The organism is Sphingobium sp. AS12, assembly GCF_019097845.1.
GTDB lineage: Bacteria > Pseudomonadota > Alphaproteobacteria > Sphingomonadales > Sphingomonadaceae > Sphingobium.
In genome coordinates this window covers 1-57,671 of the sequence record NZ_JAHRGM010000076.1, presented here as the reverse complement: position 1 = coordinate 57,671, position 57,671 = coordinate 1, and the positions used below count along the sequence as shown (strand labels likewise).

44 protein-coding genes and 1 pseudogene (1 of these 45 running past the window's edge) are annotated in these 57,671 nt (G+C 62.8%); 15 read left to right on the top strand and 30 right to left on the bottom strand.

Annotated elements, in window-relative coordinates; all coding sequences use genetic code 11:
• The 3 genes from KRZ98_RS21435 to KRZ98_RS21425 form a co-directional block, all read left to right on the top strand.
• A protein-coding gene (locus KRZ98_RS21435; RefSeq protein ID WP_217675246.1) for an efflux RND transporter permease subunit crosses the window boundary here: on the top strand, positions 1-1,791 show its 3' portion. 1,371 nt of this gene lie to the left of the window's left edge; only the last 1,791 of its 3,162 coding nucleotides appear in the window; its start codon lies beyond the left edge, outside the window; it ends in the stop codon at positions 1,789-1,791.
• Complete coding sequence (locus tag KRZ98_RS21430) at positions 1,788-3,143, top strand: efflux transporter outer membrane subunit (RefSeq protein WP_217675245.1); 1,356 nt, start codon at positions 1,788-1,790, stop codon at positions 3,141-3,143. The genes KRZ98_RS21435 and KRZ98_RS21430 overlap by 4 nt, the downstream gene beginning before the upstream one ends.
• A gap of 106 nt (positions 3,144-3,249) precedes the next feature.
• Positions 3,250-4,392 carry a ThuA domain-containing protein gene (locus KRZ98_RS21425; RefSeq protein ID WP_217675244.1) on the top strand — a complete coding sequence of 381 codons (1,143 nt, stop codon included), beginning with the start codon at positions 3,250-3,252 and terminating at the stop codon, positions 4,390-4,392.
• A gap of 55 nt (positions 4,393-4,447) precedes the next feature.
• On the opposite strand, the gene KRZ98_RS21420 is transcribed toward KRZ98_RS21425, so the two are convergent.
• A complete protein-coding gene (locus tag KRZ98_RS21420) occupies positions 4,448-5,623 on the bottom strand; it encodes a MaoC family dehydratase N-terminal domain-containing protein (protein ID WP_217675243.1) in 1,176 nt (391 codons plus the stop codon).
• Between the two features lie 305 nt (positions 5,624-5,928).
• On the bottom strand, positions 5,929-8,595 hold the full coding sequence (locus tag KRZ98_RS21415; RefSeq protein ID WP_254798758.1) for a glycoside hydrolase family 2 TIM barrel-domain containing protein: 2,667 nt from the start codon (positions 8,593-8,595) through the stop codon (positions 5,929-5,931).
• A gap of 171 nt (positions 8,596-8,766) precedes the next feature.
• On the opposite strand from KRZ98_RS21415, the gene KRZ98_RS21410 reads away from it, so the two are divergent.
• The 6 genes from KRZ98_RS21410 (at position 8,767) to KRZ98_RS21385 (ending at position 13,022) form a co-directional block, all read left to right on the top strand.
• Positions 8,767-9,420, top strand: coding sequence for a TetR/AcrR family transcriptional regulator (locus KRZ98_RS21410; RefSeq protein WP_217675241.1), 654 nt, complete (start codon positions 8,767-8,769; stop codon positions 9,418-9,420).
• Between the two features lie 175 nt (positions 9,421-9,595).
• On the top strand, positions 9,596-10,771 hold the full coding sequence (locus tag KRZ98_RS21405; RefSeq protein ID WP_217675240.1) for an amine dehydrogenase large subunit: 1,176 nt from the start codon (positions 9,596-9,598) through the stop codon (positions 10,769-10,771).
• 2 nt (positions 10,772-10,773) lie between these two features.
• On the top strand, positions 10,774-11,304 hold the full coding sequence (locus KRZ98_RS21400; protein WP_217675239.1) for a MauE/DoxX family redox-associated membrane protein: 531 nt from the start codon (positions 10,774-10,776) through the stop codon (positions 11,302-11,304).
• A gap of 6 nt (positions 11,305-11,310) precedes the next feature.
• Positions 11,311-11,913, top strand: a complete 603-nt coding sequence (locus KRZ98_RS21395; protein WP_217675238.1) for a methylamine utilization protein MauD — start codon at positions 11,311-11,313, stop codon at positions 11,911-11,913.
• 23 nt (positions 11,914-11,936) lie between these two features.
• Positions 11,937-12,482: a methylamine dehydrogenase (amicyanin) small subunit gene (gene mauA, locus KRZ98_RS21390; protein WP_006949568.1), complete on the top strand. Its 546-nt coding sequence runs from the start codon at positions 11,937-11,939 to the stop codon at positions 12,480-12,482.
• A gap of 12 nt (positions 12,483-12,494) precedes the next feature.
• On the top strand, positions 12,495-13,022 hold the full coding sequence (locus KRZ98_RS21385) for a cytochrome C (protein ID WP_217675237.1): 528 nt from the start codon (positions 12,495-12,497) through the stop codon (positions 13,020-13,022).
• A gap of 57 nt (positions 13,023-13,079) precedes the next feature.
• Here KRZ98_RS21385 and KRZ98_RS21380 read toward each other — a convergent pair whose 3' ends face one another.
• Positions 13,080-15,728, bottom strand: coding sequence for a TonB-dependent receptor (locus tag KRZ98_RS21380; RefSeq protein ID WP_217675338.1), 2,649 nt, complete (start codon positions 15,726-15,728; stop codon positions 13,080-13,082).
• Positions 15,729-16,182: 454 nt separating this feature from the next.
• On the opposite strand from KRZ98_RS21380, the gene KRZ98_RS21375 reads away from it, so the two are divergent.
• Entirely contained in the window at positions 16,183-18,213 is a 2,031-nt protein-coding gene (locus KRZ98_RS21375; protein WP_217675236.1) for a tetratricopeptide repeat-containing sulfotransferase family protein, read from the top strand.
• On the opposite strand, the gene KRZ98_RS21370 is transcribed toward KRZ98_RS21375, so the two are convergent.
• Together KRZ98_RS21370 and speB are read right to left on the bottom strand one after the other, a co-directional pair.
• Positions 18,201-19,628, bottom strand: coding sequence for an APC family permease (locus KRZ98_RS21370; protein WP_217675235.1), 1,428 nt, complete (start codon positions 19,626-19,628; stop codon positions 18,201-18,203). The two genes, KRZ98_RS21375 and KRZ98_RS21370, sit on opposite strands and share 13 nt — an antisense overlap.
• Positions 19,625-20,668: an agmatinase gene (speB, locus tag KRZ98_RS21365; protein WP_217675234.1), complete on the bottom strand. Its 1,044-nt coding sequence runs from the start codon at positions 20,666-20,668 to the stop codon at positions 19,625-19,627. Before speB ends, KRZ98_RS21370 begins: the two co-directional genes overlap by 4 nt.
• A 106-nt stretch (positions 20,669-20,774) precedes the next feature.
• Here speB and KRZ98_RS21360 point away from each other — a divergent pair, with 106 nt between their 5' ends.
• On the top strand, positions 20,775-21,782 hold the full coding sequence (locus KRZ98_RS21360) for an Ldh family oxidoreductase (RefSeq protein WP_217675233.1): 1,008 nt from the start codon (positions 20,775-20,777) through the stop codon (positions 21,780-21,782).
• Here the strand turns inward: KRZ98_RS21360 and urtE are convergent.
• The 5 genes from urtE to urtA form a co-directional block, all read right to left on the bottom strand.
• Positions 21,779-22,492: an urea ABC transporter ATP-binding subunit UrtE gene (gene urtE, locus KRZ98_RS21355; RefSeq protein ID WP_217675232.1), complete on the bottom strand. Its 714-nt coding sequence runs from the start codon at positions 22,490-22,492 to the stop codon at positions 21,779-21,781. The two genes, KRZ98_RS21360 and urtE, sit on opposite strands and share 4 nt — an antisense overlap.
• A complete protein-coding gene (gene urtD / locus KRZ98_RS21350) occupies positions 22,489-23,247 on the bottom strand; it encodes an urea ABC transporter ATP-binding protein UrtD (RefSeq protein WP_217675231.1) in 759 nt (252 codons plus the stop codon). Before urtD ends, urtE begins: the two co-directional genes overlap by 4 nt.
• The gene (urtC, locus tag KRZ98_RS21345; protein ID WP_217675230.1) at positions 23,244-24,272 is read right to left on the bottom strand and encodes an urea ABC transporter permease subunit UrtC; all 1,029 of its coding nucleotides are present in this window, start codon (positions 24,270-24,272) and stop codon (positions 23,244-23,246) included. The genes urtD and urtC overlap by 4 nt, the downstream gene beginning before the upstream one ends.
• Positions 24,265-25,152, bottom strand: coding sequence for an urea ABC transporter permease subunit UrtB (gene urtB / locus KRZ98_RS21340; protein ID WP_217675229.1), 888 nt, complete (start codon positions 25,150-25,152; stop codon positions 24,265-24,267). The genes urtC and urtB overlap by 8 nt, the downstream gene beginning before the upstream one ends.
• A gap of 185 nt (positions 25,153-25,337) precedes the next feature.
• Entirely contained in the window at positions 25,338-26,549 is a 1,212-nt protein-coding gene (gene urtA, locus KRZ98_RS21335) for an urea ABC transporter substrate-binding protein (RefSeq protein ID WP_217675228.1), read from the bottom strand.
• A gap of 160 nt (positions 26,550-26,709) precedes the next feature.
• Here urtA and KRZ98_RS21330 point away from each other — a divergent pair, with 160 nt between their 5' ends.
• On the top strand, positions 26,710-27,546 hold the full coding sequence (locus KRZ98_RS21330; protein ID WP_217675227.1) for a peptidyl-prolyl cis-trans isomerase: 837 nt from the start codon (positions 26,710-26,712) through the stop codon (positions 27,544-27,546).
• On the top strand, positions 27,530-28,528 hold the full coding sequence (locus tag KRZ98_RS21325) for a HupE/UreJ family protein (RefSeq protein WP_254798757.1): 999 nt from the start codon (positions 27,530-27,532) through the stop codon (positions 28,526-28,528). Before KRZ98_RS21330 ends, KRZ98_RS21325 begins: the two co-directional genes overlap by 17 nt.
• On the opposite strand, the gene KRZ98_RS21320 is transcribed toward KRZ98_RS21325, so the two are convergent.
• The 9 genes from KRZ98_RS21320 to KRZ98_RS21280 form a co-directional block, all read right to left on the bottom strand.
• Positions 28,462-29,175: a S8 family serine peptidase gene (locus KRZ98_RS21320; protein WP_254798756.1), complete on the bottom strand. Its 714-nt coding sequence runs from the start codon at positions 29,173-29,175 to the stop codon at positions 28,462-28,464. The two genes, KRZ98_RS21325 and KRZ98_RS21320, sit on opposite strands and share 67 nt — an antisense overlap.
• Complete coding sequence (locus KRZ98_RS21315) at positions 29,129-30,832, bottom strand: ABC transporter ATP-binding protein (RefSeq protein ID WP_217675226.1); 1,704 nt, start codon at positions 30,830-30,832, stop codon at positions 29,129-29,131. The genes KRZ98_RS21320 and KRZ98_RS21315 overlap by 47 nt, the downstream gene beginning before the upstream one ends.
• A complete protein-coding gene (locus tag KRZ98_RS21310) occupies positions 30,829-31,836 on the bottom strand; it encodes a hypothetical protein (RefSeq protein WP_217675225.1) in 1,008 nt (335 codons plus the stop codon). Before KRZ98_RS21310 ends, KRZ98_RS21315 begins: the two co-directional genes overlap by 4 nt.
• Positions 31,833-32,921: a hypothetical protein gene (locus tag KRZ98_RS21305; protein ID WP_217675224.1), complete on the bottom strand. Its 1,089-nt coding sequence runs from the start codon at positions 32,919-32,921 to the stop codon at positions 31,833-31,835. The genes KRZ98_RS21310 and KRZ98_RS21305 overlap by 4 nt, the downstream gene beginning before the upstream one ends.
• 8 nt (positions 32,922-32,929) lie before the next feature.
• Complete coding sequence (gene qhpC / locus KRZ98_RS21300; RefSeq protein WP_217675223.1) at positions 32,930-33,289, bottom strand: quinohemoprotein amine dehydrogenase subunit gamma; 360 nt, start codon at positions 33,287-33,289, stop codon at positions 32,930-32,932.
• Positions 33,286-34,740: a quinohemoprotein amine dehydrogenase maturation protein gene (peaB, locus tag KRZ98_RS21295; protein WP_217675222.1), complete on the bottom strand. Its 1,455-nt coding sequence runs from the start codon at positions 34,738-34,740 to the stop codon at positions 33,286-33,288. The genes qhpC and peaB overlap by 4 nt, the downstream gene beginning before the upstream one ends.
• Complete coding sequence (peaA, locus tag KRZ98_RS21290; protein WP_217675221.1) at positions 34,737-36,467, bottom strand: quinohemoprotein amine dehydrogenase subunit alpha; 1,731 nt, start codon at positions 36,465-36,467, stop codon at positions 34,737-34,739. The genes peaB and peaA overlap by 4 nt, the downstream gene beginning before the upstream one ends.
• A gap of 123 nt (positions 36,468-36,590) precedes the next feature.
• Positions 36,591-37,976: an agmatinase family protein gene (locus KRZ98_RS21285; RefSeq protein WP_217675220.1), complete on the bottom strand. Its 1,386-nt coding sequence runs from the start codon at positions 37,974-37,976 to the stop codon at positions 36,591-36,593.
• A complete protein-coding gene (locus tag KRZ98_RS21280) occupies positions 37,976-39,409 on the bottom strand; it encodes an agmatinase family protein (protein ID WP_217675219.1) in 1,434 nt (477 codons plus the stop codon). Before KRZ98_RS21280 ends, KRZ98_RS21285 begins: the two co-directional genes overlap by 1 nt.
• A gap of 361 nt (positions 39,410-39,770) precedes the next feature.
• On the opposite strand from KRZ98_RS21280, the gene KRZ98_RS21275 reads away from it, so the two are divergent.
• Positions 39,771-42,146, top strand: coding sequence for a TonB-dependent receptor (locus KRZ98_RS21275; RefSeq protein WP_217675218.1), 2,376 nt, complete (start codon positions 39,771-39,773; stop codon positions 42,144-42,146).
• A 39-nt stretch (positions 42,147-42,185) separates the two neighbouring features.
• Here KRZ98_RS21275 and KRZ98_RS21270 read toward each other — a convergent pair whose 3' ends face one another.
• The 5 genes from KRZ98_RS21270 to KRZ98_RS21250 form a co-directional block, all read right to left on the bottom strand.
• Positions 42,186-43,751 (bottom strand): sulfotransferase, encoded by a 1,566-nt coding sequence (locus KRZ98_RS21270; RefSeq protein WP_217675217.1) that lies wholly within the window; start codon positions 43,749-43,751, stop codon positions 42,186-42,188.
• Positions 43,748-44,749, bottom strand: a complete 1,002-nt coding sequence (locus KRZ98_RS21265; protein ID WP_217675216.1) for a HupE/UreJ family protein — start codon at positions 44,747-44,749, stop codon at positions 43,748-43,750. Before KRZ98_RS21265 ends, KRZ98_RS21270 begins: the two co-directional genes overlap by 4 nt.
• A gap of 1 nt (position 44,750) precedes the next feature.
• Entirely contained in the window at positions 44,751-45,554 is an 804-nt protein-coding gene (locus KRZ98_RS21260) for a peptidyl-prolyl cis-trans isomerase (protein ID WP_217675215.1), read from the bottom strand.
• Positions 45,555-45,972: 418 nt separating this feature from the next.
• Entirely contained in the window at positions 45,973-48,156 is a 2,184-nt protein-coding gene (locus tag KRZ98_RS21255) for a xanthine dehydrogenase family protein molybdopterin-binding subunit (RefSeq protein ID WP_217675214.1), read from the bottom strand.
• Entirely contained in the window at positions 48,153-48,605 is a 453-nt protein-coding gene (locus KRZ98_RS21250) for a (2Fe-2S)-binding protein (protein ID WP_217675213.1), read from the bottom strand. The genes KRZ98_RS21255 and KRZ98_RS21250 overlap by 4 nt, the downstream gene beginning before the upstream one ends.
• Positions 48,606-48,777: 172 nt before the next feature.
• On the opposite strand from KRZ98_RS21250, the gene KRZ98_RS21245 reads away from it, so the two are divergent.
• Positions 48,778-50,277, top strand: coding sequence for an agmatinase family protein (locus tag KRZ98_RS21245; RefSeq protein ID WP_254798755.1), 1,500 nt, complete (start codon positions 48,778-48,780; stop codon positions 50,275-50,277).
• Between the two features lie 110 nt (positions 50,278-50,387).
• On the opposite strand, the gene KRZ98_RS21240 is transcribed toward KRZ98_RS21245, so the two are convergent.
• The 6 genes and pseudogenes from KRZ98_RS21240 to KRZ98_RS21215 form a co-directional block, all read right to left on the bottom strand.
• Positions 50,388-52,013 (bottom strand): family 43 glycosylhydrolase, encoded by a 1,626-nt coding sequence (locus KRZ98_RS21240; RefSeq protein ID WP_254798754.1) that lies wholly within the window; start codon positions 52,011-52,013, stop codon positions 50,388-50,390.
• On the bottom strand, positions 52,010-53,608 hold the full coding sequence (locus KRZ98_RS21235; RefSeq protein WP_217675212.1) for a beta-xylosidase: 1,599 nt from the start codon (positions 53,606-53,608) through the stop codon (positions 52,010-52,012). The genes KRZ98_RS21240 and KRZ98_RS21235 overlap by 4 nt, the downstream gene beginning before the upstream one ends.
• Before the next feature lie 44 nt (positions 53,609-53,652).
• Complete coding sequence (locus KRZ98_RS21230) at positions 53,653-55,173, bottom strand: tryptophan halogenase family protein (RefSeq protein WP_217675211.1); 1,521 nt, start codon at positions 55,171-55,173, stop codon at positions 53,653-53,655.
• On the bottom strand, positions 55,170-56,723 hold the full coding sequence (locus KRZ98_RS21225) for a tryptophan halogenase family protein (protein ID WP_217675210.1): 1,554 nt from the start codon (positions 56,721-56,723) through the stop codon (positions 55,170-55,172). The genes KRZ98_RS21230 and KRZ98_RS21225 overlap by 4 nt, the downstream gene beginning before the upstream one ends.
• A 57-nt stretch (positions 56,724-56,780) precedes the next feature.
• Positions 56,781-57,560 carry a TonB-dependent receptor gene (locus tag KRZ98_RS21220; protein WP_217675209.1) on the bottom strand — a complete coding sequence of 260 codons (780 nt, stop codon included), beginning with the start codon at positions 57,558-57,560 and terminating at the stop codon, positions 56,781-56,783.
• Positions 57,560-57,671 (bottom strand): annotated as a pseudogene (locus KRZ98_RS21215) (IS5/IS1182 family transposase); the annotation flags it as partial. The gene KRZ98_RS21220 and the pseudogene KRZ98_RS21215, both read right to left, overlap by 1 nt.

The following is a 57,671-nucleotide window of genomic DNA, read 5'->3' as shown; positions in this document are numbered from 1 at the left end:
GCCTTTTTCGGCGGATCGACCGGGGTGATCTACCGGCAATTTTCGATCACCATCGTGTCATCGATGCTGCTGTCGGTGCTGGTCGCGCTGATCCTCTCCCCCGCTCTGTGCGCCACGATCCTGAAACCCATCGCGGAGGAGCGCCGGACTCAGGGCTGGTCGGGCAAGTTCAACCGCTGGTTTGAGCGGCTGACCAATGGCTATGTCCGCCGCACCACGCAGATGCTGGGCAAGCGCACCCTATTCTGGGGTGGCTATGGCGTCATCCTCGCCATTCTGATCCTATTGTTCGTGCGGCTGCCTACCAGCTTTCTGCCGGTCGAGGATCAGGGGCAGGTGATGGTGCAGATGACCCTGCCCGCCGGTGCCAAGTCCAGCCGCACCGCCCATGCGGTCGAACAGATGCAAAATTATTTCCTGAGTGACGAGAAGGACAATATCTCCTTCGCTTTCGTGATGACCGGTTTCAGTTTTGCCGGGCAAGGCGAAAATACCGCGCAGGGCTTCATCAACCTGGCACCCTGGGGCGATCGGCCGGGGGCGGTGAACAGTGCCAACGCGATTGTCGGGCGCGCCAACAAGCAACTGGCCGCCATTCGGGACGCGCGGGTGCTGGCGATGACGCCACCCGCCATTCGCGGGCTTGGCCAGTCCAACGGCTTTACCTTTGAGCTGCTCAACACCGGCGGGCTGTCGCGCGCGCGCTTTCTGGAACTGCGCAACCAGTTGCTCGCCGTCGCGCAGAAAGACCCGCTGCTGGCCGGGGTGCGCGCGGCGACGCTGGAGGATACGCCCCAGCTCAAGGTCGATGTCGATTCCGAAAAGCTCGCGGTGCTGGGCCTGACCCAGAGCGATGTCGACAATGTGCTGACGTCCGCCTGGGGTAGTCGCTACGTCAATGACTTTGTCGATCGCGGGCGGGTGAAGCGTGTCTATATGCAGGCCGATGCGCCCTATCGCGCGCTGCCGACCGATCTCGACAAATGGATGGTGCGATCCGGCAGCACGGGGGAGATGGTCCCCTTCTCCGCCTTTGCGACCAGCCACTGGACGATGGGCCCGACCACGGTGGCGCGCTTCAACGGCCAGTCCGCCTATGAAATTCAGGGTCAGGCCGGCCCCGGCGCGAGTTCGGGCGAGGCGATGGACCGGATCGTCGCGTTGCAAAAGCAGCTGCCGACCGGCACCAGCTATGCCTGGAGCGGCCTGTCCTATCAGGAGCAATTGTCGGGCGGGCAGGCTCCGTTGCTCTATGCGCTGTCGGTGCTGATCGTGTTCCTGTGCCTGGCAGCGCTCTATGAGAGCTGGTCGATCCCGTTCGCGGTGCTGCTGGTGATCCCGCTGGGTCTGGTCGGTGCCGTCGTTGCCGTGTGGGCGCGGGGGCTGGAGAATAATATCTATTTCCAGGTCGGGTTGCTCACCACCATGGGTCTGGCGGCAAAAAATGCGATCCTGATTGTCGAATTTGCCGAACTGGCGCACCGGCACGGCAAGGATGCGCTTTCGTCTGCGCTGGAGGCGGCGCGATTGCGGTTCCGGCCGATCCTGATGACCAGCCTGGCCTTTATCGCGGGCGTCATCCCGCTCGCCATCGCCACCGGCGCGGGCGCGCAGAGTCGGATCGCCATCGGCACCGCAGTGGTGGGCGGCATGGTGACGGCGACGGTGCTGGCGATTTTCTACGTGCCGCTCTTCTTCGTCACGATCGCCCGGCTGTTCGGCAATGATCGGCCCGTGCGGCCAGACCCTGGGCCGGAACCGACGCCGCCCGGCGCAGGCGTGCCCGCATGAGCCGCACCGTCCTTCCTCGGGCTGCTGCGCTGATGCTGGCCGGGTGCAACATGGCCCCCGCCTATGTCCGCCCTGCGCCGCCCGTCCCGGCGGTGCTGCCGACGGGTGAGGCTTATGCGCCGACGCAGCTTGGCACGCAGGCGGGTCTGGCGTGGGGGCAGCTGGTGAGCGATCCGTCGCTGCGCACGGTGATCGAGCGGGCGCTGGCGAATAATCGCGACCTGCGCGCGGCGCTGGCCAATATAATGTCGGCGCGCGCCCAATATCGGGTGCAGCGGGCGGCGCAGTTGCCGACCCTGACCGGCGATACTGGCGCGAACGTCACCCGGCAGAATGACAGCTATAGTGCCGATATCGGCTTCAGCGCGTTCGAGATCGACCTGTTTGGGCGGGTGCGCAATCTCAGCCAGTCAGCGCTGGAATCCTATCTGGCGACGCAGGAGGGTGCGCGGGCGACGCGCATCGCCCTGATCGCCGAGACAGCGACCGCCTATGCGACGCTGGCGGCAGACCAGGAGTTGCTGGCGGTGTCGCGTCAGACGCTGGACAGTGCACAGCGCAGCCTCACCCTGACCCAGTCGCTCAATGAGGCGGGGCTGAGCGGCAAGCTGGACGTCTATCAGGCGCAAACCATAGTGGAGCAGGCCGCCTCCGACGTCGCCGCCAATGTGACGCAGGTGGCGCAGGATCGCAATGCGCTGGACCTGCTGGTCGGCGCCCCGGTCGAGGAAGCGCTGCTCCCCGCCTCGCTCGACGCTCTGATCACGGGCGTCGCCAGAGTACCCGCCGGCCTGTCGTCGGACATGCTGCTCCAGCGTCCCGACGTGTTGCAGGCGGAGCATCAGCTCAAGGCCGCCAATGCCGATATTGGCGCGGCGCGCGCGGCGATGTTTCCCAGGATCAGCCTGACATCGGCCATTGGCGTCGCAAGTTCTGCCCTGTCCTCGCTGTTCACCGGCGACGCCTTCGGCTGGTCGGTGAGCCCGTCCGCCAGCCTGCCGATCTTCGGTGGCCCGGCGCGCGGCAATCTGGACTATAGCAAGGCGCAGCGCGATCTGGCGGTGGCGCAATATGAGAAGGCGATCCAGACGGCATTTCGCGAGGTCGCCGACGCGCTGGCGCGGGATGGCACGATCGATGCGCAACAGGCGGCGCAACGTCGCCTGGTCAACGCCAGCGCGCGTGCCTACGACCTTTCGGAACAGCGCTACCGATCGGGGATCGACACGTTCCTGAATATGCTGGTCAATCAGCGGTCGCTCTACGCGGCGCGACGCACGGCGATTGCGACCGATCTTGCGCTCGTGCGCAACCGGCTGCTGCTCTACCGCGTTATTGCGGCCGACCAGTAGGATCTCAGGGTGAGGCAAGCATTTGCCGGGGAACAACAGACCATTGGTCCCCAACGATGCACATTGGTATGACAGGCGCGACACTCACGCCAAAGGATCAAAGGCCATGCGCGTCAAACAGGCATTTCTGGGTTGCATCGCAGTTCTGGCTGCAACGCTGGCTGCGTCCGGCATCGCCAGAGCGGACACTACCAAAGCCGTCATTGCCAAAGCCGTTACTGACTGCCCCTTGCGCGACGCGCCGTTTTCGGTCGGGTCGCCGCTGATCGACATATTGCTCAGCCCGGCGGCGCGGGCGGTGCTGGACAAGGCGGCTCCCGGCCGCCTCGACAAGCTGCCGCCATTTTTCGCCAGCACGACGCCACCAACCTTCGCCGCCATTCTATCGCTGCGTGAAGCAGTCGACATTCTCCAGATCAAGCCGGACATGATCGCCACGATCGATGCCGAACTCAAGGCGTTGCCCGTAACCGCCGCCGACAAGGTTGCGCGCTGCGCCCGCTACGACAATGACGTGCCCATATCCACGCTGCCCGCTGGCCGTCCCCGTCTGTTGCTGTTCGAGAAGATCAACGGCTTCCGCTATGGCGCCTCGGTCAATGCCGCGCGGGAGGCTTTGCAGGCGATGGCCAATCGCAAGGGCTGGTCGATGCTTGTCACCGACAAGGCTGGCGCGTTCAATCGCGCCACGCTCGCTAAGTTCGATGCGGTGATCTGGAACAATGTCAGCGGTGACGTGCTGACGCTTTCGCAGCGCCGCGCGTTTCAGGACTATCTGGCGCGCGGCGGCGGCCTGGTGGGGATGCACGGCACGGCGGGCGACCCTGTCTATTTCTGGGACTGGTATGCCGACATGCTGATCGGCGCGCGGTTCAAGGGACATCCGCAGACGCCGCAGTTTCAGGAAGCCCGCATCGCCGTCAACAAGGCGCATCCTCTGGCCAGCGCCCTGCCCGCCGAATGGCGGATGACCGACGAATGGTATTCGTTCAGCACCAACCCGCGCGCAGCCGGTGCCGATGTCCTGCTGACGCTGGATGAAAGCAGCTATCAGCCGGTAGGGATGATGGATCAGGACCTGCGCATGGGTGACCATCCGCTGGCATGGACCAATTGCATCGGCAAGGGACGGATATTCTATTCCGCCATCGGCCACATGCCCGAAACCTACAGCCAGCCGGAGCATGTCGCTTTGCTGGAAACAGCGATCGACTGGGCCGCGAACCGTCGAGCCGTTTGCAAGCCTTAGGGCAGAAGCGATCACTGGACGGGCTTGCGACACCATCGCAAGCCCGTCCATCCCGTCATTTTTTGGGGAGCATTACTTCCGCCTTGGCCGTCGCCAGCACGGTGCCGACCTGATTGGCCATTCGCACGTCCACCTGCACCACGTCGCGGCCTTCATCATCGACGAATTTGTCGACGATGGTGCCGGTCATGATCGTGATGTCGCCGGTGAAGGCGGGACCGCGATAGGAGGCGACCGAATGGGTCACCATGCCCCATTCGCCGGCCCAGCCCGACAGATAATCGACCACCCACGCCCCCATCGACGCGCCATAGCCATAGGCGCGCGGCATCCCGATGAAGCGCGCCCAGCGCGGGAAGAGATGCCCGCGCGACGGGCCGAAATAGGCGCCATCCGTCAGCTCAGGATTGATCCGCTCCATCACCGGATCATTTTCATGGCCCGCCATTTCATCGACAAAGCCAAGCGCGGCCAGGTCAAGGTCCGTCCGCCGATGTGTGCCGCCCCAAATGGTGAACAGATAGGCGCGCCATTCTGTGGTGAAGCTGGCAATGCTGTGCGGGCCGAACACCCGTTCGGGCAGGGCATCGCCCACCGCCACATCATCCAGATAGCGTTTGCCATGACCCAGATTGTGCAGCATCTGGACCCAGCGGAACTTGCGCTCCTGAATCTCGGCCAGCTCCTGATCGGTCCAGACCGGATCTTCGGTATTTTCGACAACCTCGGCGGATGTCTTTTCCCGGCCCGCTTCCGCCGAATAGCGGATCGCGGTCGATCGCTGCTTCGCCAGCAGATCGCCATTTTGATTGTAGTAATTATTGTCGCCGCGCTGGAAGCAGGTGGGACCGGCGAATTTGGTGTCCTTGACGACATAGTCGAACGGCACCCGCTCATTATGAACCATGTCGCCGCCCTGGATGCGCGGGCCATAGAACCACCATTCGTCACCGCCGAACAGCAAATGCGAATTGGGGATGCTGCCGACACAGGCTGGTCCGGCACCATGGCCATCGTCCATCGTCACGGCAAAGCTCTGCGGCGCGACCAGTTTGCCCCAGCGGCTTTCCTCGGCATAGTCGGCGTCATAGTGGAGCAGGTTGGGATAGTGCATCGCCTGCACCCAGCGGCGAATGTCGTTATTGTGGATCGGTTCGCGCATCCGGGCGGGCTGCATCGGCTTGCCGAGATATTGGTCGATGTCCGAACAGTCGAAGATGGTCTCGCTCACAGGTCAGATGCCTCTCTTGCGCAATCATGGCGTTGGCCCGCACCCACGGTTCATTGGGGCGCATGGCATGGGCGACCATAACAGGCGGACAAGGCACATCTGCCAAGACCGGGTCATCGGTCCGGGCGCGGACCTGCCGCTCGACCCCGCGATTTTTTGGCGGATTTGCAGGCGTTTTCCGACTTTATCGTCGTGCCGATCTTTGCCATGCCGTCCAAACGAGACGCCAGGTCCGGCGATGGGCGCAATGCAGGCTGACTTTGCCGCCAGTGCGACGAATCAGGCGATGCCCGACGCCTACGCTGCTATTTCGATATCTCGATCGCCGCGACCACCGCCTTGCCACCCTGCCCCGCAAAATCGAGCCGCAACAGCCCGTCCCTGACCCTGACAGGGAAGGTCATAGCAAAGCCCTTGAGCGGACCTGCTGCGGCCCTGGCGATGTTGAACGCGGGCACCGCCGTCTTGCCCTGCGCGGTGATCGCCATGCTCTGCCCCTCCGTACCCTCCGTGCGTGGCTCGAAGCTGTGGATGGTCACGCGCCATTTTCCATTGGGTACAGGAATGGCATAGGAAAAGGCATCGCCTTCGCGCCAATAGGCGTAAAGGTCCGGTTCGGTGGCTTCCACCATCCTTTTCGGTCCCGAACTACGGCCCCCGAAACTGCCCAGATTGAGTACGGCAGGCTGGCCGCCGGTGACGAAATGATCCGATCCAAACCGGCGATCGCCCAGCACCCGGCCCGCAATGTCACCCGCATCGATATGGATGCCCAGCGCCGGATCAGGACCATGCCAGACCATGGAATCGCGCACCGTCTGGCCATGCGCCACCGCCGTCACTACCGCATCGTTCGCGCCCGGCGCCAGCGGCACGTTGGTCCAGTTGCAGATGCTGCCGCCAGAGGCGACGTCGCCGACCACCCGCCCGTTGATCGTCAATGTCGCCCGCTCGGCATTGCTATAGGCCTTGACGTCCATGATCGGGTAGGTGCGGTCGATATAGCGCTTGCCGGTCAGGTGCAGGACCGGCTCACCCGACCATTGCGCCTTGTAATAATAAAATGCGTCCTTCTTCACCTTGCGATCGAACGTCACCAGCCCCTTGGTATTCAGATCGACGGAATCGCCTTCCTCGCGCAGGCTCGACGGGAAATCGAACATGTTCCATACCCAGCTGGCGAAGATATAGTCGCGTTCCCGGATCGCGGGCCAGTTCGCCTCATGCACCCAGCCCAGATATTCCTCGGTCTGCGGCCGACCGATCGCGTTGATGAACCCGGTCCTGATATTGTCGCTGTGCTGGCTGATTGCGCCACCGGCACCATATTCGCTGACCGATATCGGCAGCGCCGGATGTTCGGCATGGAATTTGTCCATCTGCGCGCCCAGTTGCTGCCGCGCCTCCAGAGGCTTTGGATAATACCAGCCAAAATAGCGATTATAGCCGATCAGGTCCGCCGTCCCCGCCAGTTTCTCCCCGGCGGTCTGGATCATCCTCAACCCCTCGCAGCAATCGGCAAAGGCGGTCGGACGGAACGGATCCTCCTCCTTCGCCACCGCCTGCAAATGTTGCAGCAGTGCCAGCGGTTTGGCGGGTTCCCTGCCCACGCCAAAGCCCTTGGCGGAATCCACTTCATTACCTACCGACCACAGCAGGATCGAGGGATGATTGTAATTCTGGCGGATCTGTTCGCGCAACTGCTCTTCGGCATTGGCCCATAAAGCAGGCGCGCCCGTGCCACCATCGAGCGACGGCGCGGTCACATAGGGGAGTTCGGCCCACACGACCATGCCCGCGCGATCCGCTTCCCCGGTCCATTCGTCGGCATGTTGATAATGGGCCTGCCGCACCGTGTTGGCGCCCATTTCCCTGATGAGCGCCATATCATTGGCATGGTCCTGCGCCGACAAGGCCCAGCCCTTGCCCGCCCGGTCCTGATGGCGCGACACGCCATGCAGCTTGATCCGCCGACCATTCAGGAAAAAGCCGGCATTGGCGTCGAAGCGAAAGCTGCGAATGCCCAGTGGCTGGTCGACCCGGTCGAACAGCCCGACCTTGTCGCGCAGCTCTACCGTCACCGTATAGAGATAGGGGTCCGCCGTGCCGTTCCACAGATGTGGCCGGGCCACATCCAGGTCGAGCGTCGTCGTCATGCTTCCTGCGGGCAGCTTCACGGGCATCGTCGTGCGTGCGACCTCCACGCCTGCCGCGTCCCGAATGATGGCGCTCGCCATAGCCACCCGCGCCTTGCCCTGATTGCGCAGTCTGGCCAGCACTGTAACATGCGCCGTCTCCGCCGTGATGCTGCTGGCCCGCGCATAGATGCCCGGCCCGGCATGATCGAGCAGGTCGATACCCGCATCGGGCGCTGTAATCAGCGACACACCGCGATAGATGCCGCCATGCACGAAAAAGTCCCCGGCCAGCGGGATGATATATTCGGTCGAACTGCCCTTGGCAGGTTTGCTATTGTCGGCCTTCACCACGATCAGGTTCGGTGCGCCCGCGCGCCAGAAGCGGGTCACGTCAAAGCGGAAGCGCGAGAATGCGCCCTTGTGCTGGCCGACATGCCGGCCATTCACCCACAGGTCCGCGATCGTCCCGACAGCGGCGAAATCCAGATAGTGCCGCTGCCCGCCGGTTGCCACCGGGGCATCGACCGTGCGCCTGTACCATCCCACACCCTGCGCGCTGTTGGCCCCGGCCGACCGCTTCAGGCCATATTCGCCAAAATGATTCCAGCTATGGGGTATGGAGATCGCCTCCCAACTCCCGTCATCATAGCCCGGAGCGGTCACGCCGCTGTCATCGCCGCCAAAACGGAAACGCCAGCCATCGTCCAGCGACCGGACCATGCGAGGCGATGCGGCTTCGGCCACACCGGTTCGCGAGGGCGGCGCATCGGTCGCCAGCGCCTGAACCGGCGTCGCGATCAAAAGCAACGGGGCCAAAAGAGACAATCTATTCATGCGGATATCCATTCCCCGGCCGATGCCAATGGACTTTATGATAACGTTATCATTATGCGGCTGTCGAGCCGCATCCCCGTCGCCGGTGCGATATTCGTCGCGGCGATCAGGACAGGAAGGGTGGCGGCGCGTCCGAATGGATGGTAGGATCGGCGCAAGGCGGATAGTGACATGATATTCTCACCCTCCCGTCCCGGCATCTACGCGCGCGGGACAGAAACGGTCGATCAGATCCTCAAGGCAGCGCTGGCGGTATTGATCGACGAAGGGTCCGATGCCTTCACCCTGCGCCGCATCGCCGCGCGGTGCGACATGAAGGTCGGCAATGTCAGCTATCATTTCCCGCGCAAGGAAATGCTGATCCAGGTGATGCTGGACGAACTGGTCGATTCCTATGGCGCGATGATGGACAAGACGGTGCGCAGGCCCGGCCTGACTGCCGAAGAAAGGCTGAGGCGCGTCATCATCCTGTGCCTGGACGACATACAGACCAAGCGTACCACCCATTTATTCACCGAATTATGGGCGCTGGCCAATCATAGCGATTTCGTCGCCGATCGGGTCCGCGCCTTTTATGAGCGGGTACATGGTGCCATCGGCGAATATGTCGCAGAACTCAACCCGGCGCTGTCCGCCGACGAAGTGCATAGCGTCGCCCTGTTCATCAGCGCGTCGATGGAAGGATCGACCCCGTTTCTGGGCCATGGCAAGCCCTGGGCGCACAAGATGCCGGCTTTCACCGCGCTTGCCGCTACATCGCTGGTTCACCTCGCCAAAACGGTGACATCGCGCGACCTTGCTGGGTTGATGGCGCAGACCGCATAAGGCCAGCAAACAATCCGGCTCTGCGGCGCATTGCTGCATTGCAAAATATATTTCTGCTCCGCCCGCCAAAGCGCTTGACCAATACCGGACAGCTGTCCAATCTTTGCCCAGACGCCGTTGTGGGGACCCGATGAGTCCGCCTGGGCGTCCGCACGATCAAGGGGGATCACGCCAGATGCCGAGAACCGCCGCCAGGGGATTGTTCGCTGCCGCCGCATGGGGCTGGGCGCTGCTTGTTAGCCCGGCTCAGGCCGCGCCCGCCGATACCGGCACCGTGCTGGAAATGGAGACATCCGACGTCCTGACCATCACCCCGCCCAAACCGACCTGGTTCTTTGTCGATGGCGGGTGGGACATGCCGGGCACCAGCATTTTCGACGGCGAAACCGGCAAGATGAAGGGCATGGTCGAAACCCGCCGCCTGGCCGACTTCGCGATCGATCCGGCGGGCAAATATTATTATGTCGCCGAAACCATCTGGTCGAAGGGGGATCGCGGCACGCGGCAGGACATGGTGTCGGTCTATGACAGCCAGACGCTGAACCTGATCACCGAAGTCCCCCTGCCCGGCCGCATATTGATCGGGTCGCGCAAGAATAATTTCATCGTCAGCGACGATGGCAAAACCGCCTTTGTCTATGATTTCAGCCCTGTATCCGGGGTGAATGTCGTCGATCTGGTCAAGCGCAAGTTCGTGACTGCGGTGGAACTGCCCGGCTGTGCCAGCATGATGCCCAATCCGGGTGTCGGTTTTTCCGCGCTGTGTTCGGACGGTTCACTCGCCACCGTGGCGATCAAGGGGAGCAAGGCGGACATCACCCATAGCGCGCCCTTTTTCTCGGCCACCGATGATCCGATCTTCGACAATTTCACCTATGACAAGCGCAAGAAGGAAACGACCTTCCTGACCTATACCGGCCAGATTTATCAGGCCAAGTTAGGCCCGACGCCGACCATTTCCGCGCCATTCTCCATTCAGGCCGCTGCGGGCATCCGTCCGGGCGAAACCACGCCGCTGGAGCTGAACTGGTATCCGGGCGGTCGCCAGCCGATGGCGCTTCACCGCCCGTCGGGCCATTTGTTCGTGCTGATGCATATGGGCGAATATTGGTCGCACAAGGCATCGGGCACCGAAGTCTGGGAGGTCGACCTGGCCACGCAAAAGGTCGTCAAGCGCCGCGCGCTCAAGGAGCCGATGAACAATATCGAAGTGTCGCAGACCGACAAGCCGCTACTGTTCATGAATGGCGAGGAGGCCAGCGCCATCGTCATCGACGTCGCCACCGGCGAGGAAAAGCACAAGATCGAAAAGGCCGGGGGCAGCACCATTACGGTTGCGGACCCGTCCTGACCATGGCGCTGGGGCTGGCAATTACCGGACTGGCCGCATCGCTGGGCGTTGGCCTAATCCTGCTGATCGCGGGCATCGACAAATGGCGTCATCGCATGCTGCTGCCCGGCGTGATCGCCAATTACCGGCTGCTCCCCACCGGGCTGGTCTTACCTGCCGCGAAAATCCTGCCGATCGCTGAAATAGGGATCGGCGGCGCACTGATCGTGGGCTTCGCGCCACTGCCGGTGATATTGGCTATCCTGCTCCTGACGCTGTTTGGGGTGGCGATGGCGATCAATATCCGGCGCGGTCGCACCCATATCGATTGCGGTTGCGGGCGGTCGCAGCTGCGCCATCCGGTCGGCTGGCCGCTGGTCGCCCGCAACGCCGTGCTGGCTGTGCTGTTGTTTCCGCGCCTGTGGCCCGCGCCATCGTTTGGCGCGATGGATATCGGCACGGCCATGGTTGGCGGTGTTGCACTCTATCTGGCCTATCTGCTCTGCAATTCCATCGGCGCGCTGATCGCGTCGCCCGCCGCCTACCGGAGATAAGCATTCATGATGACATCGCTCATTCTCTCGCAAATCCTGTCATGGATCGTGATCCTGGGACTTGGCGTAGCGCTGCTCGCGGTAGCGCGCCAGGTCGGCGTGCTGCACATCCGCGTCGCGCCAGCCGGTGCGCTCACCACCAGCGGCGGCCCGGCGGTTGGCGACGCCACGATCAAGGTCGATGCCCGCGCGCTTGACGGTACGCCCGTGACGATCGGCGGCCATGCCCATGACGTGCCGCTGCGCCTGTTGATGTTCGTGTCGGCCCAATGCCCGCTGTGCAAGTCGATCATCCCGATGGCCAAATCCTTCGCCCGCGACGAGCGTGTCGCGCTCAGTTTCGTAGGCGATGATGATGCCGCAGCCCAGCGCGCGATGATCGCGCAGCATGGGCTGGAGAGCTATATGTTCGTCAACGGCCCTGAAGTCGGGCAAGCCTTTGGCGTTGCCAAGCTGCCCTATGCTGTGTTGCTCGACGCGGAAGGGACAATCCTGTCCAAAGGACTGGTCAACAGCCGCGAGCATCTCGAAAGTCTGGTCATCGCTCATGAAATGGGGATCAAGACCGTGCAGGAATATATCGGATCGTTAAAGGCGCAGGCAGCCTGAGCGGCATATAGGGGGTCAGTGACATGAAAAAGTTCGACGCCGACGCCATGGGCGAACGATTGTTGCGCAAATTGGCCGGGGGTACTTCGCGCCGCTCAATGCTCTCGCGCCTCGGCGCAGCGCTGGTTGCCGCGCCTGCCTTCCCGCTGCTGCCGGTCAGCCGCGCCGAAGCGGCCAAGCCGGACCGATCGCCCGAAGCCAAGACCGGCTTCGCGCGCAATGCCCAGACCAAGGATGACACCAAGTGCGATTATTGGCGCTATTGCGCTATCGATGGCGCGCTTTGCACATGCTGTGGCGGCGGTATCCACAGCTGTCCGCCGGGCGCGGAGCCATCGCCTGTTTCCTGGGTTGGCACCTGCATCAACCCGGACGATGGCAAGGCCTATCTGATCGCCTATCGCGACTGTTGCGGCAAACCCGCCTGCGGCCAGTGCGGCTGCGACAATACCGACCGCGAAACCCAGCTCTACATGCCGCAACTCAATAATGACGTGATCTGGTGCTTTGGCACGACCAGCATGGAATATCATTGCTCTACCGCGGTGCTGGTGGGGTCTGCCAGCTAGGACTTTATCGCGATGCGCAGGCTATTGCTGGGTTCCCTGCTCCTGATAGGCGCGGTCGGCATAGGCCGTGCCGCGTTGCCGCCATTGGGCGTGTTGCCCGCTGCGATCACCGACCCGGATCTGGCGCGATCCGACTATGCCGAACATTGTGGTGGCTGTCACGGTATCCAGGGCAGCGCGGCGCCTGCGCAATTGCCTGAACTGCGCGGGCGGGTCGGCTGGTTCATGTGTACGCCGCAATCGCGCGCCTATCTGATCCGCCTGCCCAATATCGCGCATAGCCGGATCACCGACAATCAGCAGCTCGCCGATCTGGTCAATTATATGGTCTTTGGCCTGGGCGGGGCGAGCGCGCCTGCCGGTGCCAAGCCTTTCACGGCGGACGAAGTGGCGCATGAACGCAAATTCGCCCTGACATCCGCCTCACTCAAGGCCGAACGCGCCCGTTATGTCGAGGTCGCGATCCGCCAATGCGGCGCGCCGGCGACCATGAGACTGCTCTATCCAGGGCAGAAATGGCCCGTTGTTGAACCAGATTAGCAAATAAAAAGGCCGCCGGATCAGTGATCCGGCGGCCGTTTTGCGTAGCCCCCGCCTTTAGAATTTCTGGCCGAAGCGGATGCCGAAGAATTGCGGCTTGATGGTGAAGGTGCGCGACGACCCGGAACAGAAGTCGATCGAGCAGAAGGTATTTTTGGTCAGCTGACCGCGCTTGTCAAAAGCGTTCTGGATGAACAGGGTGAGGCTCCAATTGTCCTTCTTCACCCCGCCGGAAAAGTCGAAGCTGACGAAACCCTTCGTATTGCCGAGCAGCGCATTATTGTCGACGTTCAGATCCTGCGTTGCGCCCGTCTGGTACAGTGCGGCGCCCTGCACATAGGCGCTATAGTCACCCAAATAGGTGTCGTAGCGGATTGAGGTCGTGCCCTTGAATTTGGGCTGACGCGGCAGGCGCGTGCCGTTGGCGGCTGCGACCTGAGGCGTCGGCGGGCTGGATTCCGGCACATCCTCCCCAAGCGTACATGTCGACAATTGCGAGATGGACGATGTCGTCCGGTCCAGCGCAAAGTTACAGAAATTGCCCTTCAACTTGCCGTCATTATAGGCGCCAGAGGTGGAGATCGTCACCTTGCCGAGTTTGAGGTCAGCATCATATTCGATGCCCTTGACGACTGCCTTGCCCGCATTGCCGGTCATGCCTGCGCCCTGCGCACCGGACACGACGACGCCATATTGGATATTATTCCACTTCTCATAATAGACCGCCGCATTGAAGCGGAAAATGTTGTTCCACGTCGTCTTGACACCCAACTCGAAATTGGTGAGCGTTTCGGACTTGAACGGGGCGACATCCACCGGGCCGAAATTACGGATGCGCAGCGGACGGTTGAAACCGCCGGGTCGGAAGCCGGTCGAATAGTTGAAATAGACCATCTTGTCGGGCTGGAACTGCCAGTCGAGCGCCACCTTATGCGTCTCGCCTTTTTCCTTGTATCGCCCTGTCTGGTCGGCGGCGCGGAAATTGGTGTTGAGGCATTGCAGACGCTCCGCTGGAAGCGGCGTCGGACAGCCCATTTCCCCGGTCGGAGCATAGACGGACGTAACTGTGTTGGCCGCAGACCCAGCCACACCGGCAAAACCCTTGACCGCAAAATCCGTCCAGAAATAGCGGATGCCGCCAGTCAGCTTTAATGTCGGCGTGATGTTGTAATGGCCTTCGGCGAAGATCGCCTTGTCATGATAAAGCTGGTTCTGTTCGTTGATGTAGAAGCCGTCGCTCTTTACCGCCTGCGTTCCCAGCAGCATCGTGCCAAGTGGATTGCCGTTCGGATTGATGACGTTGCTGGTGTCGAAGAAGGGATTGCCATCCTCGTCATAGTCGATTCCGTACATGCCGGGTATGCCGATCAACCCGCCCGGCACGTCGCCGCCCCCTGTCTGGGTGTAACCCGTGATCGTGTCCAGCCCGCGAATGGCATAATAGGTGTTCGTCTTGTTCTTCTGTCGCTGGTAGAAGCCACCGATCGTGACGTCCAACGGCCAGTCCTTGGGCGTGGACAGGCGCAGTTCCTGGGTAAATTTGTTCCGATGCGTATCGGCATGATAATATTGCGTCGGGTCGATCAGCGAACATTGCTGCGATGCGCCCGATCCGGTGCAATTGTCGAAAAATTGCAGATAGCTTTCATAGCCCGGCCCAAACCCGTCATAGGTGACGGTATAATATGTATAATCGTTGAGCGTTCGGGTCCGGCGTTTGAAGAAGCCGGTCGCCGACACGAGATCCCAGTCGCCGATATGGCCATGGATGCTGAGCGCCGCCTGATACCAGCGATCGTCATTCCTGGTCTGGTCATAATCATGCACTTCCAGATCGCCGACACGGTGGTCGAAGCCGAAATAACCGTTGGCGACCTGTTTTTGCGCGGTGATTTCCGGCGCGACCGACCACCCATCGACCGGTTCCCACAGCAATTGCACGCGACCGCCAAATTCCTTGATGCTGTTATAGTCATCTTTGGCAATATCGGCATTGTCGAGGTTGAAGAAGGTCGCCGGATTATTGTCGCCCAGCGTATAGACGGCCGGCGCGCCATTGTTGAGCAGACCATTATTGGGCTTGTTATCGATATAGCCGCCATCACGCCGGTAATAGCCCATGGCGCGCACTGCCAATGTGTCGCTCAACGGAACGTTGATGTAGGATTCCAGCTGGCCGCCAAAGTCGCCCTTGCCATATTTATTGGCCTCGACATCATAGCCGAACTCGAACTTGTCGAGATTTGGCTTGTTGGTAATGATGCGGATGGTGCCCGCCAGCGATCCCGCGCCGTAGAGCGTCCCTTGCGGCCCGGCCAGCGCCTCGACCCGCTCCAGATCATAAGCGTGGATATCGGGCACTGCGGTGCCGGTGATGGGAATGTCGTTGAGATAATAGCCGACCGAGGCATAGGCACCGCCCGCTGGCACGATGCCGCGGAAAAAGGCGGTGTTGCGGCCTGGTCCGATCCCCTCGAACGATACGGACGGCAGCAGGGCGGCGAAATCGCTCAAACCCTTGACCTGTCGCTCCGCCAGCGTTTCGGCACCCAGCGCCTGCATGGAGATCGGCACTTTCTGGATGCTTTGCGCGCTGCGCGTTGCCGTGACGACGATTTCGGTGAGGCCGCCACCGGCTTCATCGGCGGGCAGCGCCATCGCCGGATCGGCAGCGGGGTCGGCAACGGCATCGGCGGCGCGCGCCATGCCCGCCGCGCCCAGCCCGGCCAATATGGTTGTCACCCCCAATATCTTCACAAACTGTGACCGGCGGCGAGACTGAATCTTCATAGTGTTGGACTCCCCCTTGAAAAGATGCCCTCCACTCTCCCAAATCGCGGTTTGCCCGCGTGATTATGACGCATTGCAGCATAGCGTCGGGCAGCGTGTTGCTGCCCGATCTTCGCAAGGGCAAAATGGCCCCGCGACCGGAAAACGGCGCACGCTTCCGGACCTGCCGTATAACGGCACGGCATCGCAATTTACCACTATTCCCCTCGGACAGTCGCCATTTCGTACGTTTGTCCAAGTTTGATAATGCTGTAACGATTGCAGGAGTCAACAGCCTAATTATGCTGTTCCTGCCGTTCGATCGCTCCTGTTGTTGCGCAACTGCAATATCCTGTTCATTGTGCAGACGAGAAAGGAATGAAAAGCCTCCATGGAAGCTGCGCCGCGCCCTGCTAGCCCCCCTTCCCTTGCGCTGAAGGAGGCGTTGGGTCGTGCTATCAGCTTGCTGGATACGCAGCCGGAAGAGGCACTGGCGCGGGCCGAAGCGATACTGAAACACGCCCCCGGCCTGCCGCCTGCCGAATTGCTTGTGGCTCAGGCGCTGCGACGGCTGGGTCAGCCAAAATCCGCCCTGTCACGGCTTGCCGCGCTTGCCCGTCGCCAGCCCGGTGTGCCTGCCTTGCTCTGGGAACTGGCGCAGGCCGCAAGCGAAACGGGTGACAGCGCGCAAGCCATCGTCGCGCTGGAAAGCCTGACCCGGCAGCAACCCGGCGTGGCGAGTGGCTGGTTTTTGCTGGCGCGCGAGTTGCGGAAAGTTGGCCGCGCCGACCATGCATGGCGCGCCGACCTGTCCGGCATCCATGCCTCCTCGCGCGACCGCGACCTGCTCGAGGCGGCGATGGCGATGAATGAGAGCCGTTTGGAGGACGCCGTGACGATCCTCGATACGCGACTCGCCCGGCTGCCCGACGATCCGGCAGGCACCCGGCTGCTCGGCGAAATTCACTGGCGGCGCGGGGACATGAGTGCAGCTCTAACGCTGGTCGAACGCGCCGTCGCCACGGCTCCGGGCTTTGATCTGGCGCGCGATTTTCTGATCCGCCTGCTGCTCCAGAATAATCGCCTGACCGACGCGCTCGCCCACGCCGAGATATTGGCGCAGTCGCCACTGGACAATCCGGGCTATGCGCTGCTGCGGGCGTCGGTGCTGGTGCGATTGGGCGATCCGGCGCAGGCGGCCGCCATTTACGAACGCCTGTTGGCGCAAAAACCGGACCAACCGCAGCTGTGGCAGAATCTGGGCCATGCGCTCAAGACGTTGGGGCGGCAAGCCGACGCGATCCATGCCTATCGGCAGGCGGTGCAGTATCAGCCCACCATGGGCGAAGCTTGGTGGAGCCTTGCCAACCTCAAGACCGTGAAGTTCGACGCGCAGGACATAGCCGCGATGGAGCAGGCGCTGGCGACGCTGGCACCGGAGGCGGCGACGAAAAGCGAGGATATCTTCCACCTCCATTTCTCGCTGGGCAAGGCGCTGGAGGACGCGCGCGATTATGGTGCATCCTTTGGCCATTATGATCGCGGCAACCGGCTGCGCCGCACCCTGCTCAGCTATGATGCCGATGAATTTGCCGCCGAAGTGACAGCCGCCGCCGACAGCTTCACGTCGGCCTTCATCGCACAAAGCGGCACCGGCGGCTGCCCGGCACCCGACCCCATCTTCATCGTCGGCCTGCCCCGGTCCGGCTCGACCCTGATCGAACAGATCCTCTCCAGCCACAGCCAGGTGGAAGGGACGATGGAATTGCCGGAGATGATGATCATCGCCAGTCGCCTGCAATCGCGGATCGACGACGGCGAATTTCCCGATTTCGCGACCATGATCGGGTCGCTCACGCCCGCCGACCGGCAACGGTTGGGCGAGGAATATGTCGATCGCACCCGCGTCCACCGCCAGAGCGACAAGCCTCGCTTCATCGACAAGATGCCCAATAACTGGCAGCATGTCGGCCTGATCCGCCTGATCCTGCCCAACGCCAAAATCATCGACGCGCGCCGTCATCCGATGGGCTGCTGCTTTTCAGGCTGGAAACAGCATTTCGCGCGCGGTCAGGCTTTCACCTATGACCTGGGCGAGATTGGCCGCTATTATCGCGATTATGTCGGGCTGATCGCCGCCTTCGACAGCGCCGCGCCCGGTCATGTCCACCGCGTTCACTATGAACATATGGTCGCCGATACGCCGGGCGAAGTCGCACGGCTATTGGATTATCTCGGCCTGCCGTTCGAGGATGCCTGCCTTGCCTTCTGGCGGACCGAGCGCGCGGTGCGCACCGCCAGTTCCGAACAGGTGCGTCAACCGATCTTCACCGATGGCGTCGATCATTGGCGTCATTTTGCGCCATGGCTCGGCCCGCTGGAACGGGCATTGGGCCCGGTGATCGCAGCCTATCCCACCTGAAGCTGTGCCGGTGGCTGGCTCCAGAGCCGTTGCCCGACCACCAATGCGATGCCCAACGCCAGCCAGCCCAGCATCAGCCAGATTTCCAGCGGCATGCCCGCCGCCATGCCAAAGGGCGCGACGACCGCCGCACTCGCCACGATCGTTGCGCCGATCGCCACCGGCATGAGCAGCGCCTGTCCACCCGGCAGAATGAAGGCGGGACGGCCCTCGCTCTTATCGACCGTGCGCAGCCGCATCAGCGCGAACAATGCGACCGCCGCGATGGCCGTGGTGCAGATCGTCCCCATCGCGATGATCGGGCTGATCGCGCCGCGCCCCGCCAGCACGCCAAGGCAGGTCCAGCCGCCGACCAGCAACGCCGCGCGCCGGGGGGCACCGCTCTTTGCATCGACATGGGCAAGCCCCGCAGGCAGGAAGCCCGCCCGCGCCTGCGCCAAGATTACCCGCGTCGCAGACAGGTGCATCGCGTTCCAGGTTTTGAGCAGCGACGCCATCGCGACCAGCAATATGCCCTTGGTCGCGATGCCGCCGGCCAGCGCTTGATCGAACGCCGCCGCGACGGGCAGCGCGCCCGACGTCAGATTGCGCCACGGGATGAGCGCGGCGGACGCGATGATGATGAGGCTATAGAAGATCGCCGCGACCACCACCGCCAGCATCATGGCTTTGGCCACGGTGTGAAAACTGGTGCCGGGCGCGCGTTCCTCGACGGCCGACGCCGCCGTCTGGAAACCCGACAGCCACATGCCCGCAACGCCCAGCATCACGAACATGCCGCCCGCAAAACTGCCGCCATGGGCAGGGGTGAACAAAGGCTGCCAGTTGGCGGGATCACCCTGCGCGAAGCCAATCAGCACCAGCAGCGCGGAGGCCGCCAGAAAGGCGAAGGTCACCAGTTTCTGAAAGCCCACCGCGACCTTGGCCCCCGCCGCGTTGAGCAGGGTCATCACGACTGCGCCCGTCAGCCCGATACCCAAGTCCAACGCCGTAATCGACTTGCCGAGAAAGCTGTAGAGCGGCGGCCACCCGGCCATTGCCGACACCAGATTTTCGAGGAACCAGGACAGGGCCAGCCCTTCAAAGGCGCAAATGCCGACGAAATAGAGGGTCAGGAACCAGCCGGTGACAAAGCCCGGCCATGGACCGAACGCCTTTTCGACAAAGACAAACTCCGCCCCGGCGCGCGGCACGCGCGCGACCAACTCGGCATAGGCGGCAGCGAACGGCACCATCAGCAACGTCATGCCCAGAAAGGCCAGCACCGCGCCGCCCGGACCTGCTGGAGTCACCCACTCGCCCATCAGCACCATCCAGGCCGATCCGACAATGGTGCCGAAGGCGAGCGCAAAGAAGCCCGGACCGGTAACGCCGCGCCGCAGCGCCGGTTCGGGCGGAGCGGATATGTCGCTCATCGCCGCAGATGCACCAGACAGAGGAGTTGGAACAGCATCTGCGCGGCAGCCTGCGCCGTCACCGTGCCTGGATCATATTCGGGCGCAACCTCCACCACGTCACCGCCGATAATGTCGATCCCGGCCAGTCCGCGCAGCAGTTGCAACGCCTCCCGTGTGGACAGCCCGCCCACTTCCGGCGTGCCGGTGCCGGGCGCATAGACCGGATCGAGACCATCGACATCGAAGGTTACATAGGTCGGCCCGTCGCCCACCACCTCCAGCGCCTTGGCGACGACCGCATCCATGCCCATGGTCGCGACATCCTCGGCATGGATCACGGTCATGCCGCTGGCATAGGAAAATTCCCACAGATATTCCGCGCCACCCCGGATGCCGATCTGGATCGAGCGTTTGGGGTCCAGCACCCCGGCCAGCACCGCTTCGCGGAACGGCGCACCATGGTGGAATTTGGAGCCTTCGTAAATGCCGCCCGTGTCGCAATGGGCGTCGAAATGCACCATGCCCATCGGGCCGCGTGTGGCGGCGAGCCCCTTCATGATCGACCCGGTGATGCTATGATCGCCACCCACAGACAGCGGGATCGCTTTGGTCGCGCCGATCATGGCATAGCAGGCTTCGATATCGGCATGGCACAGCGCCAGATCATAGCGGCTCTGCATCGCCACATCGCCGACATCTGCGACCGTCAGATGGTTCATCGGCGCGACCCGCAGCGCATGTTCATAAGGCCCGATCCGGTCGATCGCGCGGACGGCGCGCGGGCCATAGCGTGCGCCGGGCCGGTTGGTGACGCCCAGATCCATTGGCACGCCGATCAGCGCCACGTCCAGCCTGTCAAGCGTCTCCGCCGTCAGCCCGCCCGCCATATAGGGCGCGTCGAGCAGCGTCGAAGGCTCGGCAAAGGGCCAGCGCCTTTTGTCCCCGCTCTTGAACAGAAGCCCCGCAACCTCGCGAAAATGCGGGTCATGAATATCGGCCCCACCGCCACCGGCATAGAGGCGGCGCAGGTCGTCAAGGTCGATCGGTTCTTCGGGCATGACGTTCAGTCTGGACGGCCGCGAAAGCGCGACAATGGGGCAAAGAACGTATGGCTTCGCGCGCACGAAGCGTTGCGCCGTGGCGCAAAGCAGGAAAGGGTGCGCCATGACCCATATGGATTTCGACGCGCTGGTCGCGCTGCTTCGCCGTATCTTCCAGAGCAATGGCACATCGGCGACTGTCGCCGACATATTGGCGCGCAATTGCGCCAGCGCTGAACGAGACGGCGCCATGAGCCACGGCCTGTTCCGCATGGCGGGCTATGTTGCAACCCTGCGCAGTGGCTGGGTCGATGGGCGGGTCCAACCCCGGATGGAAGAAGGCGGAGCATCCTTCCTGCGGGTCGACGCCGCCAATGGCTTTGCCCAGCCTGCGTTGGCCGCCGCCGCGCCATTGGCGATCGAAAAGGCGCGCGCGACCGGTGCCTGCGTCATCGCCATCCGGCATTCGCATCATTTCGCCGCGCTCTGGCCCGATGTCGAACCATTCGCGCAGCAGGGACTCGTCGCCATCGCCATGGTCAACAGCATGGCCTATGTCGCCCCGCCCGGCGCACGGCATCCGGTCTATGGCACCAACCCGCTGGCTTTCGCCGCCCCGCGCGCGGATGGGCGCATTGTCGTGTTCGATCAGGCGGTCAGCGTGCTGGCCCATGGCGACGTGCAGATCGCCGCGCGCGATGGCCATCTCCTGCCACCCGATGCTGGGGTCGATGCATCAGGGCAGGCCACGCGCGATCCCCGCGCCGTGCTGGACGGCGGCGCGCTCTTGCCCTTTGGCGGCCACAAGGGCGCGGCCATTGCGCTGATGATCGAGATCATGGCCGCGGCCCTGACCGGCGGGCTATTCTCGCATGAGGTCGACTGGTCCGCCCATCCCGGCGCGCAGACGCCCTGCACCGGCCAGTGCCTGATCCTGATCGACCCGGCGCGTGGCGGATCGGCGGCGGGTTTTGCCAACCGGGTCGAACAACTTGTCACCGCGCTGCACGATGCCGGACAGGAGCGTATGCCCGGCGACCGTCGCCTTGCCGCGCGGGCCAGGGCGCTACGTGACGGCATCCCGGTCAGCGCGGACATGCTGCGCCAATTGGAGGGGTTGATAGCGCCCTAAATCTGAACCAGATGCGCGACATCCTTCGCGCTTTCCCCGGCAATCGCGCCTTGCCGGATGATCCGCCCATTCTGCATCGCGCAATAGCGATTGGCAAAGCGCCAGACGAAATCCAGATATTGCTCGACGACCAGCACCGTCATGCCCAGCTGGTCGCGGACATGGACCAGCGCGGCCTCGATCTGCTGCACGACATTGGGCTGGATGCCCTCGGTCGGTTCGTCCAGCAGCAGCAGGCTGGGTTCACCCGCCAGCGCGCGACCGATGGCGAGTTGCTGCTGCTCACCCCCTGACAGAAACCCAGCCGCGCGGGTACGGATGTCATAGAGTTTGGGGAACAGGTCGAAAATATGCGGCGGCACCTTGGCGCTACCCTTGCCCCGCCCCGTCAATGCCGACAGGCCGGTCTCCAGATTTTCCATGACGGTCAGCTGCGGGAACACATGCCGCCCCTGCGGCACGAAGCCTATGCCAGCCCGCGACCGTTTATGCGCGGGCAGCGCCGCAATATCCTGCCCGTCGAAGCGGATCGTCCCGCCGGTCACTGGCCGCGTCCCCATGATGGTGTGCAGCAATGTCGTCTTGCCCACGCCGTTGCGGCCGATCAGCGCCATCACCTGCCCCCGCGCCAGCGTCAGGTCGACGTCCCACAAGACCTGGCTCTGGCCATAGGCGCTCGACAGGCCGCCAATTTCCAGCAGCGCGCTCATGCTGTGTGGCCCAGATAGACGGCGGCGACTTCCGGGTCGGCGCGCACTTCGGCGACGCTGCCCTGCTTCAGGAACTTGCCCTGATGCATCACCGTCACGGGCGCGGCGAGCTGTTCGACAAAGCTCATATCATGATCGATCACCAGCACGGTGCGACTGTCCCCCAGCCCCAATATCAGCTGCGCGGTGCGGCTGGTTTCCGCCGGCCCCATGCCTGCGGTCGGCTCGTCCAGCAGCAGCAGTTCCGCCCCCGTCGCCATCACCATCGCGATTTCCAGCCATTGCTTCTCGCCATGCGCCAGCGTCCCTGCCTCCACGGTGGCGCGATGGGTCAGGCCAACGCTCTCCAGCGCTTCCTCCACCGCTGCGCGCTCATCCGCCGGGATGCCGGTGCCAAGGCTCTTCCACCAGCGCCGGTCGCGCCGCGCAGCGAGCGCCAGATTATCCCGCACGCTCAATGTCGGCAGCACGCCGGGTGCCTGAAATTTGCGGCATATGCCGCGCGCAACAATGGCCTGTTCGGGCAGACGATGGATTTCCTCGCCCTTGAAGATCACCCGTCCCGCGCTGGGCCGCACCCGCCCGATGATCGTGTCGCACAGCGTCGATTTGCCAGCCCCGTTGGGACCGATCACCACGCGGGTTTCGCCCCGGTTCAGAGTCATCGAAAATCCGTCGAGCGCCTTGAACCCGCTATAGTCGATGGTCACGCCATCGACGCTCAGGATCAGGTCTGATGTGGCCGACCCGCTCATGCGGCCTTGCCCTTTACCATGCCAGCCAGCCCGCGCGGCAGCAGGGTGACAACGAAGATGAACAGCGCGCCCATCAGATAGAGCCACAATTCAGGAAAGGCACTCGACACCGCATCGCGCGCCAGATTGACCAGCAATGCGCCGACGATCGCCCCCGCCAGACTGTAGCGTCCGCCGATCGCGACCCACACAACCATCTCGATCGACGGCACCACGCCGATCAGCGCGGGCGACACGACCCCTGCGTGCAGGGTGAACAGCGCGCCGCCAATCCCGGCCAGCATCGCGGCAATGGCAAAGGCCGCAACCTTGAAGGGCGTCGGGTTATAGCCCAGAAACCGCACGCGATTTTCGCCATCGCGCGCGGCGCGAAGCAATATGCCAAAACGCGAGGCCAGCAGCCAGCGCAGCGCTACGAACGCCCCGCACAGCAGCGTCAGCGTGATCCAGTAGAGCATCGACCCGGTGCCGGGACTGGCCAGGCCCACGCCGAAGATCGAGTAGAAATCAGTCAGACCGTTAAAGCCCCCGGTCACGTCCTGGCGCGAGATGATGAGCGTCGCGAAGGCCAGGCTCAGCGCTTGCGTAATCAGCGCGAAATAGGTGCCACCCACCCGCCGGTGGAACACGGCCCAGGCGAACAGGGCGCCTGCCAGCGTCGGGACGATGACGATCGCCGCCAAGGTAAAGGCAGGACTGGAAAAGGGTGCCCACCAGAAGGGCAGGCTCTCCCGTCCGCTCCACACCATGAAGTCGGGCAGTTCGCCCGCAGGCAGATCGGCCAGCTTCATATGCAGCGCGATGGCATAGCCGCCGAGGCCAAAAAACACCCCCTGCCCCAAGCTCAAAATGCCGCCATGGCCCCAGATGAGGACGAGGCCGAGGGCCAATATGCCCATCGCCATGAAGCGAGCGAGCAGGTTGAGATCATAGCTGGACAGCGCGAAAGGCGCGGCGATGCCAAGAGCCAGCAACAGCCATGGCAGCACCGGTTTGAGCGGCGAAAAGCGGGAGAGATCAGGCATCGAGTTGGCGGGTCTTTACGGCGACGACGCCTTGCGGGCGCACCTGGATGAAAAGGATGACGAACATGAGCAACAGCATCTGCGCCACGCTGACATCGACGAAAATCTGCGCCAGCGCGGCAAACAGCCCCAATATGATCGCCGACGCGGTCGTGCCGACGATGCTGCCAAGCCCGCCCATGACCACGACGAGGAAGGCGGGAATGATGTAGCTTTGCCCGACATTGGGTGTCACCGGACCCAGCAGCGCCAGCATGACGCCAGCCAGTCCCGCGACGCCGGAACCAAGGCAGAAAATGGTGAAATCGACGCGCTTGACGTCGATGCCGCTGGCTGACGCCATCATCCGGTCCTGATTGACCGCCCGCACCAGCAGGCCGATGCGCGTCTTGAGCAGGAGGAGTGCGAGCGCACCTAGCACCAGCGCCGCAATGGCGATGATGAACAGCCGCGCCGACGGCAGCGTGACGCCGAACGCCACGAAGCTGCCCGTCAGCCATTCGGGCGCACGCACCTCCACCCCGATCGCGCCAAACAGGTCGCGCGCGCCCTGTTGCAGGATCAGGCTGACGCCCCATGTGGCCAGCAGCGTGTCGAGCGGACGCGCGGACAGATGGCGGATGAGCGTGGACTGGATAAACCCGCCCATCGCCGCTGCGCCGATGAACGCGACGGGGATTGCCAAAATAATCCCCATCGCGCCCGGCACGACCAGCAACGTCATCCAGGCGAGATAGCCGCCCAGCATCAGCATTTCGCCATGCGCCATGTTGATCACGCGCATCAGCCCGAAGGAGAGGGCCAGGCCCAGCGCGGCCAACAGATAGAGCGAAGCGAGCGATGCGCCGTTGAACAGCTGGTTGAGGAAAAGGGCGTCCATGATTTACCCTTGCTGCCTGATATTGCCGACCGGCGCAGGCGCGCCCGATGGAATCCTCCCCTTGCAGGGGAGGTGTCTGGCGTAGCCAGACGAAGGGGTGTCGCCCTCTCGATGGGGTGACGCCCCTCCGTCAGCACTTCGTGCTGCCACCTCCCCAGCGAGGGGAGGATGAGAGCGCATTAGCCTCAAAGCTTGCAAGTCTTGCCGGGGAAGGCCAGCTGATCATAAGGCTCCGGCACGATGTCCTGCCCAGAGTCAGCGATGATCTCGAACTGGCCGTCGGCCTTGAGCTTGCCGATATAGGCTTTCTGAATCAGGCTCTGGTTCGCCGCAAAGCTGACCGTCCCCATTGGCGTCGCAAAACCGCCCAGCGATGCCGCCGCCTTGCGCACGGCGTCAGGCTGGAAACTCTTGGCCTTCTCCACCGCCGCCTTCCACGCATAGACGTCGAGATAGCCATGGACCATCGGATCGGTGATCGCAGCATCCTTGCCGAACTTGGCCTTATAGGCGGCGATGAATTTGGCGTTGGCGTCGCCGGTCAGGCTCTGGAAATAATTCCACGCGGCATAGCTGCCCTCGACCAGACCCGCGCCCATCGCCTGGGCTTCCTGTTCGCCGATGGAAAAGGACATGACCGGCATCGTCTTGGGGCTGATCCCGGCGGCCTGCATCTGCTTGAAGAAGGCGACATTGGAGTCGCCGTTCAGCGTGTTGATGATGATCGCGGGTTTGGCCTGGGCAATCTTGGCAATCACCCCGGAAAAGTCGGTCCCGCCCAGCGGCACATAGGCTTCGCCCAGCACCTGCATTCCGCCCTTTTCGATATGTTTTTTCAGGATCAGGTTGGCGGTGCGGGGATAGACATAGTCGGACCCGACCAGGAAGAAGCTCTTATAACCCTGCTTCACCGCCCATTCGAGCGCGGGCAGCGCCTGCTGGTTGGGCTGCGCGCCCGAATAGATGATGTTGGGCGAACATTCATTCCCTTCAAACTGCACCGGATACCAAAGCAGGTTCCCGGTCCGCTCGAACACCGGCAGCATCGCCTTGCGGCTGGCCGAAGTCCAGCCGCCGAACACGGTCGCCACCTTGTCGCTCTCGATCAGCTTCGATGCTTTCTGCGCGAAGGTGGACGGGTCGGACGCGCCATCCTCGACCAGCGCATTGATCTGCTTGCCCAGCACCCCGCCGGTCGCGTTGATCTCCTCAATTGCCAGCATCTCGGCATTCTTCACGGTGATCTCGCTGATCGCCATCGTGCCGGTCAGCGATTGCAGCACGCCCACCGACACGCTGTCGCCCGCCGGCGCGCTCGCCTTGTCCCCGCCGGAACAGGAAGCCAGCGCCAGCGCGCAGGCGGATGTGGCAAGCATGAGCAGCCTGGATCGGATCATGATGTGTAGGTCTCCCCCTGGCAGGCCGGTTGTGGCGCTGCAGCAATCTGGACCCCTCAAGGCTATGGAAAGCCGCCTATCCCCCGTATGCGTCATTTGACGTAGGCACCCGCACGCACGCACCCCCTAATATTGCGTCATAGCAGACGAGGCGGAATCAATGGCGACAAAGGCGATGATGGCAGCACCTTCGGCCCGTGCGCCGCGCCTGCGTGTCATGGCGGGCAAGGCAATTCGCGACCCGCTGGTCGCTTTCATGGCGGTCGGGGTGGCGCTGTTTGGCGGCTATCACATCATCGAACGTGAGCAAAAACCGCCAGTCATCTTTACCCCGCAGGTCGAACAGGCGATGGTCGGCGAATATGAAACGCTGGTCGGCCGCCCCGCCACCGCCGCCGACAAGGCGAGGATCAAGCGCGATTATCTGGCGGAAGAACTGCTGTTCCGCGAGGCGATCGACCGCAACATGCACCTGACCGACGGGGAAACCCGCAAGCGGCTGGTCGACAAGGTGCGTTACCTGATCGCGGGCGCACCGCCCGAACCGACCGATGAGCAACTGGTCAATCATTATTCCGACAATCTCGCCCAATATCGCGCCGAACCGCGCACCAGCTTCACCCAGATCTATCGGGCGCAGAAACCTGCTGACGCCGCGCTGTTGCTGGCGCAACTCAATGCGGGCGAAACCATCGCCGGCGATGATTTCTGGCTGGGTCGCGCCTTCCCGCTCTATGGCGATTCGATGGTGCGTGGCATTTTTGGCCAGCCCTTCGTCGCCACGCTCAAAACTGCACCCGAGGGCCGCTGGTTCGGCCCGGTTCGCTCGCCACGCGGCTGGCATTTCGTGCGCAAGAGCGAGAGCATCGCCAGCGCCATGATCCCCTTTCCTGCCATCCGGGATCAGGTGCGGCAGGATTATATGATCGCCCACAGCAATGCCGCCATCGACAAGGCGCTGGCGGGCCTGAAGGAGAAATATGATGTGGAAGACTAGGCTCGCCTCCCTCCTGCTGGCGCTGGGCGCGCTGCTGCCGGGTACGGCGATGGCCGACATCTTCCTGGCCGCCGACTTCGCCCTGACGCAGGGCGAGGATGCCAATATATATGAATTCACCGCCGCCGTGCCCGAAACGGTGGGGCAGCCCGCACCAGTCATCTGGCCGGACGGGTGCAGCCAGACCAGCATGACGCGCCAGTCCAGCGGCGGTCGGGCGCAATATGCCTTTGAATTTGCATGTGAACGCCCCTTTGCCGCTGGGGACATGATCCAGACGCCCTGGCGTGCCGATGGCGGCCGCTTTGTCACCAATGTCATGGGCAGCCAGGTCGATCGCAGCCTGACCGGCGACGCCAACGGTATCTTGATACCCGTTGGAGATACTGCCGCAACAGAGCGGTCTCTCACCCGGATCGCGCCGGAATTCCTCGCTCAGGGTATCTGGCATATCTGGCTGGGCTGGGACCATCTCGCCTTCGTCCTGTGCCTGGCGCTGCTTGCGCGTGGTCGCGAATTGCTCTGGCTTGTCAGTGCCTTTACCGCCGGTCACTCTGTCTCACTCGCTGTCGCCTTTTTTGAACTGGTCCGCGTTCCCGTTCCCCCGGTCGAGGCCGCGATTGCCCTCTCCATCGCCTTCATGGCCCGCGAAGCGCTGTTGGTAGGGAAAGGGGAACAGGGTTTCGCCTTCCGCCGCCAGATCATCGTCGTCTCCTTGTTCGGCCTGCTTCACGGTCTGGGCTTTGCCACCGCGCTGGGCGAATTGGGGGTGCAGGCGGGTGAGAAACTGCCGGCGCTGATCTTCTTCAACATCGGCGTCGAAGCCGGGCAATTGCTGTTCGTCGGCGCGATCCTGATGATATTGGCGGGCCTGCGCGCCATCGCGCTGGCCATGCCGGTACGGGTCGCCGCCCTCTATGCGGTCGGCGCGATCGGCTGCTTCTGGATGGTCGAGCGGGTCGCGGGATTTGGGTTCGCCTGACGCTCCCGCGCGATGATCCCGCTGACATTGGCGACCGCGAAGCTGACCCCGTAAAGATTGCGCCGTTGCGCGACACCGGGGATCGGGCGGGGGTGACCGCTGGCATGGATGATCCTGTCCCGCATCACATAGGTTTCGCGCGGACAATCCCAATCCAGGCTGACGCCCAGCACCCCGTCCAGACTACCCGGATAGCAGGGTTGCCCGTCCACATCGCGCGCCGCGATGATCAGCACACCCGCCTCCTCGGCGCGTTCGACCGCCGCCGCAAAGGCCGTGCCATGTGCCGGATTGACGGTGCCAAGGCTGAGGTTGATCATATCGACCCGCGCCTCCACCGCCCGGTCGATCGCGCTGACCAGCGCCCGTGCGCTGGCCCGCAGTCCATCGTGAAATACCCGGATCGGCAGGCATAGCGCATCTTGTGCCTGCTCCATGATCGCGGCGGTCACTGCCGTGCCGTGGCCCAGACTGTCCACCGTATCGGCTTCGCGCACAGCACCATCGCGCGCCACGGCAAAGCCCGGCAACAGCCGCGCCGCGTCGATATGCGGATGGTCGGGATGCACCCCGCTGTCGATGATCGCGATCCGCACCGGATCAGGCATGAGCCATTTCGCCGCGCCGCTCGACCCGTGCGCAACCATCGGCCAGCGTCACGATCATGTCGGCCATCTGCGCCATGGCAGGTTTGTGGGTGATGATGATGATCGTCGCATCGGGCAGCGCCCCGCGCAGCCGCCCTGCGATCAACTGCTCCGTCTCGCCGTCCAGTGCCGATGTCGGCTCGTCCAATATCAGGATGCTGGGCGACCTTAGCAATGCCCGCGCCAGCACGATCCGCTGCCGCTCCCCCGCCGACAGCGCCATGCCGCGCTCCCCGGCCCGCGTGTCATAGCCCAATGGCAGACGTGCGATAAAGTCGTCCAGCCCCGCTGCATGGGCGGCCGCCTCGATCTGGGCTGGCCGCACATCGGGCAGGGCAAAGCCGATATTGGCCGCGATCGTATCGTTGAACAGATAGGGCGACTGGTCGACCAGGATGATCTCCCGCCGCACATCGTCCAGCGCATAATCGCGCAGGTTGCGGCCATTGACCAGCACCTGTCCGGCATCGGGATCGAGATAGCGGACCATCAGGTCGGCCATGGTCGATTTGCCCACCCCGCTCGGCCCCAAAATTGCGCACAGGCTACCAGCCGGGATCGTCAGGTCAATGTCGCGCAGTATAGCGTCCCGATCATAGCGCATCGCCACCCGATCGAACCGCATCACCCCCGCCCGTTCCAGCGGCGCGGCATCCACGCGCTCGTCTACCTCGGCCTTCGTATCGAACAGCTCGAATATCCGGCCCAGTGACACCCGCGCCGACGCCAGCCCAGACGTCAGCCCCATTAGCGTCTGGATCGGTGAGAGCAGCCGCATATGATAGGTCATGAACGCGACCAGCGTGCCGATGCTCATCCCATCCTCGATGATACGCCAGCCGCCATAGAGGATCACCGCCGATGTTGCCGCCGTCATCAGCGTGCCGGGCAGCGCCCCGGTCATGAAAGAGGCGACCTGCATCCGCAGCATCGCGCCGACAAAGGCGTCATTTTTCTGCCGGAAGCGACCTACCTCATGCTCGCCCGCGCGCAGCGACGCGACGACCCGCATCCCCATCACCGTATCGACCAGCAGACTGCCCAGATCCGCGCCCTTTTCCCGCATGTCGCGGGTCAGCGCGGTCAGCCGCCGCTGATAATAGGCAAAGGTCGCAAGGCTCGCGGGGACCAGCACCACACTCACCAGAAACAATTTCCAGTCGAGCCACAGCATCATCGCCACGCAGCCGATGAAGAACAGCAGATTGCTGACCACCGACAGCAAGGTGTCGGACGCTATCCGCTGTACGTCGCTAACGTCGCTGTTCATCCGCGACACCAGATCGCCCAGCCGGAAGCTGCCATAAAAACGTGGCGACAGCGTCTGGAGATGGCGCAGCAAGGCCGCGCGAATATCGTAGAGCATCGCCGCCGACAGCGAAACATAGCGGTAGCTGGCCAGGATATTGACCGCGAACCCGGCGATGGTCACGCCGATCATGATCGCCGCGATCCGCACCAGCGCACCCATGTCCCGGCGCAACAGCGCCTCGTCGATCATCAGCTTCGACAGATAGGGTTGGGCCAGACCCAGCGCGGTCGAAACCAGGCTGATCGCCAGTACAAGCAGCAACGCCCCGCGATAGGGCTTCAGGAAGGGCGCCAGCCGCTTGTAGGCGCTCCAGTCGGCGACTGGCGCAGGCGTTACACCACTCACGCCGCTTCCTGCCGAGGAACCAGCCGAAATCCATCTAGCAGGAAGCCCGGCTCCGGCATCTTCGCCAGCAGGCCGGTACACCAGCGATGCCCATCCATCAGCGCGTCATGCTGCGCCCGCCACCAGTCGCCCGTTCCGCCACTGGCATAAAATTGCGCGCAGAGCGCCAGATGCCGCCGCATCCCCGCAATCAGCATGGACTGGTAATGGGTCAGCAGCGCTGCCGCGTCACCGCCCTCTGCTATCCCGATCAGCACGGCAGATGCCAATATCGCTTCCCGCACCGACTGAGCCGTGCCATCGCCGCAGATCGGATCGAAGCCCAACGCTGCTGTACCGCAGGCCAGCCAATCGTTGCCGCACAGGGGCAGATGCAGTCGCGGCGCGGCCAGGAATGGCATCGACACCGCCCCCACGGCATCCACTACCGGTGCGATCAACCCACTCTGCGCCAGCAAATCTTCCAGCGCGCCCCCCACTGCCAGCAACCAGCCTTCCCCCGCTCCGGCAGGCACCAGGAACAGCCAGCCGTTGGGCACCGCCTCGACCCGCGCCTCCTGCGCGCAAGCTGGTTCGCGCAACCGCACCTTGGTCGCTACGGCATTGCGGTCGCCAAAGATGCGCATGTCGCCGAGCGGCATTGACGGTGCTGCGTGGATGGTGAAATCAGACGGTTCGCGCGCTGCGACAGGCTCGTCCCCCGCCAGTGCAGCCTGCACTACATCCTCCGACGCAAGCGCCGCGCCATGCGGCACCACGACCGGCGCGCCGCCCCAGGCGACCATACGGCGCTTGATCCGGGGAGTATCGGCCAACAGACCGGGTCGTCCGAACACATCGCGCAACAACGCCAGTGCCGGATCGCTCAGCAGGATCGTCGGCACTGGCGCGCGATGGGCGGCTTCGCTTGCAACCCGAAGGCCCGCCCCGTTCAACAGATGTGCGCATGTCGTCGCGGCAATCCCGCTGCCCCGGATAGCGACGATCATGCGCGATTTCGTCATTCCACCGCGACCATGCCCGCGCCGGTGGTGTCATAGCCCAGGTCCAGCGTTACCTCATGCTTGAGCGTCTTGGCGTCATAGACTTCCAGATCATAGCTTGCGCCATAGATGTAGAGTTTTGCGCCATCGGTCGACATGCCCAGACGAAAACGCGACCGGCAGGGGAATTCCGCCTTGTCGACCACGGCGTTGCTGGCCATGTCCATATGCCAGAATTCGCAGCGTTTATTGCCATATTTGCCGTTGGTGACGACGGTATAGGCCTGCTTGCCATCGGGCGTGACCTGCAGGCCGGCCATGGCATCGGGCGCTGGCCCGATCGGCGTGAAATCAAACTGCCGGGTGGCCAGGTCGAACCGCGCCATGCCGAACATCTTGTTGTGGACATAGGCGTCGGCGGCGTTGAATAGCGACACATATTGGCCCGGCGTGCGGATAGCGTCCAACGTGCCGCCAAAGCCGACATTCTCCATGCCGGTGCCTTCCGGCTTGGCGAGGTCAATCCGGTCGGTGACCTTGAGGGTCGCCACGTCGATGATCGCGACCTTCTCGCCAAAGGCGTAGAGAGTTTTGCCGTCGGGCGACACTTTATACCCTGCGCGCCAGCCGCCGGAGCGTTCATCCTCCTTGTCGATATCCGCCGTCCGCACGACCTTTTGCAGTTTCAGGTCGATGACGCCGTACATGGGTTTGCTGACGGTATAGCGGTCGATGCCCTTCTCGAACTTCGAGATGACGGTATAGAAATAGCGCCCAGTTGGATCGGGCACGCCACCCCAGAAACGATAGCGGGTCGTCCCATCGTTCAGGCTGAACTTGTTGATGACCTTGCGCGTCGCGGTGTCGATCACCTCAATCCCGCTGGTGGTGATGGTCGTTACATAGATGCGCTTGCCATCATCGGACAATTGCATCGATGTGGGCAGGCCGGTGTCCAGCTTGATCGTGCCGGTGACCGCGCCCTTGCCTTCCTCGAACACCAGCAGGCGATCAGGATAAGACCCCATGAACAGCGTCGCGGCGGATGCCGGGAGCGCGCTCAGCATCGCCAGGCCCGCGCCCAGCATCAGACGATATTTTGGCATGGCGGCCCTCATGGGAAAACAAGATCGAGACTGCGCCAGTCCTTGGTGGCGGTGGCGCAGTTACTGGCCCAGTCGGGCGAGTAATTGACATGATCGGGCACCTGGACCGGCCAGAAACAGGTGACGTAGCAGTCGTAAATGTCGCGTTCGACCGGCTGGCACAGCCCTGCCGTGCCGCCGCTGGCATCGACTTCCCAGCCGGGCGAGAAGGACAGCGAGCAGCCCATCGGCACATGCGGGCGCGGTGCCTGCTGGAGGGCGACGACATCCTCCTCCATGTCGGCATTGGGCGATGCGGCCGCCTCCATCTGCGTCACGGCCTCGTCGATCCGCTGCGCCTTTTTATTGATGGCACGAAGATGCTTCATGACAGCCCCTTTCTTTGCGCAAAGCGTTCGAGGAAACCGGGATTACGCACCGACAGCACCCCGTAGATTCGCAGGCAGGTGTCGGTCCACTGGCGTATCCAGTCGCAATAATGGAGATTGGCATGGCCGGTGTCGCCATAGCGCACGAACGCTTCATGATGGCATCCGCCCGCGCACAGCGGCCGCGCCCAGCAGCTCTGGCAATCATATTTCGCCTCGACATGCCCCTTGGCCAGGAACTCGCCCTGCTTGGCCCGGTCGATGCCGCTGGAAACATGGCCCATGCTGTGCGTATCAGCGTCGGTGAAGCGGTGGCAGGGGGACAGGTCGCCCGACGGGCTGACCCCCATCAGGCCCAGCCCCGCGCCACAGGGGTGCGATTTGTTGACGCCCGAAATCAGCTCGCTGATCGTCTCGCTGACATTGGTGAAGCCATGCGCTTCCCCGCGCAGGGCATAGTCCAGCCATTCGTCCGCTAGGCTGTTGAACTGCGCGAGCACGCTGTCCATGCCGTTGCCATCCAGCGAATAGGCGCGCTCCTCACCCGTTGTCACCGGCGCAAAGCCGACCTCGTGAAAGCCAAGATCGTCTTTCAGATGGCGGAAGATGCGCACCACATCGGTCACGCCCTCTGTCAGCGTCACGCGGGCCGTGATCGCCCGTGTCTTGTGATGCGCGATCAGCGTGCGCAGGCGCGGTTCGATCACCGCATAGCTGCCCTTGCCATTTTTATAGACGCGATGCTTGTCCTGCAATTCCGGCGGGCCATCCATGCTGACGGTCACGCCCACGCGATTGTCCGACAGGAAGGTGACGATCTCCGGTGTCAGCAGCGTCGCATTGGTGGTCAGGCTGTAGGTGATCGCCTTGCCCGCCGCTGCCGTCGCCTGATTGGCATAGGCAACAACGTCGCGCAACAGCCTGAAATTCATCAGCGTTTCGCCGCCGAAGAAGGTGATGTGCACCGACTTGCGCCCGACCGCCTCGGCGATCAGCAGATCGACCGATGCCATCGCTGTGTCCAGCGTCATATATTTAGGCTTGCCCGCCGGCGTCGCGATTTTGTCTGCGCCGAATTCGTAACAATAGGTACAGGCCAGGTTGCACTGGTTGGTGACGTTCAGCACCAGCGCCTGCAACGGGAAGTCGGCCGGGGGCGCCTGCGGCACCTGCGCCACCGGCATGGCATGACCCAGATGGATCAGCCGCGCCTGCCGCAATTCGCGCACTAGTCCATCGGCTTCTTCCGGCGCGCGCCCCTCGGCAACCAGTTCGCGCACCAGCGCCGCATGGGTCAGCTCCTGCCCGTCAAGCCGATCCAGAACCGCACGGACATCGGTGTCGATCTCGAAGATCGCACCGGCGCTCACCAGATAGACAAAGTCGCTGCCCCCGGCATCGAAGCCATGATATTCCGCCCGGCGATAGGTGGGTGCCTGCATTACGGTCATTGCGACACCTCCGGTTGATCCCATTTCTGATAGGCAGGCACGGTAACGACCATGTAGGACCGGGCGGTCAGGGGCTTGCCGAACTTGTCCTTTTCGGCCTTGGCCGTGGCGACGACCCAGACATCGCCATAATTGTTGCGGCCAAAGCGGCGGGCCGGGTTCGGCCCCTCGCTATTGGGGGTAAACAGTGCGGCGGGACTGAGCGCGCCGACATATTTGGCGTCGTCATCATAATAGACCGCCAGATATTCCTGCGTCGACCAGGTCACATCGACCGGCCCGACCGCAATATCATCGGCCGTGCCCTGCTTGCCGTCGACCCCATTCTCGAACCCGATCGCCTCGAACTGCGCATAGCCTTTGGGGAATTTGATCCCGCCCAGTCGCGATACGGCGGTTTCGGGTGTCACCTTGATATAGTCGATCTTGCTATAGACCGGGAAAGCCTGCTCCAGCACCGCGCCGCCAATGGCGACGTTGCGCTGTCCCGATGGGGCTTCGGCGGCGACATTGGCGGTCACCACCAATTCCTGCGGGCTGGCCGATACGATCTTCGTCGCGGTCACGCCCATGCCCAGATCAATGTCGGCAGTGGTGAGCGACGCGGGCAGATTGTGGCCGATGATGCGCAATTGCGCACCCTTGGTCCCGGCCTTGACCGGGCCAGGGATGACGGCCAGCACCGCGGGCGCAGCCGTTGCGCGGATCAGTTTTACATCCAGTCCGAATTCCTGATAATCGCCCCAATACCAGCGGCCCGTCGCGCTTTGCTGGTCGGGTGCGAACCACATCGTCTCCCGCGCGGCGCTCGCGAGATCGTCGGGCTTGCCGGCGGCGGCTGCGCCTTTGGACGATCCGCGCCAGCTATAGCCGGCATAGACGATGCCCGCGCCGCTACGGCTGACCGTGCCGCCATTGGTCAGCGACCGCAGCGTGCTGCTGGTCAAAAACTCGTCAGCCGATTTGCCCGGCTTGACGCTGAAAGCCCCCACGAACCGCCCCTGCCCCGGCGCGGACGCCACCACCAGCCATTCGCCTGCCAGACGCGGCACGCTCTGGCGCGATCGCCATGCCGCCCATTCGGGCGTGTGCAGCGGTGCGGCCTTGGCCATGTAGGTCAGCGCATATTCGCCGCGCAGCATCTTGTCCTTGGGATCGCGACCGGCTGGCTGCTCGCTATCCTCGGCAGGGCGGCGATATTGTGCGTCCGCCTGCGAATACATGGCGACATGCAGATCCTGCAACGCCTTCCACTCCAGCTTCGATCTGCGCCAAGACATTGGCTGGGCAAAACTGTGGCAAGCCGCACACGCGCCGCGCATGGTTTCATTGGGGATGTTGGTTTCGTCGATCGTCCGCTTTTCAGCCAGATACATGACCGGCAGCGCCTCTTGCGGGGCCAGGCCATGCGACGAGGACAGGGATTTCACGATCGCCCGCGATTCATCCGGGGTGATCGCGAGGCCATTCAGGCGCACCATCCGCTTGATCGCCTGCGACCAGCCTTCGGGCGTCGTGCGGACCCAGCTGATCCGCGACAAATTCCCCTTGGCATCGGGCGTGTGGCAGGTGCCGCACTTTTCCTTGACCAGCGCGTCGGCGACCGGGATGCCCGGATCGCTTTCCTTCATCGTAGCGCCGTCCGGTCCGGCATCGGCCTGCGCAAACAGGATCGAAGTGGAAAACAGCGCCAGCAACCCGAATTTCGAGAGTGTTACCCGCTTCACCCTGCTTCCCCCTCAAACATCAAATGATGCGCGAAACCCAAGCCTAGGCAGGCGCGCACTGCGCGCCATTGCCCAAATGACGTATGGCCCCCTGACAATCCGCCATGGGAAACTGGACAGACATCAAGATTTTTTCCGGCCGGTCCGTTCCGTCCCGTTTCGATCGGCCGAAACCGGCGTCGCAGCGCCTTTCTTGCGCAGCGCGATACCGCTGAGACAGGCATGCAATATATAGTTGGCGCTCATCCGGCTGACATAGGTCGGGTCCAAAATCGGCGCGGCGTCGAGCAGGTCGAAGCCGACCACTTTGGTCTGTGTGCACAGTTGCCGTACCATCGGTATGGCTTCGCGCATGGTGATGCCGCCAGGCACCGGGCGGCCTGATGCCGGCGCATCGCCCGGATCAAGGACGCTCATGTCGAACGAGATAAAGACATTTTCCGGCCCCTGTTTCAGCCCCGCCAATATGTCGCTGGTCACCGCCTGCCAGCCGCGCGCCTGAATGGCAGCGGTCGGCAGGATGCGTGCGCCGCTGTCGGTCAGCCGTTTCTGCGTTGCCGGATCGGCGTCGCGCCCGCGCAAACCCACCAGCGTCACGTCGCTGCCACGCAGCAAATTCTGTTGCATCAGCCGGGTCAGCGTCTGCGTGTCGGAGATCAGATGATCGCCGTTCAGCTCTGCACCGGCATGGGCATCGAACTGGACCAGCGCCACCTTGCCCGCGCCATAGGTGTCGACCATCGCCGCTACGTCCGCAAACATCACCGCATGATCGCCCCCGACGATGAACGGCACCACACCCACACTTGCCATCTCGGCAATCATCGTGCGGACATGGGGCAGGCTGCGTTCGGGCGCCATCGGGTCGATCGCCAGATCGCCATAGTCGACGATCGATAGCAGCAGGCCCGGATCGACCCCGCCATCGGCATCCGCGCCCACCAGCCCGTCCATGCCGCGCAGCGCCATCGGCGCATGCTTGGCATCGCGCCAGCCCGACGAGAAATCGAGCGGTACGCCGACAAAGGCGACCTCCACCTTGCCCGCGACCAGATCCTCCTTGCGTAGCGCGACCGGTGCGTCGGCGAAGGTCGGCACGGCACCGCGCTGGAACAGATAACGTTTCAGGCTGAACGGGCCATCGTCGCGCTGGCGCTTGTCGAACAGTTTGGGGCGGAGCGTCGTGCTGGCGTTCCAGCCGCGCGCCTGCGGATTGAGCGCAATCTCCGACGGGTCGCGCCCGGCCTTATATTGGCTGTCCTCCACCACCGCCATCAGCGCGCTGGCATAGGCGTCGACATCGGCCGCCGATCGTCCGGCCAGCGCCACCTGCAACTTCTCGTCCGTCAGGCCGAAGCGGGCCAGCACCGCCGGGTCGGACAGAAACGCCTTCTTCTCCGGCGACAGGCTGGCCAGCGTATCGCTGCCCTGCGCCATGGCGGGGCCGGACAGGCTTGCAAGGGCCAGGGCAAGAGCAGCGCTACGCGCCAGCAAAGCGGAGCGCGCCATCAGTTCTTCTTCCCATAATAAGCGTCCAGGCCATGATCGACCGACACCGGATTGAGATAGCCGGACTTCAACCCCTTCTTGCGCATGGCGATGCCCGCCAGACAGGCGTTGAGCAGGAAATTGCTGTTGAGCGCGGTCTTGTAGCTGGTGTCGAGATAGGGAGCGACCTCGACGATATCGATGCCCGCAATGTCATTTTCGGCGCACAGGTTGCGCATGATCGGCTGGGCCTCCCGCATGGTCAGGCCGCCGGGAACCGGCGTGCCGGTGCCGGGCATGAAGGCGGGGTCGAGTACATCGACGTCGAAGCTGATCCACAATTTCTTGGTGCTGGCGCGCGCTTCTTTCAGCGCCCTGGCCATCACCTTGTCCCAGCCCCATTTCTCCACCTCGACCATCGTGTGATATTTCATGCCCTTGTTGCGCATCCAGCCAAAGGTTTCGAGGTCGGGTCCGCGCGCGCGCAGCCCTACCTGAATATAGTCGCTGCCCCTGACATGGCCTTCATTGATGACGCGATAGACCGGTTGGCCATGATCGAGCAGATGCACCCTGCCCCGGCCAATGTCATAGTGGCTGTCGAAATGGATGACGCCGACATTGCCCTTGCCATGGACATCGGCCGCCGCCGCAACGTTGGGATATTCAAGGCTATGGTCGCCGCCGATGACGATCGGGATCGCGCCGGTGCGGGCGATCTCCGCCACCATTGCGCGGACATGATCGACGCTGCGTTCGGTACTGTTCTGGTCGATGGCGATGTCGCCATAGTCGACGACTTTCAGCGCGGCATTGGGGTTGATCATCGAATACATGTCATTGCCGCCAGCACCGCCGGTCATCCGCATCGCGCGCGGCCCGTCGATCGCGTTGCGCCAGCCTGACCCCATGTCGAGCGGCGCACCGACGATGGCGACATCCACCTTGCCCGCCTTCAGATCCTCCGGCGTCATCGCCAGTGGCGCACCGGCGAAGGTCGCAAAGCCGCCGCCATAGCCACCGATATAGCGGGTCAGCTCCATCGGGCCGGCCTCACGCCGTGGGTCCAACGTCGCGGGGCGCTTCGCCTTCCAAGCGTTGAACCAAGGCGACGATGTGTCGAGCGGGATCGCGGCGACATCGCGCCCGGCCTTAAACTCTACCTGCGCATGCAACGCCTGCATCGCGTCGATATAGGCGCTGATCTCTTCCGCTTTGCTGGTGCGGATCCGCGCGAACAGCGCGTCCTTCTCGACATAGCGCCCGGTGACGCCGCTTTTGAGGAAGTCGATCTTCCCCTTGTCGATCCCGGCCAGCTTCGCCTCTACATCCTTGGGCAATTCCAGCGGCTTGGGTTTGCCCATATCATCTTCGGCCGGCATTTGCGGCGCGGGCGTGGCCGCGTTGGGCAAGTCCCCGGCCAGCACGGCCCCGATGGCCGCGATCCCGGCCATGCTCCATCCTGTAACGGCGGTCAAAGAAGGCATCATCGTCTCCGGCCCGCGCGGCGCAGGCATAAGGCTGTTGGCAGGGAAAGGGTAAACGCCCCCCGATCCCTGAAAGCTATGCGGCCAACGTGCCGCCCCCCATGGGGCATTTGACGTAGGATGGCAGGCCACCCTGACAGACGAACAGGCTACGTCAAATGCCCCATGTCTGACTGCCTGCGCAGTCCATAGCCTCTTGGCATAGCAGAAAAGCACGAGGCGGCATTGCGGCCGTCCACAGCATCATGGCCGCCACCTGAAGGCGGCCGGGTGCACGCAGGGAGGGGGAAGATGCCGGGGAGTCTTTGGACAGGAAAAGGGGAATAGCATGTCATATCGCAAGACGCTGAGGCTGGGACTGCTGTCAGCCACGATGATGACCGGTGCGGCCTTTGCCGCACCCGCGCTGGCGCAGGACACGCCCGCCGCCGCCGAAGCCGACAGCGACGTCATCGTCGTTACCGGCACCCGGCGCAGCACCACGCTGATGGAGACGCCGATCAATATCGCCGCCGTCGGTGCCGAGCAGCTGGCAAATGAGCGGATCGACGATATTCGCGACATCGCTGCCTTCACGCCTGGCATCACCATCACCGATACCGGTCCGTATGGCGCGGGCAACATCGTGATGCGCGGTCTGTCGGCCAGCGACACCAGCTCGACCGGCGGCAACAGCGACACCGCGATCGGCATCTATCTGGGCGACGTTCCGCTCTATACCGATTACAAGCTGATCGATCTGGAGCGCGTAGAAACCCTGTTGGGGCCGCAGGGCACGCTTTATGGTCTGGGCACGCTGGCGGGCGCGATCCGCTACATGCCCAACCGGCCCGATCCGACCAAGTTCAGTGGCGAAGCCTATGGTCGCCTCTACGACGTCGCGCACAGCAAGGGGCTGGGCTATGTGGCCTATGGCGTCCTCAATGTACCGATTGTGGCGGATTCGATCGCCTTCCGTACCGTTACCGGCTATTATTATGACCCCGGCTTCATCGATTATCCGTTCCTGCTGAAGGAACCGGGCGTGTCGTTGCCCCAGCCGGGCGGCGTCGACAACCCGATGGGCAGCGACGCCGACAAGAGCGCGAATTTCGCGGGCAAGAAGGATCTGAACTTTGAAAAGACCTTCACCAGCCGCAACCAGTTGGGCTATGTAGGCACGGACTTTGAGGCCTATTTCACTTACGCCTTCCAGCAGACCAAGACCAACGGTCGTCAGGCGACCGGCGGCAATGTTGTGGGCGAGGGCAAATATGAAGGCCCATGGCGTTCGGAGGAACCGTCCAAGCGCACCTCGCACCTGATATCGCTCGAAATGCAGGGCAATATTGCCGACGTTGCGCAGGTCGTGTTCGTTTCGGCTTATACCAACAAGAAGCGGCGCAGTTCGATCGACGTCACCGATCTGCTGATTGACCTTGATTATGATTATGAACTGTTCCCGTCCTTCTCCGGCTACACAAGGTCGCGCGGCACCGACGAACAATATAATCAGGAAGTCCGCCTCGTTTCCACCCATGGTGGCCCGTTCAGCTGGGTACTGGGCGGCTTCTGGAACCGACAGAGCACCAACTCCGACTATCGCGAAATCGTGCCGGGCTATCCGGCCTATGCGGGTATCAACCGGCCTGACGAGGTTGAATATGCGTCATATGTGAATACCAAGCTCGACGAAAAAGCGATCTTTGGCGAAGGCAGCTTCAAGATCACCCCAGAGTGGCAGGTGACCGCAGGCATACGCTATTTCAAATATAAGGCCGATGTCATTGGCGGCACGGCGCTGCCCTTGTTTCAGACTTTCCCAGCCATCAACTTCCGCTCGCGCGCTGGTACAACGGGTCAGGACGGTACCGTCTGGAAATTCAACAGCTCCTACAACATCACGCCGGACCTGATGGTCTGGGGCACTTACTCGAAAGGCTATCGTATTGGCGGCGTAAACCGCGTCGCCCCATGCGTCCTCCCGCTCCCCGCTGGCCAGAATCTCTGTGCGTTGGAAAACGAGCTATTCTATGGCCCGGACAAGGTGAAAAATGCGGAAATTGGTGTGAGGGCGCAACTGTTCGATCGCAAATTGTCGATGAGCCTCTCAGCGTTCAAAATCAAATGGAACGGCATCCAGTTGGATGGCCAGACCGTCAACGGCGCGATTGGGATCATCACCAATGGCGGCGCGGCGGAATCCAAGGGGATCGATTTCTCGTTCGACGCCCGACCGATTGAGGGGCTGAGCATCCGGGGCAATTACAGCTATCTCGACGCCAAGCTGACCGAGGACGTGCCTGCGCTTCTTTCGGTCCAGGGCGGCGATCTGGTCGATGTGTTTGCGGGTGACCGCCTGCCTGGTTCGACCAAGAATAGCGGCGCTATCGGCGTGACCTATGAAATGCCGATGGGCGACAACGCGCTGGTTCTGGGCTGGACGACCACCTATTCGGGCGGCATCTACAGCCGACCGGGCCTGCGCGGCGGTGGCGAGCGTATTCCATCCTACACGATGAGCCGGGCGAATATCAGCTACAAGACCGACGTTTATGAAATTGGCCTGTTCGCCAATAACATCTTCGACAAATATGCCATCACCGGGATCGGTAACGACCTGACCCGCTATGGTCTGGTGAACGATGGTGTCATCTATCGCGGCTATGCGCAATCGATCGCGCAACCCCGCGTCGTCGGCATCGAAAGCCGGGTCAGGTTCTGATCCATACAGGTGCCCTCCACATTGGAGGGCACCTGTTCTTCAATCCACCCCGATCCCCTGGCTCCCCAGCCAATCGCGCACCGGGGCCAGCGCCGCCTCATGCGCTTTCCAGCGTGCCACGGCATCGGCGTTGATCGGCCTGCGGACCTGCGCGGCGCTCGGCGTAGCAACGGCCGTGCTATTTTCGTGGAAGGACAGGCAGGCCGCATCCCATTCCAGCCCGCAATGGGCCAACAGATGTCGCGTCTGCCCCTCTTGATCGGCGACCAGCGCTTCATAGGAAAGTTGCAGCACCCGACCGGGAAACAGCCGCTCCCACAGCGCCATCAACCGGTCGAAGCGCGCATAATAGCGGGCAATGTCCATCAGGTCGTAGCTATAGGCATAATAGGCCGACTGGCTGGCGAAGAGGTTTTTATAATTGCTCCACAAAGTGTCCATCGGGTGACGACGCAGGCAGACGATCCGTGCATGCGGCAGGGCATACAGGATATGGCCCATATAGAGAAAATTGGCAGGCAGTTTGTCGATGAAGCGGGCCTTGCCCGGCGGGCGATGATGGCTGGCGCGCGCCATATAGGCATGGCCGATCGCCGCCGGATCGGCCGCCGCGCTGGCGACGATCGTTTCGGGGTCGATCACCAGCCGCGACCTTGTCCCCGCCAGTTGCTTCACCGCCAGCGGCATCGCCTGCAATTCGCCTGCCGATCCGACTTGGCGGTGAGAGGATAATATCCTGTCCACCAATGTCGTGCCGGTGCGCGGCATCCCGACGATGAAGAGCGGCGCGATTTCCGCCAGCCCCTCGCCCCACCCGCGCGGTGGGCCGTCGCCGAACAGCCGCTCGATCGCATCGAAAATCGCGGCGTCCTGCGCAAAATCATAGCCGATGGCGCGCTTGTGGGCGGCATTGGCCTCGCTGAGATGGGCAAAGGCGGCGGCCGCATGGCCCATATCCTCCGCTTCCTTGGCCAGTGCATAGCGGATGCGCAGTGCATCGTCGGGCCGGGTCGCCGCCCTCAATGCCGCCTCCAGCCGGGGGACATGGTTCGCAGCTTCGGTCTGGCGCGACAGGATGGCCAGCGCATAATGGGCGCGGGCATGGCCAGGATCGGCGGCCAATATCGCCTCATACTGGTCCCGTGCTGCCGCCACGCGGCCGGTAAAGCCGCAGGCGGCGGCCAGATTATAGCGATAGTCCAGATTGTCCGGCTCGCCCGCCACCGCCGCCTCGAACGGTTGCACCGACGCTTCATGATCGCCCAGCCGCGCCAGCACGCATCCTATCGTGTCGGACGTCAGCGCATCCGCCCCGCCCAGCGCCAGCGCCTGCCGCGCCGCCTGCCCTGCTTCGCCATCGCGGCGCAGCAGGATCAGCAGACGGGCATATTGCGCCAGATGTTCTGCCACCGGCCCGCGCGCCACCGCCTGCTCCAGCATCGGCAGCGCCTTGGCCACTTGTCCGGCTTCCGCTGCCGCCAACCCCAGCAGAAAGAAGCCGGCGGGCTGGTCGGGCTGCGCCATTGCGAGTTGCTGCGCCGCCTGCGCCGCCTGCGTCAGATCGCCGCGTGCCAGCGCCGCGCGCGCGCGCGCCTCCAGGCTCATGCTGCGCCCATGGTGAAGCCCACCACCCGCTCGATCATCCAGAAGCAGCCGACAATCCCGGCGCCATAGAGCGCCGCCTGCCGCACCATCTGCTGCCGGTCGAAAATTCCGGCCAGTTGCATGACGCCCAGCACGCAACCGACGAAGAACAACTGCCCCAGCTCGACCCCGCCGTTGAAGAAGAGCAGGCCCGGCAACCGTTCCTGCGGCGCGACGCCCAGTTCGCGCAGCACGGTCGCAAAGCCAAGGCCGTGGAGCAGTCCGAAGCTCGCCACCACCGCCAGTTGGCGTCGTTGCTTGGCGCGGTCGGGAAGCCCATCGTCGCGGGTGCGGATCGCCTCCCGCGCCATGAAGGCGATGGAAAGCGCGATTACCGCCTCGACCGGCGGCACCGGCATTGTGACGACATCGAAAAAGGCCAGCGCCAGGCTGAGCGAATGGCCGATGGTGAAGGTGGTGACGAGCAGCAGCAGGAAATGTCCGCGCGCCAGCAGGCAAAGGCACAGGACGAAAGCCAGATGGTCCCAGCCGCCAAGGATGTGAACGATCCCCTCCCATGTATAATCGACCGCAATATCCGGCAGCGCCCGTTCGCGCGCGGCGACTGCGCCAATCGGCAGCGACAGGGTGTCGCCGTCCGGCTGGAGCGCCTGTTGGACGCGGGTGCCGGTGGCGGTGGAAAGGAAGGTGCCGCCATCGACCGCCCAGGGGGTGACGATCGCATCATCGGGCGCGATCGGACGATCGCAGGCGATGCCGATGGCGTAGCGGGTGACGGTAGCCTCATTCAGCCGCTCGCGCACGGTTTCGCGGCACCCGGCAGGCAGGCCGAGCGGGGCGTTGCTGGCCAATATTGACGGGATGGACGCACTCAAATCAAAGCTGCCGGGGTCGATGCCCGGCTGGATATTATAGTCGCCGACGCGGAACACGTCCGCCTGCGCCGGGGCAGCAAGGCCCAGCAGCATGATGATCAGCCAGAACGTGCGGGCCAGCATATTATGGTTCCACCCGAATATGATAGCGTTCCTCCAGCCGCGCGACTTCCTTGTCCACCAGCGCGCCGGTTTCCGCTGCCAGATAATCCTGCTTCACCTGATCGCGCACCGCCAGATAGGGCAGCATCGCCGCCGCGCCCCGGTCCCGCACTCGCGCGAAATGCCAGCCGCGGGTCGAACGGAGCGGGCCGATCCAGGTGCCGGTCTGCGCCTTGTTGAGCGCATCGAGGAAGGGCGCGCCAAACATGCCGCGCAGCATCGACACGCCATAATCGGGCAAGTCATGCCCCATCCAGAAATCATCGCCCTTCACCGTACCGCCCGATTGCAGCCGCGCCAGCAGCGCCGGGGCGTCCACCGGGGCTTTCTCGAAAAATACATGGGTAAGCGACAGGCGCGGTTCGGCGCGGTAGAGGTCACGATGGGTGGCATAATAGCCGATCAGCGCGTCCTCGCCCGGTTCGGGTGGCGCGCCTGCGATCAGGAAGCGGACGCGGTCGATCAGCCGCTGCTTGGTCGTCTTGTCGGTCATGTGCATCCCGCGATCCACCGCTTCGCGAAACAACAGTTCGTCGGCGACATAATCGTGGATCAGCTTGGCTTTGGCGGCGGCGTCGGGCGCCTTGCCCGCCATCATCGCATAATCGTCGGACAGGCTTTGCTGCACCGATCGTGGCACATCAATCGTCTCGCGCCGGGCGCTGACCGCCCAGTAGAGCAGGAAAATCGCACCCGCCGCGCCCAGAAAGACGATGAACGGATCGCGGGCGGCGATCCCGCGCAGCATGGCAACCAGTCGGCGCATCAGCGCAACACCCTTTCACATGCGCCCGGTAAGCGGGCGTAGATGCAGGTTATGACGAGGCGCTGAATGCGTCCCCCTACGTCAAATGACGCATGGGTCAGGGTCTCCGCGGCGCGAGGGTAAAGCCACAGCTGGTGTCGGGACGGCGACATGGCGGCTTGTTGGTTCATCCGACGAGGTAGAACAGCGGAAATCCTACTTTGGAAGGGGGATGAAGAAAAACGCATCTTTGCCCCCTCTCCCATGAGGGAGGGGGCTGCGGAGACCTGGCAGCTTGCTGCCTTAGTCGTAGCTGTGAGAGGGTGTTCTGACCTCACGACGCGTACCCCATCAGCGTCGATTCCCCTCTTCCAACTTCGCCCAGGTGCCTACGGCACCAAGGCTTCGTATCCTTCTCCTCCGCGGGGCGAAGGGGCTTTCAGGCCAGCATCTCCGCCGTCACCGGCAGTGATCTTATGCGCTTGCCGGTCGCGGCGTGGATGGCGTTGACCAGCGCCGGGATGACCGGGGGAAGCGCGGGTTCGCCAAGGCCGGTGGGCGGATAGTCGGTCTTGACGAATTCTACATGGATGACCGGTGTGTCGGGGATGCGCTGGAGCGGGTGAGTATCGAAATTGGCTTGCTCGATCGCGCCTGCGACTTGGGTGATCGCCTGTCCGGCCAGCGCCTGCCCCAGCCCTTCAATCACCGATCCCTGCACCTGATGCAGCGCATTGATGGGGTTGATGATCTGGCTGCCGACATCGCCTGCAACCCAGACATTCTTGACCTTCGGCACGCCGTCGGCGACCTCGACCTCCAGCACTTCGGCAAAATAGCCCGCATGGCTGTAATAGAAGGCAAAACCCTTGCCCTGCCCTTTGGGCAGCGCCTTGCGGTTCGCCCAATCGCCCATGGTCAGCGCCTTTTCGATCACGCCCTTGGCCCGCGCGGTGACCAGCGGGGGGCGATTGGCACCCTGGTTGACTTGCGCGGCTTTGGACAAGAGTTCGAGCATGAGCGTGGGCAAATCCTTGCCCGCTGCCGCCGCGATCTCGTCCAGGAACGCCTGATAGACAAAGGCCAGCGCGTTGGAGCCGGGCGCGCGCAGCCAGCCGGTGGGCATGTTGGTCGAAAGGAAACTCTGTTCCAGCAGCACAGTATCGACAAGGCCCGCTGGCAGTTCGCCCGGCGACAATTCGGCCGAGCGCACCGGCTTGCCGTCTTTGGCGAAGGTGATGAAATGATCATGGAAGGCGATCAGCGCGCCACCCTTGTCGAGCGCGGCGCGGAAGCCGTGCCAGCCCGCCGGCCGATAAAAGTCGCGCCGCATGTCGTCGGCGCGGGTGAACAGCAGTTTGACCGGCACGCCCGGCACCTGCGCGGCGACAAGCGACGCCTGCACCATATAGTCGTTCATCAGCCGCCGCCCGAAGCCGCCGCCGATGCGCGAAAAATTGATGCGGATCTTCTCCGGCGGCAGGTTGAGCGCCGTGGCGACCAGTCCGCGCCCGCTTTCGGGATTCTGGGTCGGCGCCCAGATTTCGATCGCGCCATCCTTGAACAGGGCAGTGCAATTTTGCGGCTCCAGCGTCGCATGGGCGAGGAAAGGATAGCGGTAGTCGGCGGCCACGACCTTGCCAGCCGAGGCGAAGGCGGCATCGATATTGCCGGTGCGCAGGATGTCAGCGTCCGCCTTGCCCTTCGCACGGGTGGCCGCCTGCGTCGCATAGCCCTGCGTCGAAAAACCGGTGACCGCGCTGTCGTCCCATTCGACTTTCAGTGTTTCGCGCGCCTGATTGGCGGTCCACCAGCTTTTGGCGAGGATGGCGACGCCGTCAAAGCCGGATTCGGGCGTGCCATCGCCCTTGATCGTCAGCACATGGGCGATGCCGGGCAGCGCGCGCACCGCGTCCAGATTGGCCGATTTGAACGTACCGCCAAAGGCCGGGCAGGTTTCCAGCACGGCATAAAGCATATCGGGCAGCTTGAAATCGATGCCGAACAGCGGCTTGCCCGCGACGATGGCGGGCGTGTCGACCCCGCCGATCGACTGGCCGATGATGCTGAAGCGCGCCGGGTCTTTCAGCTTAAGCGTCGCAGGATCGGGCGCGGACAGCTTCGCCGCCGCGGCCGCCAGTGCGGCATAGGCGACCGACTTGCCCGATTGGGGGTCGGTCACCCTGCCGCTGGCCGTCGTCAGCGTGTCCGCCGATACGCCCCACTGCGCCGCTGCCGCTGCCACCAGCATGGCGCGCGCTGCCGCGCCCGCCTGTCGCGTGGGCAACCATTCGCGCGCGGTGGTACGGCTGCCGCCTGCGCTCTGGCCGCCGAAAATCTTGACGTCGGCATGGGTCTGTTCGACCGTGACCTGCGTCCAGTCGACGTCCAGTTCCTCGGCGATCAGCATCGGCAGCATCGTCTTGGTACCCTGGCCGATCTCGGCATTTTTCGCGCCGATGATGACGCGATTGTCGGGCAGGATGCGGATGAAGGCGTTGAGGATGACGGGCGTGCCGTCCGCCGCCTGCGCCATCGGCACGGCCAGGTCGAACAGCAGACCGCCGCCAGCCATCAGCGAGGCGGCGATGAAGCCCCGACGGGTGAGGGTCGCGGCGCTCATGCTGCGGCTGCCTTGATCGCGGCGCGGATGCGGACATAGGTGGAGCAGCGACAGAGGTTACCCATCATGGCAGCGTCAATATCCTCGTCGGTCGGCTTGGGCGTCTGGCTGAGCAGCGCGGTTGCGCTCATGATCTGCCCGGCCTGGCAATAGCCGCATTGCGGCACGTCCTGCGCGATCCAGCTGGCGGCGACGCGCTTGCCGACATCGGTTACAGCCGCACCCTCGATCGTGGTGATCGCCGCATCCTTCACATCCCCCAGCAGCGTCTGGCAGGATCGCACCGCCTGCCCATCGACATGCACGGTGCACGCCCCGCACAGGCCCGCGCCGCACCCGAATTTGGTGCCGACCAGATCAAGATCCTCGCGCAATACCCAGAGCAAGGGCTTGGCCGGATCGCCCTCCACCTGCCGCTTCTTGCCATTCACCGTCAGACTGATCGCCATCTTGCCCACCTTCGACTATATTGCGCCTATTAGAGGCCAAACGGCAGGCATCTGTCCAGTCGGTTCAGGGGCAAGGCGCAACGAAAAACAGGCTACGTCAATCGCCCCATTGGTCGCGCGCGGGTCGCCGCCTAGCCTTCGCCCTGAAACAGGCATCGGGGGACAGGACAGCATGACTTTCAAACGCATGGCGCTGGGCGCGCTGCTCGCCGCGACAGTGATTTCATCGGCGGCGGTGATCGCGCAATCGGACAAGCCCGCCATTCCCGCCGCGCTGGAAGCCAAGATCAAGGGATTGTCCAAGGCCAAGCGCGATTTCCTGATTTCCGACCCGGCCGAAATGTTTGCCGGCTCCTACGACAAATTGTTCGAGCGGTTGCAAACCAAGACGCCACAGGAAATCGACGCCTATATCGAAGGGATGATGGCGGCGGTCGAGGCGTCCAAGTTCAACGCCAAGACCGATATGGCCGCCATACCGCTCGACACCGAGAATGAGAATTTCAACGGTTGGAAGCTGCGCCGCCCTGATGGGCTGGACCCCAAGCGCGAGGCCGGGCCATTTTCCTTGAGCTATTATGCCCACGGCATGGGCGGTGGCGGCGTCTATGGCGGCGGCATTGCGACCTTTGCCGGGGCGCCGGTCGCCATCTTCCCGGAAGATCTGGTTGCTGGCAAAGTAGACGTAGCCATCGTCGGCGCGCCGCTCGACATGGGGTCTGGCTATCGCGGAGCGAAGGGCGGACCATCGGCGATGCGCACCCAATATGGAGCGGGCGGCATCGATATGTTCACCATGGTCGATCCTTCCAAGGAACTGAAGATCGTCGATTATGGCGACATCGCCATCGACAATATGTCGACCGAACGCTCCGTCGCCCATGTGCGTGAACGGGTGGCGGAGATCGCCCGTACCGGCGCGCTGCCCTTCATCGTCGGGGGCGACCATAGTCTGGAATATAGCGACGTCGCCGGACTGGCCGATGTCCATGGCAAGGGCAGCTTCGGCGTCGTCCATTTCGATTCCCACTATGACGCGGGCAAGGGCGGAGTCCATTTCATTACCCATGGCGCCCCGGTCTATCGCGCGGTCAAGGAAGGCCATGTGCAGGGCAAAAACTATATCCAGGTCGGCCTGCGCGGGCCGTGGCCGGAAAAGGAAGGCTTTGAATGGATGCGCGACAATGGCGTGCGTTATCATGCGATGCCGGAAATCGAGAAAAGTGGCTGGGCCGCCACCATGGAGCGGGCGCTGAAGGAAGCGCGCGAGAGCGGCAAGAAGATCTTCATCTCCTTCGACGTCGATGTACTGGACCCCGCCTTCATCCCCGGCACCGGCACCCCGGTTCCGGGCGGGCTGACGATGCGCGAAGCGATCCCGATCGTGCGGCGGCTGTGCGCGGAAAATGAACTGGTCGGTTTCGAGATCGTCGAACTCGCCCCGGTGCTGGACCCGACCTATCGCAGCGCCTTGAACGCCAACTTCATCATGCACGCCTGCCTGACCGGGGTGGCCATGCGCAAGAAGGGGATCAAGCAAGCGGGCTATCTGTCGGACCTGACGACCGAACATGGCCAGCCATTATTTGGCGAGAAGGCCGCCAAGGAGGGCAAGACCGAAAAGGTCGATCCAAGTTACGGGCGGGGTGGCAGGCGGCGGCCGACGACCTGAGCCTGGGTCAGCCTGTTCCCGCGAACCCGCAACCGCCTGTGTCAGCTTGAAGATGCACTGCCTTGTTCCACACGGACAGACCGTCGCAGATTCCCAGCAGGCGCGGCGATTCAGGCATGATATGTCAACGCCCTGAACATCGCTCGTCCATTGCCCGCCGCGTACAGGCCGGGCCTGAGGCTCAAAAAGCCATCGGCGACATTGTGGTTATAGCCGGCGACCTCAAAGGATCGTTCCTTTGTCCACGTCACGCCATTGAGGCTATGGTAAAAGGTGACGACATTCTCATCATTGACCAACCGCAAATGGACGCGCCGGGCGCTTGTCGGTGCGCCTTCGGGCCAGCGCTCGCGCTGGCCGATGCGATAGGCCTGAAAACGATCCTTCGCCAGACCAAGACCACAAAACAGCTTTTCGTTATAGAATAGCAGCAGCCCAGCCTCTGCCTCGCCCTCCAGCTCGACTTCGACGCGAATTTCATAAGAACGGTCACCGGCAACGAACAGCAACGGTGAACAATCGGCTGGCCCGCTACCCTGTCCTGTCAGGGTCAACCTGCCCGCCTCAATCTGTGCCCGCTTGCGATAATCACCAATCGGCGAAAAAAAAGTCAGCTTGTTGCCGATCGCCTCGGGGCCGAAGCCGGACAAAGCCTGCCCGCTCTGCCCTCCTCCTCGTCCTGGCATCGCCATGGCCCGCGACAGATCGCCCCCGGTGGCCTTGGGCCAGCCATCCGCCGTCCACTCAATTGGTTCGAGCAGCATTTGCCGTCCAAGCGTCCGAAACCCATTTTCATAGCCATGATAGATCAACCACCAGCGCCCATCCGGCCCCTCAACGGCGGTAGCGTGGCCACGCGACCACCAGGGTTCATCGCGATCAGCGGTGCGGACGATCGGATTGTGCGGGCAATTTTCCCACGGACCATCGATCGATTTTGATCGCGCCACGGTGACCATATGGCTGGTCGGCGGACCGGCGGTGCCCCCTTGCGCAACAAACTGAAAGAAATAGCCGCCCTTGCGCAGGATTTTCGGCCCCTCCATCGCAAAGCCTTCGATGATCCAGTCGTCGGGGATCGGCCAGCCATTATAGACATGCTCTATCGGGCCATCGGCGGCCAGCCCATCATCGCGCAGGCGCACCCGTTTGCCGCCGTTGAAGAACAGGTAACGCTTGCCATCCTCGCCCACGGCATGGCCAGGATCGATCAAATTATCGATGTGCATGTCGATCGGCTCGCTCCACGGCCCGCGCATCGACGGGGCGTGGATCACATAGGTCCGCAGCGGACGCGCATCGCCATCGGGCGAAAGCACCGGGATATAGATGAAATAGCGCCCGCCATGCTTGGCAATGTCCAGCGCCCACACCGTGCCGATATTGGTCGTCAATGCGGTGGTAACCGGCGCCCAGTTGACCAGATCGCGTGAGTGCCAGATCGGTACGCCGGGATAATAAAGGAAGGAGGAGAAAGCTGCGTAATAATCCGCGCCATCCTTCAACACGGTGGGATCGGGATGGTCACCGCCGAGCACGGGGTTGAGGTAGCGCCCATCGCCCAGATCGGCGCGACGCTGCCCTTCGATCCCGGTTCGCCACTGCGGGACAGGCGCGGAGCAAGGCCTTGCCTCCCCCGGTTGCGATGCAGCGCGCGCCGCCACCGGCAACGCGGCTCCCCCAAGCGCGAGAGCAAGGGTCTGGCGGCGGGTCGGGTTCATCGGCTTCTCGCTCATTTGCGGGTCCGTCCAGCGGGTTCGATAGTCGCCAGTACGACGTCGTTGCTGCGCATCGACACGGTGAGCGCATAATGTCCGTTGCGGCCGATCCGCACGATGCGGCTTGTTTCAGGCAGGTCGCGGGTCAGCGCCTGCAATTCTGCGACTTGCCTGGCATCAATGGTCGCGGGCGACCCCATTTCGAGATAGCGAGTGTGCGCGTCGTTGGCACGGTATCCGGTACGACGCAGCGTCACGCGATAGCTGCCCGGTTTAAGGCCGGCAAAGCGCAGCGTCGTCGCGGGGCCGCTGGTAGCGGGCAGAATTTTGGTGAAAAACGGCCGGTTGCTGGTACCCTGCACCGGCTGTTGCCAGTTCCACAACAGCACGTTGGTTGCATCGCGATCCGTTGTGGCAATCGCCGAAGCGTCGCCTGTGGCAATTTCGCCGCCTTGCAGCGCGTGGAGATATTTATACGCGAACCAGGCCGGTTTGCGAATCCCTTCACGATTCATCAAACCAAAACCGCCATGAAACGGCGTTGGCGGCGGCCCGGCTTCCTCGAACAGGTCGCTATAGGTCCAATAACTCATTCCCTGCGCCAACCCGCGCACGCCACGCAATTTGGTCAGGATATAGGCAGCGCTGATATAGCTGTCATGGGCCGGATCGCGCGGATTGTAACTGGAGCTCCACTCGGTAATATAGAGCGGAATACCCCTGAACGGCGTCGCGTCAATCTCACCGCGCACCTTGCGGACATCCGCAATGATCGCATCGGGGTTGGTCGACAATTTATTGTCGTCCTGCCCCATTTCATCCAGGAAGCCTCCATCGACCCCATAGCTGTGCGTGGTGATGAAATCGACCGGGATGCCGCGCTCGGTCGCGCGCGCCAGAAATTCCGGCACCCATGCCGCCCCCGCCGTCGCCGGACCGCCGGCACGCAGCGCCGGGTCGATCGCCTTGATCGTCCGCGCACTGCTTTCATAAAGCTCGAAATAGGCCTGCTGATCGGCCGTTTCCCAGAAGCCATCGAGATTGGGCTCGTTCCACACTTCAAAGAACCAGCTGCGCACCTCGTCCTTGCCATAGCGCATCTGCACATGGCGGACGAACGCATCGACCAACGCCGCCCATTCCTTCGGCTTGGGATGAGAGGTGTTGCCCTTCCAGTAGAAGATTGTCAGCTTCGACGTCGCCATCGCTTCGGGCGTGAAGCCCAGTTCAACAAAGGGCTTGATGCGGCGCGCGAGCAGGGCGTCGAACAGCCGGTCGAGTTCGGTCCAGTCATAGACGATATTTCCGTCCTTGACCTTCACCGTGCCCAACGCATCGTGGAACGGCGCATGGAAACGAACATAGCGAAAGCCCAGTTCATCCACTGCTGTTTTCAGTTGCGCCAGACTGTCGGGTCGGGCGAGCGTGCCGGCAAAATCGGATCCGACCGACAGGTCAAATGCGCGATCGAGCGGTGCACCGGCATGTGACACATCGACTGTGATAGTCCGCGCCTGCGCGACGGCCATGATGGAAGCAACGGTCACCATCCCGAATGTCGCAGCGATCGCCATCCATCGGAGCCAGGACGCGGGACTGAACTTCTCTGTCATAGAACAACTCTCAATCGGGTATCGATCCGGGGAATCAGCGGCGGTTACGCCGCTTGCGGGCTCGCGCAATTCTGCGCGATGAAATCGGCATGGGTTGGCATGGCTTGTGCGGTCTGGTTGATCACACCGCGCAAGTGGCGCAGGAAATTGCCCGACCCTTCGATGGGCAGCGCTTCTACCAGCGGATCATGCGACGCCGGCTGCAAAACCTGTCCCATCAATACTGCGATCCAGCTATCTTCGGTGAACAGTCCGCCCTGATCGCGGATCACGCGCCCCCTCCCGCGCCACAATGCGATCTTGTCAGACAGGGTGGTCGGCACGGTCATCGTGCGGCAATGGTTCCAAAATTCGGAATCATCGCGCGTCGTCGCATGATAATGGAGGATGATGAAATCGCGGACCTGCTCATATTCGGTACGCATCAGGCGATTATATTGGGTCTGTTCGACGGGTGACGCCATGTCACCGGGGAACAGCGCCATCAGGCGCGAGATGCCGGACTGGATCAAATGGATGCTGGTCGATTCAAGTGGTTCGAGGAAGCCGCCAGACAGACCGATCGCGATGCAATTGCGTTCCCAAAGCCGTTCGCGCACGCCCGCTGTAAACCGCAACTGGCTTGGTTCGGCAAGCGCGGGTCCGTCCAGTCCGGCCAGCACCGCCTGCGCCGCGGCCTCGTCGCTGGTAAAGGCGCTGGCATAAACATGGCCATTGCCGACGCGGTGTTGCAGTGGGATCCGCCAGCGCCAGCCCGCATCCTCCGCACTGGCGCGTGTATAGGGTAGAGGCGCACCCGGCGATGTACTGGGCACTGCCACTGCACGGTCGCACGGCAACCAGTGTTGCCAGCTGACATAGGGAACGCCCAGCGCATCACCGATCAGCAATGCGCGAAAGCCACTGCAATCGATAAACAGATCGCCTTCTATACGCTCCCCGGTCGCCAGGATCACCGCACGGACGAAACCGTTTTCGGGATCGATATCGACGCGCTCAATCCGCCCTTCGCGCCGCACCACGCCACGCTCCTCTGCAATGCCGCGCAAGAAACGCGCATAGAGCGAGGCGTCGAAATGAAAGGCATAGGATAAGGATGACAATACCGATGCCGGGTTCGCGTTCGGCCTGGTAAATCGGCCCAGCCGTGCCGCTACCGCCGAAAGGCAATAGTCGTCCAGCGCGCCAACATCCGCCTCCGCGCCGGTCAGCCGCGACTGGCGCAGCCATAGCTGGTGGAACTTCACACCCTGAACGTCGCGGCCGAGTATGCCAAACGGATGCAGGTAGCGATCGCCCTTGCGCGCCCAGTCGACAAACTCGATACCCAGCTTGAACGTCGCGCCGGTCGCGCGAACGAACGCATCTTCGTCAATGCCAATCCAGCGGTTGAAATCAAGGATCGAGGGGATTGTTGCCTCGCCCACTCCGACGGTGCCGATTTCCTCCGATTCCACAAGCGTCACCGACATGCCCGCGTCGGTCAGTCGCTCCATCGCCGCCGCTGTCATCCAGCCCGCGGTCCCGCCGCCAACAATCACCACGCGCCGAATGGGGCCGGTCATGCCGCGCGCCCTTGCGGGCCAAAGCCGCGCGTTTGTGCCCAATTCACAAGATCGCGATTGGATGGCAGGTTGTCGATGGCATAATCAGCCTGACGCCGAGCTTCGGCAAAGGCTCGGCGTGCATCGTCATGGAAGCGATACACCCCGGCGCGCGCCGACAGGTCTGTTTTCCAGCCCATGCCGTACAGCACATATTGCCAACTCGCTTCAGAGAAAATGTCGATCTGCGTATTGATATCGATCTCGGTCGGCGGACGGAAACGCCAGCGGTCTAACAATTCGTGGAGACTGCCGGGTACCGAGGTGGCCGCGACATTGTCGTTCCAGAAATCGGAATCGCGTCGTTGAGAAATGCAATAATGCAGCTTGATGAAGTCGAGCGCACGTTCATAGCGCTTGCGCATGATGACATTGAACTGGCGCGCCGACGTTTCATAATCGCCGCTCCAGGGGAACAGGTTGGCCAACATCCCGGCGGCGACCTCCGCAAAGACAATGCCGGTCGCCTCCAATGGCTCGAAAAAGCCACTCGACAAGCCGATCGCAACGCAGTTCTTGTGCCAGTTGATTTCGCGATAGCCGCCATCGAACCGGAATTTGCGACATTCGAGCTTTTCGGCGGCGGGGCCAATATAAGCGCGCAGCCGCGCCTCCGCGGTGGCATCATCGGTATGGGCAGACGAAAAGACGTGGCCGGTGCCGCGCCGGGTATCGAGTCCGATATCCCAGATCCAGCCAGCATCCTGCGCGGTCGAGATGGTGTAGGACGCAATTGGTGCCTGCGCGTCGGCATAGGGCACCTGCATTGCCAGCGCAGTGTCGCAAAACAGCACGTCGCGGCACGACCGCCATGGCACGCCCTGCGCCTTGCCGATCAGTTCGGCACGAAAACCAGTGCAGTCGACATATAGATCGGCATCGAGCACGCCATTCGCCTGCGTCCGCACTCCAGCGATTGCGCCATCCTCGGCCAGCATCACTTCGGTAACGAGATCGACCAGATGGGTCACGCCATTTGCGATGCCCTGGTCGCGCAGCATCGCAGCCAGCGTCACCGCGTCGAAATGGAAGGCATAATTGAGCGGGCCGTCATAGTCTGGGTGCTGCGCCAGCTTTGGTGCGCGATGCGCATCCGCCGCCTTTTTTTGTGGGCCGCATACCTCGTCCCAATTGTCTGGACCGCCCACACCCATCAGCCAATAAGGAAGCAGTTCCAGTCCTCTTGGCGATTCCGCCGTCTGAAAAGGGTGGGAGTAATGATCATGGCCTGGCGTACCAGGCGTGTGACGCCAATGGACAAATTTGGCACCCTGTTTGAAGCTCGCGCCACAACGGCGGATCAGTTCCGCTTCGTCAATACCGATCGTTTGCAAGGTACGGCGGATCGTCGGAAAAGTGCCTTCGCCAACACCCAAAATGCCGATGTCGCGCGATTCAACCAGAGTGATGGCGATGCCCCCCGGCAAATCTGCGCCAAGTCGCTTGGCAAGATAGCCTGCGGCCAGCCACCCGGCCGTACCGCCACCCACGATCAGAATACGCTTTTTCATCGGCTTTCCACCTGCGAGCACCTGTCGGTCGCCGACCGACAGGTGCCATCATCACTATCAAAATGCCAGGTTGATGCCCATGTTCAAACGGCGGTCACTCTGGAACCAACTACGCCCGTACAAATTGCCGCCGGGATATCCGCCCTGCAACGTGCGTTGCGTCGAATTGGTCAGGTTTGTCCCCTGGATGCTGTACGAAAAGTTTTCGGTAACCTTGAAGCGTACACCGGCCTCCAATTGCCCATAATTGTCGCCGTAAATCGGCAATGCAATCTGGGTAGCGTTGGTGCTACCGTTTACATTGCTGACCGTGCCGGGGCCACTGTAGAACGGATAAGACGGATTGGTCCCGTTGCTGTTCGTCGTTTGCAGATATTTCGATCGCCACGAATAAGAAATGCGGGCCGAAACAGACTTGCGCTCGTAAAGCAGCGTTGCGTTGAAGTTATGCTTTGACAATCCAACCAGCGGCGCATCGTTGCGGATGACGCCGTTGATATCACGATACAAATCCCCCGGATTCTTGCTCTTGATGAAGGTGTAGTTGCCCTCGAAGCCAAAACCGCTCAGTAATCCAGGCAACATGTCAAAGAACATGCGTCCACCGACCTCTACACCCTTGACCGTCGCGGCCTTGGGAGAATTGATATAGTCGGACGCGGAGGCATTAACCGTTTGTGTGGTGCCATCTGTGAAAACGACTGTTGCCTGTCGCTGCGTCAGCGAGAAGATCGGCAGATTGGTCAACCGCTTGTAGAATGGCGCCACATGGAACGTGGTGCCCGGCTTGGGGTAATATTCAAATGACAGGTCGAAATTATTAAGGCCTGTGGACATTAGCGCATAGCGATTTTCAAGGCCGCGAGATTGATCATAGCGCGGTAGCTCTCGTCAGTTTTTTCGTACCGGGTAGCGATCCGGCGGAATGTTTTGAGGCTGCAGAAAAAG

Coding starts and splice junctions, on each gene's coding strand:
- KRZ98_RS21430 (WP_217675245.1), top strand. CDS start 1,788: ATGAGCCGCACCGTCCTTCCTCGGGCTGCTGCGCTGATGCTGGCCGGG.
- KRZ98_RS21425 (WP_217675244.1), top strand. CDS start 3,250: ATGCGCGTCAAACAGGCATTTCTGGGTTGCATCGCAGTTCTGGCTGCA.
- KRZ98_RS21415 (WP_254798758.1), bottom strand. CDS start 8,595: ATGAATAGATTGTCTCTTTTGGCCCCGTTGCTTTTGATCGCGACGCCG.
- KRZ98_RS21410 (WP_217675241.1), top strand. CDS start 8,767: ATGATATTCTCACCCTCCCGTCCCGGCATCTACGCGCGCGGGACAGAA.
- KRZ98_RS21405 (WP_217675240.1), top strand. CDS start 9,596: ATGCCGAGAACCGCCGCCAGGGGATTGTTCGCTGCCGCCGCATGGGGC.
- KRZ98_RS21400 (WP_217675239.1), top strand. CDS start 10,774: ATGGCGCTGGGGCTGGCAATTACCGGACTGGCCGCATCGCTGGGCGTT.
- KRZ98_RS21395 (WP_217675238.1), top strand. CDS start 11,311: ATGATGACATCGCTCATTCTCTCGCAAATCCTGTCATGGATCGTGATC.
- mauA (WP_006949568.1), top strand. CDS start 11,937: ATGAAAAAGTTCGACGCCGACGCCATGGGCGAACGATTGTTGCGCAAA.
- KRZ98_RS21385 (WP_217675237.1), top strand. CDS start 12,495: ATGCGCAGGCTATTGCTGGGTTCCCTGCTCCTGATAGGCGCGGTCGGC.
- KRZ98_RS21380 (WP_217675338.1), bottom strand. CDS start 15,728: ATGGCGCGCGCCGCCGATGCCGTTGCCGACCCCGCTGCCGATCCGGCG.
- KRZ98_RS21375 (WP_217675236.1), top strand. CDS start 16,183: ATGGAAGCTGCGCCGCGCCCTGCTAGCCCCCCTTCCCTTGCGCTGAAG.
- KRZ98_RS21370 (WP_217675235.1), bottom strand. CDS start 19,628: ATGAGCGACATATCCGCTCCGCCCGAACCGGCGCTGCGGCGCGGCGTT.
- speB (WP_217675234.1), bottom strand. CDS start 20,668: ATGCCCGAAGAACCGATCGACCTTGACGACCTGCGCCGCCTCTATGCC.
- KRZ98_RS21360 (WP_217675233.1), top strand. CDS start 20,775: ATGACCCATATGGATTTCGACGCGCTGGTCGCGCTGCTTCGCCGTATC.
- urtE (WP_217675232.1), bottom strand. CDS start 22,492: ATGAGCGCGCTGCTGGAAATTGGCGGCCTGTCGAGCGCCTATGGCCAG.
- urtD (WP_217675231.1), bottom strand. CDS start 23,247: ATGAGCGGGTCGGCCACATCAGACCTGATCCTGAGCGTCGATGGCGTG.
- urtC (WP_217675230.1), bottom strand. CDS start 24,272: ATGCCTGATCTCTCCCGCTTTTCGCCGCTCAAACCGGTGCTGCCATGG.
- urtB (WP_217675229.1), bottom strand. CDS start 25,152: ATGGACGCCCTTTTCCTCAACCAGCTGTTCAACGGCGCATCGCTCGCT.
- urtA (WP_217675228.1), bottom strand. CDS start 26,549: ATGATCCGATCCAGGCTGCTCATGCTTGCCACATCCGCCTGCGCGCTG.
- KRZ98_RS21330 (WP_217675227.1), top strand. CDS start 26,710: ATGGCGACAAAGGCGATGATGGCAGCACCTTCGGCCCGTGCGCCGCGC.
- KRZ98_RS21325 (WP_254798757.1), top strand. CDS start 27,530: ATGATGTGGAAGACTAGGCTCGCCTCCCTCCTGCTGGCGCTGGGCGCG.
- KRZ98_RS21320 (WP_254798756.1), bottom strand. CDS start 29,175: ATGGTTGCGCACGGGTCGAGCGGCGCGGCGAAATGGCTCATGCCTGAT.
- KRZ98_RS21310 (WP_217675225.1), bottom strand. CDS start 31,836: ATGACGAAATCGCGCATGATCGTCGCTATCCGGGGCAGCGGGATTGCC.
- KRZ98_RS21305 (WP_217675224.1), bottom strand. CDS start 32,921: ATGCCAAAATATCGTCTGATGCTGGGCGCGGGCCTGGCGATGCTGAGC.
- qhpC (WP_217675223.1), bottom strand. CDS start 33,289: ATGAAGCATCTTCGTGCCATCAATAAAAAGGCGCAGCGGATCGACGAG.
- peaB (WP_217675222.1), bottom strand. CDS start 34,740: ATGACCGTAATGCAGGCACCCACCTATCGCCGGGCGGAATATCATGGC.
- KRZ98_RS21285 (WP_217675220.1), bottom strand. CDS start 37,976: ATGGCGCGCTCCGCTTTGCTGGCGCGTAGCGCTGCTCTTGCCCTGGCC.
- KRZ98_RS21280 (WP_217675219.1), bottom strand. CDS start 39,409: ATGGCCGGGATCGCGGCCATCGGGGCCGTGCTGGCCGGGGACTTGCCC.
- KRZ98_RS21275 (WP_217675218.1), top strand. CDS start 39,771: ATGTCATATCGCAAGACGCTGAGGCTGGGACTGCTGTCAGCCACGATG.
- KRZ98_RS21270 (WP_217675217.1), bottom strand. CDS start 43,751: ATGAGCCTGGAGGCGCGCGCGCGCGCGGCGCTGGCACGCGGCGATCTG.
- KRZ98_RS21265 (WP_217675216.1), bottom strand. CDS start 44,749: ATGCTGGCCCGCACGTTCTGGCTGATCATCATGCTGCTGGGCCTTGCT.
- KRZ98_RS21260 (WP_217675215.1), bottom strand. CDS start 45,554: ATGCGCCGACTGGTTGCCATGCTGCGCGGGATCGCCGCCCGCGATCCG.
- KRZ98_RS21255 (WP_217675214.1), bottom strand. CDS start 48,156: ATGAGCGCCGCGACCCTCACCCGTCGGGGCTTCATCGCCGCCTCGCTG.
- KRZ98_RS21250 (WP_217675213.1), bottom strand. CDS start 48,605: ATGGCGATCAGTCTGACGGTGAATGGCAAGAAGCGGCAGGTGGAGGGC.
- KRZ98_RS21245 (WP_254798755.1), top strand. CDS start 48,778: ATGACTTTCAAACGCATGGCGCTGGGCGCGCTGCTCGCCGCGACAGTG.
- KRZ98_RS21240 (WP_254798754.1), bottom strand. CDS start 52,013: ATGAGCGAGAAGCCGATGAACCCGACCCGCCGCCAGACCCTTGCTCTC.
- KRZ98_RS21235 (WP_217675212.1), bottom strand. CDS start 53,608: ATGACAGAGAAGTTCAGTCCCGCGTCCTGGCTCCGATGGATGGCGATC.
- KRZ98_RS21230 (WP_217675211.1), bottom strand. CDS start 55,173: ATGACCGGCCCCATTCGGCGCGTGGTGATTGTTGGCGGCGGGACCGCG.
- KRZ98_RS21225 (WP_217675210.1), bottom strand. CDS start 56,723: ATGAAAAAGCGTATTCTGATCGTGGGTGGCGGTACGGCCGGGTGGCTG.
- KRZ98_RS21220 (WP_217675209.1), bottom strand. CDS start 57,560: ATGTCCACAGGCCTTAATAATTTCGACCTGTCATTTGAATATTACCCC.